Source organism: Aureimonas sp. CAS (assembly GCF_059838215.1).
In genome coordinates, this window is sequence record NZ_CM187563.1 from 1,679,368 (window position 1) to 1,734,441 (window position 55,074).

Annotated in this window: 57 protein-coding genes, 1 tRNA gene and 1 pseudogene (2 of these 59 cut by a window edge); 37 read left to right on the forward strand and 22 right to left on the reverse strand. The window is 68.4% G+C overall.

All coding sequences use genetic code 11. From position 1 onward, the window contains the following. From AC6R2M_RS08155 to AC6R2M_RS08180, 6 genes are all read left to right on the forward strand, one after another. Nucleotides 1-79 carry the end of a vWA domain-containing protein gene (locus AC6R2M_RS08155; RefSeq protein WP_500487245.1) on the forward strand. 1,151 nt of this gene lie to the left of the window's left edge, so 79 of the gene's 1,230 nt are visible here — the last part of the coding sequence; its start codon lies beyond the left edge, outside the window; its stop codon occupies nt 77-79. Further along, nucleotides 76-411, forward strand: coding sequence for an XdhC family protein (locus tag AC6R2M_RS08160; protein WP_500487247.1), 336 nt, complete (start codon nt 76-78; stop codon nt 409-411). The genes AC6R2M_RS08155 and AC6R2M_RS08160 overlap by 4 nt, the downstream gene beginning before the upstream one ends. Then, nucleotides 408-1,106, forward strand: a complete 699-nt coding sequence (locus AC6R2M_RS08165; protein ID WP_500487249.1) for an XdhC family protein — start codon at nt 408-410, stop codon at nt 1,104-1,106. The genes AC6R2M_RS08160 and AC6R2M_RS08165 overlap by 4 nt, the downstream gene beginning before the upstream one ends. Next, nucleotides 1,103-1,729, forward strand: coding sequence for a nucleotidyltransferase family protein (locus AC6R2M_RS08170; protein WP_500487251.1), 627 nt, complete (start codon nt 1,103-1,105; stop codon nt 1,727-1,729). Before AC6R2M_RS08165 ends, AC6R2M_RS08170 begins: the two co-directional genes overlap by 4 nt. A 57-nt stretch (nt 1,730-1,786) precedes the next feature. Further along, a complete protein-coding gene (locus AC6R2M_RS08175; RefSeq protein ID WP_500487253.1) occupies nt 1,787-3,325 on the forward strand; it encodes a cryptochrome/photolyase family protein in 1,539 nt (512 codons plus the stop codon). 119 nt (nt 3,326-3,444) lie between these two features. After that, on the forward strand, nt 3,445-3,726 hold the full coding sequence (locus tag AC6R2M_RS08180) for an usg protein (RefSeq protein ID WP_500487255.1): 282 nt from the start codon (nt 3,445-3,447) through the stop codon (nt 3,724-3,726). Here AC6R2M_RS08180 and radC read toward each other — a convergent pair. The 3 genes from radC to phaC all read right to left on the reverse strand — a co-directional run bounded on the left by radC (nt 3,718) and on the right by phaC (nt 7,204). Further along, nucleotides 3,718-4,431, reverse strand: a complete 714-nt coding sequence (gene radC, locus AC6R2M_RS08185; RefSeq protein WP_500487257.1) for a RadC family protein — start codon at nt 4,429-4,431, stop codon at nt 3,718-3,720. The genes AC6R2M_RS08180 and radC overlap by 9 nt on opposite strands. Beyond that, nucleotides 4,428-5,264, reverse strand: a complete 837-nt coding sequence (gene map / locus AC6R2M_RS08190) for a type I methionyl aminopeptidase (protein WP_500487259.1) — start codon at nt 5,262-5,264, stop codon at nt 4,428-4,430. The genes radC and map overlap by 4 nt, the downstream gene beginning before the upstream one ends. Nucleotides 5,265-5,383: 119 nt before the next feature. Next, nucleotides 5,384-7,204 carry a class I poly(R)-hydroxyalkanoic acid synthase gene (gene phaC, locus AC6R2M_RS08195; RefSeq protein ID WP_500487261.1) on the reverse strand — a complete coding sequence of 607 codons (1,821 nt, stop codon included), beginning with the start codon at nt 7,202-7,204 and terminating at the stop codon, nt 5,384-5,386. A 296-nt stretch (nt 7,205-7,500) separates the two neighbouring features. On the opposite strand from phaC, the gene AC6R2M_RS08200 reads away from it, so the two are divergent. The 5 genes from AC6R2M_RS08200 to recJ all read left to right on the forward strand — a co-directional run bounded on the left by AC6R2M_RS08200 (nt 7,501) and on the right by recJ (nt 13,492). After that, nucleotides 7,501-7,908, forward strand: coding sequence for a hypothetical protein (locus tag AC6R2M_RS08200; protein WP_500487263.1), 408 nt, complete (start codon nt 7,501-7,503; stop codon nt 7,906-7,908). Between the two features lie 140 nt (nt 7,909-8,048). Continuing rightward, nucleotides 8,049-9,260 carry an LL-diaminopimelate aminotransferase gene (locus tag AC6R2M_RS08205; protein WP_500487264.1) on the forward strand — a complete coding sequence of 404 codons (1,212 nt, stop codon included), beginning with the start codon at nt 8,049-8,051 and terminating at the stop codon, nt 9,258-9,260. 60 nt (nt 9,261-9,320) lie between these two features. Continuing rightward, nucleotides 9,321-10,625 carry a homoserine dehydrogenase gene (locus AC6R2M_RS08210; protein ID WP_500487266.1) on the forward strand — a complete coding sequence of 435 codons (1,305 nt, stop codon included), beginning with the start codon at nt 9,321-9,323 and terminating at the stop codon, nt 10,623-10,625. Between the two features lie 72 nt (nt 10,626-10,697). Beyond that, nucleotides 10,698-11,675 (forward strand): class II fructose-bisphosphatase, encoded by a 978-nt coding sequence (glpX, locus tag AC6R2M_RS08215; protein ID WP_500487267.1) that lies wholly within the window; start codon nt 10,698-10,700, stop codon nt 11,673-11,675. Beyond that, a complete protein-coding gene (gene recJ / locus AC6R2M_RS08220) occupies nt 11,657-13,492 on the forward strand; it encodes a single-stranded-DNA-specific exonuclease RecJ (RefSeq protein WP_500487269.1) in 1,836 nt (611 codons plus the stop codon). The genes glpX and recJ overlap by 19 nt, the downstream gene beginning before the upstream one ends. 188 nt (nt 13,493-13,680) lie before the next feature. Here the strand turns inward: recJ and AC6R2M_RS08225 are convergent. The 3 genes from AC6R2M_RS08225 to AC6R2M_RS08235 form a co-directional block, all read right to left on the reverse strand. Then, a tRNA-Glu gene (locus AC6R2M_RS08225) sits at nt 13,681-13,755 on the reverse strand. Between the two features lie 75 nt (nt 13,756-13,830). Beyond that, nucleotides 13,831-14,817, reverse strand: coding sequence for a YcbK family protein (locus AC6R2M_RS08230; protein WP_500487271.1), 987 nt, complete (start codon nt 14,815-14,817; stop codon nt 13,831-13,833). Nucleotides 14,818-14,981: 164 nt separating this feature from the next. Continuing rightward, complete coding sequence (locus AC6R2M_RS08235) at nt 14,982-15,422, reverse strand: VOC family protein (protein WP_500487273.1); 441 nt, start codon at nt 15,420-15,422, stop codon at nt 14,982-14,984. 197 nt (nt 15,423-15,619) lie between these two features. Here AC6R2M_RS08235 and AC6R2M_RS08240 point away from each other — a divergent pair, with 197 nt between their 5' ends. From AC6R2M_RS08240 to nusB, 9 genes are all read left to right on the forward strand, one after another. Then, complete coding sequence (locus AC6R2M_RS08240) at nt 15,620-16,189, forward strand: cold-shock protein (protein ID WP_500487275.1); 570 nt, start codon at nt 15,620-15,622, stop codon at nt 16,187-16,189. Further along, nucleotides 16,189-16,683 carry a DUF192 domain-containing protein gene (locus tag AC6R2M_RS08245; RefSeq protein ID WP_500487277.1) on the forward strand — a complete coding sequence of 165 codons (495 nt, stop codon included), beginning with the start codon at nt 16,189-16,191 and terminating at the stop codon, nt 16,681-16,683. Before AC6R2M_RS08240 ends, AC6R2M_RS08245 begins: the two co-directional genes overlap by 1 nt. A 210-nt stretch (nt 16,684-16,893) precedes the next feature. Next, the gene (locus AC6R2M_RS08250; protein WP_500487279.1) at nt 16,894-18,222 is read left to right on the forward strand and encodes a L,D-transpeptidase family protein; all 1,329 of its coding nucleotides are present in this window, start codon (nt 16,894-16,896) and stop codon (nt 18,220-18,222) included. Between the two features lie 219 nt (nt 18,223-18,441). Further along, a complete protein-coding gene (glyA, locus tag AC6R2M_RS08255; protein ID WP_500487538.1) occupies nt 18,442-19,743 on the forward strand; it encodes a serine hydroxymethyltransferase in 1,302 nt (433 codons plus the stop codon). 7 nt (nt 19,744-19,750) lie between these two features. Next, on the forward strand, nt 19,751-20,233 hold the full coding sequence (gene nrdR, locus AC6R2M_RS08260; RefSeq protein WP_500487282.1) for a transcriptional regulator NrdR: 483 nt from the start codon (nt 19,751-19,753) through the stop codon (nt 20,231-20,233). Next, nucleotides 20,233-21,354, forward strand: coding sequence for a bifunctional diaminohydroxyphosphoribosylaminopyrimidine deaminase/5-amino-6-(5-phosphoribosylamino)uracil reductase RibD (gene ribD, locus AC6R2M_RS08265; RefSeq protein ID WP_500487539.1), 1,122 nt, complete (start codon nt 20,233-20,235; stop codon nt 21,352-21,354). The genes nrdR and ribD overlap by 1 nt, the downstream gene beginning before the upstream one ends. Beyond that, a complete protein-coding gene (locus AC6R2M_RS08270; protein ID WP_500487284.1) occupies nt 21,354-21,962 on the forward strand; it encodes a riboflavin synthase in 609 nt (202 codons plus the stop codon). Before ribD ends, AC6R2M_RS08270 begins: the two co-directional genes overlap by 1 nt. 94 nt (nt 21,963-22,056) lie before the next feature. Further along, the gene (locus AC6R2M_RS08275; RefSeq protein ID WP_500487286.1) at nt 22,057-22,503 is read left to right on the forward strand and encodes a 6,7-dimethyl-8-ribityllumazine synthase; all 447 of its coding nucleotides are present in this window, start codon (nt 22,057-22,059) and stop codon (nt 22,501-22,503) included. 5 nt (nt 22,504-22,508) lie between these two features. Next, entirely contained in the window at nt 22,509-23,009 is a 501-nt protein-coding gene (nusB, locus tag AC6R2M_RS08280) for a transcription antitermination factor NusB (protein WP_500487288.1), read from the forward strand. Between the two features lie 66 nt (nt 23,010-23,075). Here nusB and AC6R2M_RS08285 read toward each other — a convergent pair whose 3' ends face one another. Continuing rightward, nucleotides 23,076-23,579, reverse strand: a complete 504-nt coding sequence (locus AC6R2M_RS08285; protein ID WP_500487290.1) for an outer membrane protein assembly factor BamE — start codon at nt 23,577-23,579, stop codon at nt 23,076-23,078. Nucleotides 23,580-23,772: 193 nt separating this feature from the next. Between AC6R2M_RS08285 and AC6R2M_RS08290 the strand changes: the two genes are divergently transcribed. From AC6R2M_RS08290 to AC6R2M_RS08315, 6 genes are all read left to right on the forward strand, one after another. After that, entirely contained in the window at nt 23,773-24,327 is a 555-nt protein-coding gene (locus tag AC6R2M_RS08290) for a ubiquinol-cytochrome C chaperone family protein (protein ID WP_500487292.1), read from the forward strand. Beyond that, a complete protein-coding gene (locus AC6R2M_RS08295) occupies nt 24,302-24,877 on the forward strand; it encodes a YceD family protein (RefSeq protein WP_500487294.1) in 576 nt (191 codons plus the stop codon). The genes AC6R2M_RS08290 and AC6R2M_RS08295 overlap by 26 nt, the downstream gene beginning before the upstream one ends. 91 nt (nt 24,878-24,968) lie before the next feature. After that, the gene (gene plsX, locus AC6R2M_RS08300; protein ID WP_500487296.1) at nt 24,969-26,042 is read left to right on the forward strand and encodes a phosphate acyltransferase PlsX; all 1,074 of its coding nucleotides are present in this window, start codon (nt 24,969-24,971) and stop codon (nt 26,040-26,042) included. Then, complete coding sequence (locus AC6R2M_RS08305) at nt 26,039-27,013, forward strand: beta-ketoacyl-ACP synthase III (RefSeq protein WP_500487298.1); 975 nt, start codon at nt 26,039-26,041, stop codon at nt 27,011-27,013. Before plsX ends, AC6R2M_RS08305 begins: the two co-directional genes overlap by 4 nt. Nucleotides 27,014-27,161: 148 nt before the next feature. Then, nucleotides 27,162-27,503, forward strand: coding sequence for an integration host factor subunit alpha (locus AC6R2M_RS08310; RefSeq protein WP_500487300.1), 342 nt, complete (start codon nt 27,162-27,164; stop codon nt 27,501-27,503). Nucleotides 27,504-27,516: 13 nt separating this feature from the next. Further along, a complete protein-coding gene (locus tag AC6R2M_RS08315) occupies nt 27,517-28,035 on the forward strand; it encodes a MerR family transcriptional regulator (protein ID WP_500487302.1) in 519 nt (172 codons plus the stop codon). A gap of 177 nt (nt 28,036-28,212) precedes the next feature. On the opposite strand, the gene AC6R2M_RS08320 is transcribed toward AC6R2M_RS08315, so the two are convergent. The 5 genes from AC6R2M_RS08320 to AC6R2M_RS08340 form a co-directional block, all read right to left on the reverse strand. Then, complete coding sequence (locus tag AC6R2M_RS08320) at nt 28,213-29,745, reverse strand: DEAD/DEAH box helicase (RefSeq protein WP_500487304.1); 1,533 nt, start codon at nt 29,743-29,745, stop codon at nt 28,213-28,215. Between the two features lie 275 nt (nt 29,746-30,020). After that, on the reverse strand, nt 30,021-30,578 hold the full coding sequence (locus AC6R2M_RS08325) for a hypothetical protein (protein ID WP_500487306.1): 558 nt from the start codon (nt 30,576-30,578) through the stop codon (nt 30,021-30,023). 41 nt (nt 30,579-30,619) lie between these two features. Then, nucleotides 30,620-32,647, reverse strand: a complete 2,028-nt coding sequence (gene parE / locus AC6R2M_RS08330; RefSeq protein ID WP_500487308.1) for a DNA topoisomerase IV subunit B — start codon at nt 32,645-32,647, stop codon at nt 30,620-30,622. A 260-nt stretch (nt 32,648-32,907) separates the two neighbouring features. Then, the gene (glnA, locus tag AC6R2M_RS08335; RefSeq protein ID WP_500487310.1) at nt 32,908-34,317 is read right to left on the reverse strand and encodes a type I glutamate--ammonia ligase; all 1,410 of its coding nucleotides are present in this window, start codon (nt 34,315-34,317) and stop codon (nt 32,908-32,910) included. A gap of 43 nt (nt 34,318-34,360) precedes the next feature. Next, entirely contained in the window at nt 34,361-34,699 is a 339-nt protein-coding gene (locus AC6R2M_RS08340; protein WP_500487312.1) for a P-II family nitrogen regulator, read from the reverse strand. Between the two features lie 271 nt (nt 34,700-34,970). Between AC6R2M_RS08340 and AC6R2M_RS08345 the strand changes: the two genes are divergently transcribed. Continuing rightward, nucleotides 34,971-36,479 carry an NAD(P)H-hydrate dehydratase gene (locus AC6R2M_RS08345; protein ID WP_500487314.1) on the forward strand — a complete coding sequence of 503 codons (1,509 nt, stop codon included), beginning with the start codon at nt 34,971-34,973 and terminating at the stop codon, nt 36,477-36,479. On the opposite strand, the gene AC6R2M_RS08350 is transcribed toward AC6R2M_RS08345, so the two are convergent. Continuing rightward, a complete protein-coding gene (locus tag AC6R2M_RS08350) occupies nt 36,480-37,286 on the reverse strand; it encodes a DUF72 domain-containing protein (protein WP_500487316.1) in 807 nt (268 codons plus the stop codon). Beyond that, a complete protein-coding gene (gene uvrA, locus AC6R2M_RS08355; RefSeq protein WP_500487318.1) occupies nt 37,283-40,207 on the reverse strand; it encodes an excinuclease ABC subunit UvrA in 2,925 nt (974 codons plus the stop codon). Before uvrA ends, AC6R2M_RS08350 begins: the two co-directional genes overlap by 4 nt. 141 nt (nt 40,208-40,348) lie before the next feature. Here uvrA and AC6R2M_RS08360 point away from each other — a divergent pair, with 141 nt between their 5' ends. Together AC6R2M_RS08360 and ssb are read left to right on the forward strand one after the other, a co-directional pair. Then, nucleotides 40,349-40,774 carry a VOC family protein gene (locus AC6R2M_RS08360; protein WP_500487320.1) on the forward strand — a complete coding sequence of 142 codons (426 nt, stop codon included), beginning with the start codon at nt 40,349-40,351 and terminating at the stop codon, nt 40,772-40,774. A gap of 149 nt (nt 40,775-40,923) precedes the next feature. Beyond that, nucleotides 40,924-41,481, forward strand: coding sequence for a single-stranded DNA-binding protein (gene ssb, locus AC6R2M_RS08365; protein WP_500487322.1), 558 nt, complete (start codon nt 40,924-40,926; stop codon nt 41,479-41,481). Between the two features lie 74 nt (nt 41,482-41,555). On the opposite strand, the gene AC6R2M_RS08370 is transcribed toward ssb, so the two are convergent. Continuing rightward, nucleotides 41,556-42,191, reverse strand: a complete 636-nt coding sequence (locus AC6R2M_RS08370) for a MarC family protein (RefSeq protein WP_500487324.1) — start codon at nt 42,189-42,191, stop codon at nt 41,556-41,558. A 122-nt stretch (nt 42,192-42,313) separates the two neighbouring features. Further along, nucleotides 42,314-42,919 (reverse strand): hypothetical protein, encoded by a 606-nt coding sequence (locus tag AC6R2M_RS08375; RefSeq protein WP_500487326.1) that lies wholly within the window; start codon nt 42,917-42,919, stop codon nt 42,314-42,316. A gap of 256 nt (nt 42,920-43,175) precedes the next feature. Between AC6R2M_RS08375 and gyrA the strand changes: the two genes are divergently transcribed. Then, nucleotides 43,176-45,989, forward strand: coding sequence for a DNA gyrase subunit A (gyrA, locus tag AC6R2M_RS08380; RefSeq protein ID WP_500487540.1), 2,814 nt, complete (start codon nt 43,176-43,178; stop codon nt 45,987-45,989). A gap of 81 nt (nt 45,990-46,070) precedes the next feature. On the opposite strand, the gene AC6R2M_RS08385 is transcribed toward gyrA, so the two are convergent. Beyond that, nucleotides 46,071-46,199, reverse strand: coding sequence for a hypothetical protein (locus AC6R2M_RS08385; protein WP_500487328.1), 129 nt, complete (start codon nt 46,197-46,199; stop codon nt 46,071-46,073). A 201-nt stretch (nt 46,200-46,400) separates the two neighbouring features. Here AC6R2M_RS08385 and coaD point away from each other — a divergent pair, with 201 nt between their 5' ends. The 4 genes and pseudogenes from coaD to queA all read left to right on the forward strand — a co-directional run bounded on the left by coaD (nt 46,401) and on the right by queA (nt 49,133). Next, entirely contained in the window at nt 46,401-46,877 is a 477-nt protein-coding gene (gene coaD, locus AC6R2M_RS08390; RefSeq protein ID WP_500487330.1) for a pantetheine-phosphate adenylyltransferase, read from the forward strand. Between the two features lie 53 nt (nt 46,878-46,930). Beyond that, a pseudogene (locus tag AC6R2M_RS08395) lies at nt 46,931-47,466 on the forward strand (peptidylprolyl isomerase). Nucleotides 47,467-47,579: 113 nt separating this feature from the next. Beyond that, nucleotides 47,580-48,056: a peptidylprolyl isomerase gene (locus AC6R2M_RS08400; RefSeq protein ID WP_500487332.1), complete on the forward strand. Its 477-nt coding sequence runs from the start codon at nt 47,580-47,582 to the stop codon at nt 48,054-48,056. Between the two features lie 3 nt (nt 48,057-48,059). Beyond that, the gene (queA, locus tag AC6R2M_RS08405; RefSeq protein WP_500487334.1) at nt 48,060-49,133 is read left to right on the forward strand and encodes a tRNA preQ1(34) S-adenosylmethionine ribosyltransferase-isomerase QueA; all 1,074 of its coding nucleotides are present in this window, start codon (nt 48,060-48,062) and stop codon (nt 49,131-49,133) included. A gap of 28 nt (nt 49,134-49,161) precedes the next feature. Here queA and AC6R2M_RS08410 read toward each other — a convergent pair whose 3' ends face one another. Continuing rightward, the gene (locus AC6R2M_RS08410) at nt 49,162-49,407 is read right to left on the reverse strand and encodes a hypothetical protein (RefSeq protein ID WP_500487336.1); all 246 of its coding nucleotides are present in this window, start codon (nt 49,405-49,407) and stop codon (nt 49,162-49,164) included. 87 nt (nt 49,408-49,494) lie between these two features. Beyond that, complete coding sequence (locus AC6R2M_RS08415) at nt 49,495-49,938, reverse strand: GNAT family N-acetyltransferase (protein WP_500487338.1); 444 nt, start codon at nt 49,936-49,938, stop codon at nt 49,495-49,497. A 98-nt stretch (nt 49,939-50,036) separates the two neighbouring features. On the opposite strand from AC6R2M_RS08415, the gene tgt reads away from it, so the two are divergent. Continuing rightward, complete coding sequence (tgt, locus tag AC6R2M_RS08420; RefSeq protein ID WP_500487340.1) at nt 50,037-51,176, forward strand: tRNA guanosine(34) transglycosylase Tgt; 1,140 nt, start codon at nt 50,037-50,039, stop codon at nt 51,174-51,176. A 10-nt stretch (nt 51,177-51,186) separates the two neighbouring features. Here the strand turns inward: tgt and AC6R2M_RS08425 are convergent, their stop codons facing one another. Beyond that, complete coding sequence (locus AC6R2M_RS08425) at nt 51,187-52,113, reverse strand: glutaminase (RefSeq protein WP_500487342.1); 927 nt, start codon at nt 52,111-52,113, stop codon at nt 51,187-51,189. Nucleotides 52,114-52,234: 121 nt separating this feature from the next. On the opposite strand from AC6R2M_RS08425, the gene cobF reads away from it, so the two are divergent. Further along, a complete protein-coding gene (gene cobF, locus AC6R2M_RS08430) occupies nt 52,235-52,987 on the forward strand; it encodes a precorrin-6A synthase (deacetylating) (RefSeq protein ID WP_500487344.1) in 753 nt (250 codons plus the stop codon). A gap of 4 nt (nt 52,988-52,991) precedes the next feature. Here the strand turns inward: cobF and cobM are convergent, their stop codons facing one another. After that, complete coding sequence (cobM, locus tag AC6R2M_RS08435) at nt 52,992-53,747, reverse strand: precorrin-4 C(11)-methyltransferase (RefSeq protein WP_500487346.1); 756 nt, start codon at nt 53,745-53,747, stop codon at nt 52,992-52,994. 24 nt (nt 53,748-53,771) lie between these two features. Here cobM and AC6R2M_RS08440 point away from each other — a divergent pair, with 24 nt between their 5' ends. Continuing rightward, nucleotides 53,772-54,521 (forward strand): cobalt-precorrin-6A reductase, encoded by a 750-nt coding sequence (locus AC6R2M_RS08440; RefSeq protein WP_500487347.1) that lies wholly within the window; start codon nt 53,772-53,774, stop codon nt 54,519-54,521. Here the strand turns inward: AC6R2M_RS08440 and cobJ are convergent. Continuing rightward, nucleotides 54,500-55,074: the 3' portion of a precorrin-3B C(17)-methyltransferase gene (cobJ, locus tag AC6R2M_RS08445; protein WP_500487349.1), read on the reverse strand. The gene runs 169 nt beyond the window's last position; the window shows 575 of its 744 coding nt (coding positions 170-744); the start codon falls outside the window, past its right edge; the stop codon is at nt 54,500-54,502. The two genes, AC6R2M_RS08440 and cobJ, sit on opposite strands and share 22 nt — an antisense overlap.

The window sequence follows — 55,074 nt, forward strand, 5'->3', positions numbered from 1 at the left end:
CGCGACGCTCTCCGAGGACCGTCCATCGAGGACGGATCCGCGCCGGTGGCTCGCGCCCCACGAGAAGGAGATCGCATGAACAGCGCGCAAGCGAATGTGAGAGACGTCCTCGACATCGCCGAGGAGTGGGCGCGCGAAGGGCGGCGGCTGGCGCTCGCCACCGTCGTCGAGACCTGGGGCTCGGCGCCGCGACCGGCCGGCAGCCATCTGGTCATCGATTCCGACGGGAACTTCGAAGGATCGGTGTCCGGCGGCTGCGTCGAGGGCGCGGTCGTGGCGGAGGCGGCGGACGTGATCGAGAGCGGCGCCTCGCGCATGCTCGAGTTCGGCGTCGCCGACGAGACCGCATGGCGCGTCGGCCTGTCCTGCGGGGGCCGGATCAAGGTTCTCGTCGACAGGATCGAGCCATGAGGCTGGACCTCGTCGCAGGCCTGAACGAGGAGCGGCGCGCGCGCCGCGCCGCCGTGGTCGAGACCCGCATCGACGGGGCGGGCGGCGAGCCCCGCCTCGTGACGCAGGCCTCGCTCGCCGGCGACCCGCGCCGGCAGCAGATCGAGGCCGCGCTGCTCGCCGGCAAGGCCCGGACGGTGGAGACGGCGGACGGCACCTTCTTCCTGAACGTGCATCTGCCGGCGCCGCGCCTCGTCGTCATCGGCGCCGTCCATGTCAGCCAGGCGCTGGCGCCCATGGCGCAGCTCGCCGGCTACGATGTCGAGATCATCGATCCGCGTACCGCCTTCGCGAGCGCCGATCGTTTCGCCGGCGTCTCCCTGGTGGCCGAATGGCCGGAGCCGGTCCTGCAACGCCGCCCGCTCGATTTCTATTGCGCGCTGGTCGCGGTGACGCACGATCCGAAGATCGACGACGGCCCCATCCAGGCGGCGCTCGATGCGGGCTGCTTCTATGTGGGCGCGCTGGGCAGCCGGAAGACCCACGCCAAGCGCGTCGAACGTCTGCTCGGCGCCGGCGTGGGCCAGGAGGCGCTCGATCGGATCGACGCGCCGATCGGCCTCGACATCGGCGCGGCGACGCCGGCCGAGATCGCCGTCTCGGTGCTCGGCGCCGTGATTTCCGCCTTCCGCAAGCGCGATCTGACCGGCCGGTGAGCGTCCCACGCGTCGCGATCCTCGTTCTGGCCGCCGGGCGTTCGAGCCGCATGGGCGGGCCGAACAAGCTGCTCTCGACCTTCGACGGCGTTCCGCTGATCCGACGCTCGGTCGAGACCGCGCTGGCGAGCCGCGCCGCGCGCGTGCTCGTCGTCCTCGGCCACCAGGGCGAGCGCCTGCGGGACGCGCTCGGGCCGTATGACGCCGAGCTTCTCGACAATTCCGCCTATGCCGAGGGATTGTCGTCCTCGCTGCGGCTCGGTTTCGACGCGGCGGCAGGGTACGGCGACGGCGTGCTCGTCATGCTGGCCGACCAGCCCGCGCTGGAACCGGCTCATCTCGACGTCCTCATCGAAGCGTTCCGGCCGGAGGGCGGCGGCTCGATCGTCGTCGCCACCGGTGAGGGAAAGCGGGGCAATCCGGTCGTCCTCTCGTCCCGCTTCACGGCTCAAGTCTCCGCCATCACCGGCGACAAGGGCGCGCGCGATCTGATCCGGGCCAACGAAGCTTTGGTCCGCGAGGTCGAGATCGGTCCGGCCGCGCTTCTCGACGTCGATACGCCCGACCTTCTGCGCGCGGCGGGCGGCATGATCGCCCCGGATGCGGTGCCGCGACGCAGTTGAAAGGCGGCGTCCCCGCGCCATCCTCGCCGGTCCGATGATCGCCGCGAGACCCTGTGCATGACGACCCTCCGCCTCGTCCTCGGCGACCAGCTGACGCGCGACCTGGCCTCTCTCCGGGACATGGAGGACGGCGACGTCGTGCTGATGGCCGAGCTTCGGGACGAGGCGACCTACGTCAAACACCACAAGCGCAAGATCGCCTTCCTCTTCAGCGCCATGCGGCATTTCGCGGAGGATGTGCGAAGGAGCGGCGCGACGGTCGATTACGTCCGCCTGACGGACGAGGGGAACACGCATTCCTTCGCCGGAGAGGTCGAGCGCGCCGCCAGGACGCACGGTGCCTCACGCATCGTGGTGACGGAGGCCGGCGAGTTCCGCGTTCAGGAGATGCTGGAGGGCTTGGAGAAGCGCACCGGCCTGCCGGTCGAGATCCGCACCGACGACCGCTTCCTCTGCAGCCATGGCGAGTTCGCGGACTATGCCGACGGCACCAAGCAGCTGCGGATGGAGAGCTTCTATCGCCGGATGCGCGACCGGACCGGCTACCTCATGGTGGGCGAGGGCGATCCGGTGGAGGGCCGATGGAACTTCGACCACGAGAACCGCGAGCCCATCCCCAAGCGCGTGGACGTGCCCGAGCGGCCGGACTGGGGCGTGGACGGGATCACGCAGGAGGTTCTCGACCTCGTGGCCAGAGAGTTCGCCGACCATTTCGGAGATCTCGACGGCTTCTCCTATCCGGTCACGCGGCGCCAGGCGCTGCACGCGCTGCGCTGGTTCGTCGAGGAGGCGCTGCCCGGCTTCGGCACCTATCAGGACGCGATGCGGCAGGGCGAGCCTCTGCTCTTCCACTCGCATCTCTCGGCCCTGATGAATTGCGGCCTCTTGACCGCGCGCGAGGTCTGCGACGCGGCGGAGGCGGCCTACAAGGCCGGCGACGTGCCGATCAACGCGGCCGAGGGCTTCATCCGGCAGATCATCGGCTGGCGCGAGTTCGTGCGCGGGGTCTACTGGCGGCAGATGCCGGACTATGGGGAGGCGAACGCCCTGAAGGCGACGCGTCCGCTGCCGGACCTCTTCTGGACCGGCGAGACGAAGATGAACTGCCTCGCCCAGTGCGTCGGCGAGACCAAGGCCTATGCCTACGCCCACCACATCCAGCGGCTGATGGTGCTCGGCAATTTCTGCCTGCTCGGCGGCTTCGACCCCAGAGAGGTGCAGGAGTGGTATCTCGTCGTCTATCACGACGCCTATGAATGGGTGGAGATGCCGAACGTCGTCGGCATGATCCTGTTCGCCGACAAGGGGCTGTTCGCCTCCAAGCCCTATGCCGCGTCCGGCAACTACATCAACAAGATGTCCGACTATTGCGGGCGCTGCCATTACGACGTGAGGAAGCGCGAGGGCGAGGAGGCCTGCCCCTTCAACTACCTCTACTGGGACTTCCTCGACCGGCATCGCGATACGCTCGGGCAGAACCACCGTCTGTCCCGGATCTACGGCAATCTCGACCGGATGGGCGAAACGCGGGCCAGAACCATCCGCGCCGACGCCAGGCGGTTTCTCGACGCTCTGCCGAGTAATGGCGACTACTGAGGCAGCATCACTTTTCGGGCACTTTCCTCGCTCTGGGCAAGCTTCGCTTCATTTTCGAGGCGCAGGCTGCCGGTCGAGGCGATCGCTTGCCGTCGCCGCAGCGACGAGGAGCGACGCCCATGCAGAGCCGCATCGCAGACCCGCAGTTCACCCGGATGATGGCCGGTTACGGCGCCACCAGCGCCGAGGTGCTCTACTGGATGCCGGACCATCCGGCCTTCCTCCAGACCTTCCTGTGGCAGTTCGAGGACATCGCGCCCGACTATCCGCGCCTGAAACGCTTCCTCGACCATTGGGAACGCGAGGTGCAGGCGATCATCCATTCGGTGCGGGTCATGCATCGCGGGCTGATCGCGCCGCAGGAGATCCGCTCCGTCAAGGATTCCGGCTTCCTACAATAGACGCTGGCCCTTGAAGCTCGTGTGGCCCGAGCGCCCGATGATGAGGTGATCGTGGACCACGATGCCGAGCGGCTTGGCCGTCTCGACGATGGTCCGGGTCATGTCGATGTCGGCCCGCGACGGGGTGACGTCGCCCGACGGGTGGTTGTGCACGAGGATGATCGCGGAGGCCGAGAGTTCGAGCGCACGGCGCACCACCTCGCGCGGATAGACCGGCGTGTGATCCACCGTTCCGGTCTGCTGCACCTCGTCGGCGATGAGCGCGTTGCGCTTGTCGAGGAACAGGACGCGGAACTGCTCGCGCGTTTCGTGCGCCATGGCCGCGCGGCAGTAGTCGAGGAGCGCCTGCCAGGAGGAGAGAAGGTCGCGGCCCCGGATCTCCTCCTTCATCACCCGCCGCTGCAGCGTCGTCAGGATGCGGAAGTCGAGCTGGCTGGCGCGGCCGAGCCCCTCGACCTCCGCCAGAAGGTGCGGCGGCGCGTTCAGGACCTGCGAGAGCGAGCCGAACCGGGCGAGAAGCGCCTTCGCCAGCGGCTTCACGTCGCGCCGGGGCACGGAGCGGAAGAGCACGAGCTCCAGAAGCTCGTAGTCGGCCAGGCCGTCGCCGCCGGTCGCCGAGAAGCGCTCGCGCAGCCGCTCGCGATGCCCCTCGTAGTGCTGGGCCTCCGCCATGCCGCCGGGTCTGGAGCCGCCCCGGTCGCTCATGCGGCGGCGGACGCGAATCCCGGCATGTTGAGGCCGCGCAGCGACGCCGTGAAGATCTCGACGCCCGTCTCCGTCACGCCCACCGTGTGCTCGTACTGGGCCGAAAGCGAGCGGTCGCGCGTCACCGCCGTCCAGCCGTCGCCGAGAACCTTCACGTGGGAACGGCCGAGATTGATCATCGGCTCGATGGTGAAGATCATGCCGGGGCGCATCTCGGGGCCTTCGCCCCGCCGCCCGTAGTGCAGGATGTTCGGCGCGTCGTGGAAGAGCTTGCCGACGCCGTGGCCGCAGAAGTCGCGCACGACCGAGCAGCGCTCGCCCTCGGCATACTCCTGGATCGCAGCGCCGATGTCGCCGACATGGCCGCCCGGCCGCACCTGTTCGATGCCGAGCATCAGGCAGCGATAGGTGATCTCGCAAAGCCGCTCGGCGGCGCGCTTGAGCTTGCCGACCGGGTACATGCGCGAGGAATCGCCGTGCCAGCCGTCCACCACCAGCGTCACGTCGATATTGACGATGTCGCCTTCGCGAAGCGGCTTCTCGTTCGGGATGCCGTGGCAGACGACGTGGTTGATCGAGGTGCAGGTGCTTTTGTTGTAGCCCTTGTAGTTCAGCGTCGCGGGCACCGCGCCGTGCTCTTTCGCGAAATCGAAGACGAAGCGGTCGATCGCCTGCGTCGTCACGCCCGGCTTCACCATCTCGGCGAGTTCGTCCAGGCACTGCGCGGTCAGCCGCGCGGCGCGGCGCATGCCCTCGAACCCCTCCGGCCCGTGGAGGCGGATGGATCCGGTGTTGCGGGTCGGATTGTCTTCGGCGACGAGATAATGGGTCATGGACGACTTCGATCGGCCCGCAAGGCGCGTGCGGGCAATGCGCGATGTTCTCTGACCTGGCGATGTCGCATCGATGGGCCCGGCCATCAAGTGCCGGACCTGCCGTTGCGTCTCTTCGGTCAGCTCTTCACGTAGCTTCCGGGCGCCGGCTCGATTTCGGGCAGGGCGTCGCCGCCGGGCTTGCGGGCCGGCACGCGCTCGTTCGACTTCGCTTCGATCCACGCCTGCCAGTGAGGCCACCAGGAGCCCTTGGTCTCCTCCGCCGCCGCGACCCAGTCCTCGAAGCTCGCGCCGCCACCGGGCGTCGCGCCCGTCCAGTACTGGTACTTGTTCTTGTCCGGCGGGTTGACGACCCCGGCGATGTGGCCGGAGCCGGCCATGACGAGATCGACGTCGGAGCCGAAGGCGACGGAGCCTTCGTAGACGCTTTTCGCCGGCGCGATATGGTCCTCGCGCGTGCACAGATTGTAGATCGGGATGTCCACCGTCTTGAGGTCCAGCGTCACGCCGCCGATCTCCATCCTCCCGCGCGAGAGCCGGTTCTCCAGATAGCAGTTGCGCAGGTAGAAGAGGTGGTTGGCCCGCGCCATGCGGGTCGCGTCCGAGTTCCAGTAGAGAAGGTCGAAGGGCAGGGGCTCCTTGCCCTTCAGGTAGTTGTTGATGAAGTAGGGCCAGATCAGGTCTGAGGAGCGCAGGAGGTTGAAGGCCGTCGCCATGTGCGAGCCTTCCAGATAGCCCTTGTCGGACATGGTCCGCTCCAGCATCTGCAGCTGGTTCTCGTCGACGAAGACCTTCAGGTCGCCCGCATGGGCGAAATCCACCTGCGTGGTCAGCAGCGTCGCGGTGCGGATGCGCTCGTCGCCCTTGGCCTTGAGATAGGCGATCGCCGTCGAGAGCAGCGTTCCGCCGACGCAGTAGCCGATCGCGTTGACCTCCGACTCGCCCGTGGCGCGGTGGACGGTGTCGAGACCGAAGACGATCCCGTCCTCGATGTAGTCCTGCCAGTCCATGCCGGCATGGCGTTCGTCCGGGTTCACCCAGGAGACGACGAAGACCGTGTGGCCCTGATCGACCAGCCAGCCGATGAAGCTCTTCTGCTCGTTCAGATCGAGGATGTAGAACTTGTTGATCCAGGGCGGCGAGATGAGGATGGGCCGCCTGAAGACGGTCTCGGTCCGCGGCGCGTACTGGATGATCTGGCAGATGTCGTTCTGCGCGATGACCGAGCCCGGCGTGGTCGCGAGGTTCTTGCCGACCGCGAAACCCTGCGCGTCGGACTGGCGCAGCTTCAGGACGCCCGAGCCCGCCGCCATGTCCTCGGCGAACATCTTCATGCCGCGCACGAGATTGGCGCCGTTCTGCGCCATGGTCTCGCGGTAGAGCTCGGGATTGGTGAGGACGAAGTTCGAGGGCGAGACGGCGTTGGAGAGCTGCTTGACGTAGAAGGCGGCCTTCTGGCGCGTGTGCGGGTCGAGGCCGTCGGCCCGGCGCACGAGGTCGTCGGCCCAGCGCGAGGTCAGGACGTAGACCTGCTTGAGGAAGTCGAAGAAGAGGTTGCGGCTCCACTCCTCGTCCGAGAACCGCTTGTCGCGCGAGGAGGTGGGGTCGGTGACGGGTTCGCCCGCCATCTTGCGGATCGAGCGGCTCCAGATGTCGAGATAGCCGGCGAAGAGGTGCGTCTGGGCTTCCATCGCCCGCGCTGGGTCCGTCAGCCAGTAGCGGCTGACCTGCGAGAGGGTGGAGATCATCTCCTCGTAGGTGCTCGGCCCCTCGTCGCGGATGTCGCCGCGCTCGCGCGGTTCCACCCAGGCGGACGCGGCCTTGCCGAGCTGTTCGAAGACATGCGCCATGTTGCGCGCGAAGGCTTCCGGGTCACGAACGGCGTAGTCCTCGACGCGGGCCGCGCCCGAGGCTTCATGGTCCGAATGCGCCTTGTTCATCGCTGCTCCTCCGTCCGCGTCCTTCCCATAAACCATAGAATGGCCCCCGGGTCCCCGGCTGCTACCGGCGGTGGCGCCGATTTCGTCGCGGCAGCGCAGCACGAGTGTGCCGCCGCGCATTCCCACGGCGCGCGCGGCGCGATGGAGCGCCGTGCGTCCGTTCGGACGCACAAAGGTCGCTCTAACTCTTTCATTCGACGCATCAGGCTTTCCGAAAATCGATTCCGATTTTTCGGGCCGATGCTGTAGACTGCGCCCCGCGACAAGATCGCGACGGCGGGCAGCGAGGATTTTTGATGGCACTGCGGATTCCGACTTGTATCGTTCTGGCCGCAGGTGCGCTGGTTCTCTCCGCCTGCCAGGGCATCCAGCCCTATCTGCCGCGTGACGAGACCCCGGTTCTGCCGCCCGCCTTCGCCGTCGAGGTTCCGCGCGGTCCCTCGGGCCAGCGCGTGGACGCGCGCGGCTTCCCCATGCTCGGCCACATGCCGCGCGCCGCCGCGCCGCAGGCCAGTCAGCAGCTGGTGGAGAACACGCAGGCGCGCTTCGCCAATGTCGAGACGCGCGGCACGGCTCCGACGGCCGCCGGCGTCCGCGATCTTCAGGGGCTCGCGGCCCGCCGCGCGGCCGCAGCGCGTTCCAGCGAGTATCAGCAGACCGTCGAGGAACTGCGCGCCATCGCCGAGCAGCAGCGCGCACGCTGACGATAGACGCCGGGCGGGACGGCCCGGCAACCCTTTAGGATGCGGCCCGGCGATCGGCGAGGCGGCGGCCTCCGACCCGCGATTGCGGGCTCTGCCGCCGCGTCGTAAGAGGCTGCCAGCTGCGCGAAGGACCACTCGCCATGGAAGAGTTCCACAAGGTTCGCCGACTGCCTCCCTACGTCTTCGAGGAGGTGAACAAGAAGAAGGCCGCCGCGCGCGCCCGCTCGGTCGACATCATCGATCTCGGCATGGGCAATCCGGACCTGCCGACGTCGAAATTCGTCGTCGACAAGATGTGCGAGGCGATCCGCGACCCGCGCACGCACCGCTATTCGGCCTCAAAGGGCATTCCGGGGCTTCGGCGCGCCCAGGCGGCGTACTACGCGCGCCGCTTCGGCGTGAAGCTCGACCCGGACACCCAGGTCGTGGCGACGCTCGGCTCCAAGGAAGGCTTCGCCAACATGGCGCAGGCCATCACCGCGCCGGGCGACGTGGTGCTGTGCCCGAACCCGACCTATCCGATCCACGCCTTCGGCTTCCTGATGACGGGCGGCACGATCCGCGCCATTCCCGCCAAGCCGGACGAAGACTTCCTGCGCGCGGTGGACAAGGCCGTTCGGCATTCGATCCCGAAGCCCATCGCGATCATCCTGAACTACCCGTCCAACCCGACGGCCTACGAGGCGAGCCTCGACTTCTACGCCGAGATCGTGAAGTTCGCGAAGGCGAACGACATCATCATCCTCTCCGACCTCGCCTATGCGGAGATCTATTTCGACGGCGTCCCGCCGCCCTCGGTGCTGGAAGTGCCGGGCGCGATGGACGTGACGGTGGAGTTCACCTCCATGTCGAAGACCTTCTCCATGCCCGGCTGGCGCGTCGGCTTCGCGGTCGGCAACGCCCGGCTCGTCGCGGCGCTCACGCGGGTGAAGTCCTATCTCGACTACGGCGCCTTCACGCCGATCCAAGTGGCGGCGACGGCCGCGCTGAACGCGGGCGACGGGCCGGTGGCCGAGGTGCGCGACATCTACCGCCACCGCCGCGACGTCCTGGTCGATTCCTTCGGCCGCGCCGGGTGGAAGGTGCCGCCCCCGTCCTCGACCATGTTCGCCTGGGCGCCCATCCCGGAGCCTTACCGCGAGATGGGCTCGCTCGAATTCTCTAAGCTCCTGATCGAGAAGGCGGACGTGGCGGTCGCGCCCGGCATCGGCTTCGGCGAGCACGGTGACGACTATGTGCGCATCGCGCTGGTCGAGAACGAGCACCGCATCCGGCAGGCGGCGCGCAACATCCGGCGCTTCCTTGCCTCCGGCCAGGAAGACAGGCAGAACGTCGCAGCGCTCGGCGCCTGAGCCGACCGTTCCTTCGGCGGCGTCCGCCGCCGTTCCTTTTGTTCGTTGAAGGGGACCGTCATGGATCGCCCGTTTAGGCTCGGCATCGCCGGGCTCGGAACCGTCGGCGCCTCGGTGGCGCGCCTGCTGGCCACCCGTCAGGAGACCTACGCGGAACGGGCGGGACGCGGGATCGAGATCGTCGCCGTCTCCGCGCGTGACCGGTCGAAGGACCGCGGCGTCGACATCGCCGGCTTCCAGTGGTTCGACGAGCCGGCGAAGCTGGCGTCCGAGGCCGAGATCGACGTCTTCGTCGAGCTGGTCGGCGGCTCCGAAGGCCAGGCGCTCGACGCGGTGAAGGCCGCGCTGAACCGGGGCCTCACCGTCGTGACGGCCAACAAGGCGCTGCTCGCCCATCATGGCGTGTCGCTCGCCAAGCTCGCCCAGAAGAAGGGCGGCGCGATCCTCTTCGAGGCGGCCGTCGCGGGCGGCATCCCGATCATCAAGACGATGCGCGAGGCCCTTCGCGGCAACGAGACGCGGCGCGTCTACGGCATCCTCAACGGCACCTGCAACTACATGCTGACGCGCATGGAGAAGGAGGGCATCGCCTTCGACGCCTGCCTCGCCGACGCGCAGCGCCTCGGCTACGCGGAAGCCGACCCGACCTTCGACATCGGCGGCTTCGACGCCGCCCACAAGCTGGCGATCCTCACCTCGCTCGCCTTCGGTTGCGAGATCGACCTCGAAGCGATCTTCATCGAGGGCATCTCCGAGGTCTCCAACGAGGACATCGTCGCGGCGGCCGAGCTTGGCTTCCGCATCAAGCTCCTCGCGGTCGCCCAGCGCACCGAATCGGGGATCGAGCAGCGGGTCCACCCGGCGATGATCCCCGCGTCCTCGGCGCTGGCGCAGGTCGACGGCGTGACCAACGCGGTCGCGGTCGACACCGACCTTCTCGGCTCGATCCTTCTGGCCGGTCCCGGCGCCGGCGGCGACGCCACCGCCTCGGCCGTGCTGGCGGACGTGATCGACGCGGCGAAGGGCGCGAACGTGCCGGCGCTCGGCGTCGAGGCGAGCCGCCTCGCGCCCTACAGGCGGGCGCGGATGCGCGCGCACGAGGGCGGCTACTACATTCGCCTTTCCGTGCAGGACAAGGTCGGCGCCTTCGCCTCGATCGCGCGGCGCATGGCCGAGAACCAGATCTCGCTGGAATCGATCGTGCAGCGCCGCCGCGATGAATCGCAGGACGATTCGACCCGTCCCGTCGTCCTGATCACGCACGAGACCACGGAAGCGGCGGTGCGCAAGGCGCTCGACGCGGTCTCCAAGGACGGCCATCTGGCCGGCGAGCCGCGCATGATCCGGATCGAAACGCTGGCCTGACCCGGCGTCGGCTTCATTGCGCCGACATCGTTTCTGGCCATAAGACAGCGCCAACGGGAGGCGCGTGAGATCATGCAGGATACCGGATCCCTGGATCGCAGACTGCCGGGCGAGGTCGCCCGCGCGACGGAGGCGGCCGCCATCGCGGCGGCGCAGCTTCGCGGGCGCGGGGACGAGAAGGCCGCCGACCAGGCGGCCGTGGACGCCATGCGCTCCGCGCTCGCCACCATGCCGGTGGACGGCACCATCGTCATCGGCGAGGGCGAGCGTGACGAAGCGCCCATGCTCTTCATCGGCGAGAAGGTGGGGACCGGCGACGGACCGGCCGTGGACATCGCGCTCGACCCGCTCGAGGGCTCGACGGTCTGCGCCAAGAACCTTCCCGATTCGCTGACGGTCGTGGCGCTGGCCCCGGCCGGCAGCCTTCTCAACGCGCCCGACGTCTACATGGAGAAGATCGCGATCGGACCGGGCTACCCGGCCGGCATCGTCAGCCTTCGCCAGAGCGCGGCGGAGAATCTGGAGGCGCTCGCCAAGGCCAAGGGCGTGCCGATCGGAGAGATCACCGCCTGCATTCTCGACCGTCCGCGCCATGCCAAGCTGATCGAGGAGATCCGCGGTTGCGGCGCCGCGATCCGCCTGATCGGCGACGGCGACGTGGCGGGGGTCATCCACGCCAGCGACCCGGGCGGAACGGGAATCGACATCTACATGGGCATCGGCGGCGCGCCGGAAGGGGTGCTCGCGGCCGCCGCCCTCCGCTGCACGGGCGGCCAGATGGAAGGCCGGCTGCAGCTCAACACGAACGAGAAGCGCGCGCGCGCCGAGGCGATGGGCGTCACCGACCCGTACCGCATCTATGCGCTGGACGACATGGTGCGCGGCGACGTGATCTTCGCGGCGACGGGCGTGACCGGCGGCAGCCTTCTCGACGGCGTGCGCTTCCGGCGCGACCGGATCGAGACGCACACGCTCCTCATGAGCTCGACCGCGAAGCTCGTGCGGGAGATCCGCACGCGCCATTACGAGCCGTGGCGGTCCCGGCCCTGACCGGGGCGCCGGCCCGCACGGCGACGCGTCTCGACGAGAAGCGGACCTTCCTCGGCGTCGAGCGTTCCGCGCTCGGCTGCCGCTGGACCCATTCGCTGACCCCGCGCGGCGAGGCGGTGGCGATGCAGATCGCGCAGGTCTACGGCCTTCCCGATCTCGTCGCGCGGCTTCTCGCCGCCCGCGACATTCCGGCGGCGGAGGCGGCGCGCTTCCTCGCGCCGACGATCCGCGACCTCATGCCCGATCCCTCCTCGCTGACGGACATGGACGCGGCCGCCGCGCGCATCGCCGATGCCGTCGAACGCCGCGAGACGGTGGCGGTCTTCGGAGATTACGACGTGGACGGCGCGGCGTCCTCCGCCATGGCCGCGCGCTATCTTCGCGCGCTCGGCCTCGATGTCGCGATCCGCATTCCCGACCGTCTGACGGAAGGCTACGGCCCGAACCCGACCGCCATGCGCGAACTGATCGCGGACGGCGCGAGGCTGATCGTGACCGTGGACTGCGGCACCACCGGAAGCACGGCGCTGGAGGAGGCCGCGCGCCTCGGCGAGGATGTCGTCGTCCTCGACCATCACCAGCCCGGCCCGTCGCTGCCGCCCGCGCGGGCCATCGTGAACCCGAACCGGCAGGACGATCTGTCGGGGCAGGGTCACCTCTGCGCTGCGGGCGTCGTGTTCCTGACGCTCGCGGCCGTCTCGCGCGAGTTGCGGCGGCGCGGACGGACCGGCCTGCCGGACCTCCTCGGCCTCGTCGATCTGGCGGCGCTCGCCACCGTCTGCGACGTCGTTCCGCTGGTCGGCTTCAATCGTGCGCTGGTCGTGCAGGGGCTGAACCTCATCCGCATGCGCCGCAATCCCGGCATCGCGGCTCTCGCGAAGATCGCGAGGCTCTCCGGCCCGGCCGACGCCTACCATCTCGGCTTCGTCGTCGGGCCGCGCATCAATGCGGGCGGGCGGATCGGCGACTCCTCCCTCGGCAGCCGGCTTCTGGCCGGCGACGACGAAGGCGAGGCGGAAGCCATCGCCGCCGAACTGCATCGCCTGAACGAAGAGCGCCAGGCGCTGGAGCGGGCGATGCTCGCCGAGGCCGAAGCGGAGATGCGCCGCGAGATCGGGGAGGGCGAGGGCCCGCCGGTGCTGGTCACCGCGCGCGACGACTGGCACCCCGGCCTGGCGGGCCTCGTCGCCGCGCGGCTGAAGGAGCGCTTCTCGCGGCCCGCCTTCGCGATCGCCTTCGGGACGGACGGACGCGGAAGCGGCTCCGGTCGCTCGGTTCCGGGCTTCGACCTCGGCGCCCTGGTGCGCGGGGCGGTCGAGGACGGCATTCTGGTGAAGGGCGGGGGGCACGCGATGGCCGCCGGCCTGACCATCGAACGGGAGCGGCTCGGCGACTTCCGCGAGCGGACCCAGATGCTGAGCGCGGCCGATCTCGCGGTGCTTCGCCGCCCGAGCGAACGGGCGATCGACGGAGCGTCGAGCGCCGGCGGCCTCACCTGCGATCTCGTCCGCACCATCGAACAGGCCGGACCCTACGGTGCGGGCCATGCCCAGCCCGTCATCGCCCTGCCACGGCACCGCGTCGTCTCGGCCCAGCCGATCGGCGAGGCCGGACATGTGCGCGCGACGTTGAAGTCACCCGACGGCGCCACGCTGTCGGCGATCGCCTTTCGCGCGATGGGAACGCCGCTGGAGCCTCTGTTGCTCGGCGGTTCCGGCGGTCCGGTGCATGTGGCCGGGCATCTGTCGCTCGATCATTTCCGGGGGACCGAAAAGGTCTCGTTCCGCATCTGCGACATGGCGGACGCCTACGACTGAGGCCGGAGCACCGGTCTTCGGTTGCGGCCATGGGGGACCGTGTCGGCCCGAACGCCGCCCGCGATCTGCACGGACCCGGAATGGCCGGAACGACGCGTCGAGACGACGCCGTACCGTCTTCAGCAGACGATCGAGCAATCACCTGCAACGGCCGATAAGCGCAGTCGAATTTCGAAATGTAGGGGAAGTGGTACGCCCACGGGGAATCGAACCCCGCTCTCCACCGTGAAAGGGTGGCGTCCTAACCGATAGACGATGGGCGCAGCGAGGGGACGTGTAGTGTGATTCTCTCGACGGCGCAAGACTTGGAAGGCCGTTTCGAACCCTGAATCGAGCCCTCAGCCGGCCCGTCGGCGGCAGGCCCAGTTCCAGTCGCGCTTGCGCCCGACATCCACATGGATCGCGGCCGTGTGGCAGTAGGTTCCGACGCCGCCCCGGTTCGGCAGCGAGCGCACGAAGGCAGCGACCGTCTGGCCGTCGACGCCCGGGACGTGAAGATCGGCGGCCTTGCAGGCCATGTGCATGGAGGCCTTGGCGCCGTTGACGCGGCGATTGTGGGAGGGGGACCGATAGCCGGAGGTGATGACCACGCGTTCGCCGAAGCGGCGCTCGATCTGGCCGAGAAGCTGTCGCAGACCGCTGTCGAAGCAGCCCGTCTCGATGTCCTCGCGCTGGACGAGGAAGCCGCTCGGCGCCAGACGCGCCATGCCCGACAGAGAGGCGACCTGCGTGTTGCCGATGTCGTCGAGGAAGTCCTCGTCGTCGACCGAGGCGCGCTGGCCGATCTCGAAGATGGAGGAGGGATCGACGCCGGGGAGCGAGGCGTCGCGCTGCGGCTTTCCGACGCCGTCCGTCCGCGTGATCAGGACGCGGCCGCTGCGGCCGCTCTCCGCGTTGCGCACCGGCGTGCGCGCTTCCGATTCGGTGAAGAGGGAGGCGTAGAGCGAGCGTCCGGCCTGCCGGTTGGGCTGGTTCGGTGCCGCGAAGGCGGCCATCGAGAGCGCTCTGGCGTCGTCGCCCGCTTCGGCCTGCGCGGGCTCCTGTGCCTGCGTCTCGGCGATCGCGGCCACTTCCGCGGCCTGCGCTTCGCTCGGCGCCTCGACCGCCGCGACGTTCAGCTCCGGTGCGTTGGCGAGCGTCGCGCTGCCCGGGGCGGGTGCCGCGCGCGTGCCGGCTGCGAGATTTCCGGGGGAGAAGCCGAAGAGCGAGCCGTCGCTCTGCGAGGCGGACATGCAGCCCGAGAGAAGCAGGCCGAAGGAAAGGACGGCGAGCGATGTCCGTCTTGCGCGCCATCGCTCGCGCACACTCGTCGTGTCGGCTTTCAAGTTCCGTCCACCCTCTCAAGGCGGATGCGCCGAGCGCACCACGCCGCATGTTCATCTGTCCCCCGTCAGTCCCCGGACGGTCGCCGAACTCGGCTGCGGGACGATCGACTCATGGTTTCCACGTCAGGCTGGACGACGAATGCGGCGTCCGGATGACGGAAACTTTACCATGTTCCCGTGTTCTGCATAGAGGCCCAGGGCTCCTGCGGCTCCTTCGCCTGTCCGGCCTGCAGAATTTCGATCGAGATCCCGTCCGGGGAGCGCACGAAGGCCATGTGGCCGTCGCGGGGCGGGCGGTTGATCGTCACGCCCGCGTCCATCAACCTCTGGCAGATCGCGTAGATGTCGTCGACCTCGTAGGCGAGATGGCCGAAATTGCGGCCGCCCGTATAGGTCTCGGGGTCCCAGTTGTAGGTCAGCTCCAGGAGCGGTGCCTTGTTCTCGCGCCCGGTCGCCTCGTCGCCGGAGGCGGCGAGAAAGACGAGCGTGAACCGCCCCTTCTCGTTCTCGATGCGCCGCATTTCGACGAGGCCGAACTTGCCGCAGTAGAAATCGAGGGCCCGGTCGAGGTCCTCGACCCGAACCATCGTGTGAAGATATCTCATGCTGCTCGCTCCATCGGCCTCATTGGCGCCGCGCGACGCAAGATAGAAGGCAGAAGGCTGGTGCCAACCCTAAGTGGCGCGGCGTTCGTTTCCGCTTCCGCAAAGCTTCGCGTTCCGGCCATCTTGCTGAAGCCATACCTTGCCCAACATTCATTTAGATGCATGAATCGCAGGCCAAGCGCGACGGGAATTCTTGAATGGTTCGACCGGACTCCGCGGCGCGGGAGGGTGAGGAGCGTGAAGCGGTGTCCGACACGCGGACCGTCTCCGGTCGGATCAAGTGGTTCGACGTCGCGAAAGGGTTCGGCTTCGTCGTGCCCGACGACGAGGGCGAGGACATCCTCCTTCACGTCACCTGCCTCCGGCGCGACGGCTTCGCCAGCGCCATAGAGGGGACGAGGCTCGTCTGCGAGGTGATGCGCGGAGAGCGGGGGCTGCAGGCGTTCCGCGTCCTGTCGATGGACACCTCCACGGCCGTGCATCCCTCCACCCTGCCTCAAGCTCGGACGCATGTGCAGATCACGCCCACCAGCGGTCTGGAGCGCGTCACCGTCAAATGGTTCAACCGGACGAAGGGATACGGTTTCCTCTCGCGCGGAGACGGCACGGAGGATATCTTCATCCACATGGAGACACTCAGACAATTCGGAATGACGGAGCTCCGTCCGGGGCAGGTCGTTCTCGTGCGGTTCGGAACCGGCTCGAAGGGGCTGATGGCGGCCGAGATCCATCCCGAATCGGGACCGTTGCATCCGGTGGCGCACTGATGGCGTCCGTCGCGAACTCGCTGCGGGCGAACTGGCGGGTGGCGGGGCTCGTCCTCGTCCTCGCCGTCGCCTCCTTCTTCGTCTTCACCTCCAACTCGATCGGCTCCACGGCGACCCTTTTCACGCAGAGCGGGATGCACCGCATCTCTGTCGAGATCGCCGACACGGACGAGACCCGCGCGACGGGGCTGATGCACCGCGAGGAGATGGCCGAGGACCAAGGCATGCTCTTCGATTTCGGCGAGACGCGGCCCGTCTCGATGTGGATGAAGAACACGCTGATTCCGCTCGACATGCTGTTCCTGCGCGAGGACGGCACCATCGCGCGGATCGCCCGCAACGCGCGCCCCTTCGACCTGACCCCCATCCCCTCGGGCGAGCCCGTCCGCTACGTGCTGGAGCTGAACGGCGGCGCCGCCGCCCGTCTCGGCGCGGCGGAGGGCGACAGGCTGGAGCATCCGATCATCGGAACCGGTCCCTCCCGCGCCGACTGACGCGCCGACTGAGCCGTTCTCGCAACACCCCGTCCGCCTTCCGGGCGATCGGCCGTCGCTGTCCCGCTTTTGGCCATATTGGAGTGGCGAGACCTGTTCCCGAAGGGGAGCGTTCCGGCCACGCCGGGCGCACCGGTTTCCGTTTGGTTTACCATGGGGCGCTAGGCTCCCGGCCACCATCGGATCGAACAGGATCGAAAAGGGGACTTCATGTCGAACGCCCGGTCTTCGCACGCGCGCTCCATGATCTCGCGTCGCCGCTTCGTGAAGGGCGCGCTGGCCCTTGCGGGCGCCGCGCTTCCCGGCGCGGCCTTCGCGCAGACCGCGCTCGACGGAATCCTGTCGGCGCCCTCGCGCGGCGAATGGAACGACCAGTTCGACACGCGCTCGGCCTCGACCGCCGAAGTCCTGTCGTACCAGCCGATCCTGTCGCAGAACACCGTCGCCGCCATGCAGTCGGCGATCCAGTCCTACAACCAGCTCGTCATGTCCGGCGGCTGGCCGAACGTCCCCGATCAGGCGGGCATGCGGCTCGGCGTCCAGGGTCCGGCCGTCCAGGCGCTGCGCGAGCGGCTGTTCTGGTCGGGAGACCTGCCGCGCTCGGCGGGCGGCGGCCAGGCGTTCGACACCTATGTCGACGCGGCGGTGAAGCGCTTCCAGACCCGGCACGGCCTGCCGGCGGACGGGGACGTCGGCGAGGCCACCTCCAAGGCACTGAACGTTCCGGCCAACATCCGCCTCGGCCAGCTGCAGACCAATCTGTCGCGCATCCAGGCCGAGCTGACGGACGCGCCGCGCCTCGTCATGGTCAACATTCCGGGCGCCTTCGTCGAGGCGGTCGAGAACGGCCGCGTCGTCCAGCGCCACACGGCGGTGGTCGGCAAGGTGGACCGGCAGACGCCGATCCTCCAGTCCGAGATCATCAATCTCAACCTGAACCCGTACTGGCACGCGCCGGCCTCGATCGTCCGCAAGGACATCATCCCGCTGATGCGCAAGGACCCGACCTATCTCCAGCGCAACGAGATCTACATCTACGCGTCCGACGGCTCGGTGATCCCGCCCGAGCGGATCGACTGGAACACGGACGAGGCCGTCCGCTACCTGTTCCGGCAGGAGCCGGGGCCGATGAACGCCATGTCGTCGGTCCGCATCAACTTCCCGAACCCGCATTCGGTCTTCCTGCACGACACGCCGCAGCAGTCGACCTTCTCGCAGCTGCTCCGGTTCGAATCGTCGGGCTGCGTTCGCATCCAGAACGTTCGCGATCTGATCGTCTGGATCGCCCGCGACGAGCCTGGATGGGACCGCGCGCGGATCGAGCAGACCATCGCGGCGCGCTCGCGCGTGGACATCGATCTGACGAACCGGCCGAAGGTGCATCTGTCCTACTTCACCGCCTGGGCGAGCGATCCGACGGCCGTGCAGTTCCGCGACGACATCTACCACCGCGACGGCTCGCAGCAGCTCGCCATGTCCAGCGTCGCGCCCTCGGCCTATCAGCCGGGCGAGCAGGCCTTCGCGGACCTGCCCTTCTAGGTCGGGAACCGCGCCGACACGGCGCTTCGTCGCATTCGTTATGATCGAGGACGGTCGGTGGCTTTGGCTGCCGGCCCGTTCCGCGTTAGCCCTTTGGCTTGGCGGAACCGACCCGGCCATGCTAGATCGCTGCCAACCCGAAGATGCGCTCCCACGCGGCCATGAAGCCGGAGCGGGGCGCCGACCAGCGGAGGTTCCATCATGTCGCAGGCCGTTTCAATGGAAGCGCAGCCGCGCTCGGACCGCTTCTTCTCCGAGGGCATCGCGGCGGGCGATCCGGCGCTCTTCGCCGCCATGCGCGAGGAGCTGGCGCGCCAGAGCCACGAGATCGAGCTGATCGCCTCGGAGAACATCGTCTCGCGGGCGGTGCTGGAGGCGCAGGGTTCGGTCCTGACCAACAAATACGCCGAGGGCTATCCGGGCAAGCGCTACTATGGCGGCTGCCAGCACGTGGACGTCGTCGAGCAGCTCGCGATCGACCGCGCCAAGGAGCTGTTCTCCTGCGGCTTCGCGAACGTGCAGCCGAATTCCGGCAGCCAGGCGAACCAGGCGGTGCTGCTCGCGCTCTCCAAGCCGGGCGACACCATTCTCGGCATGAGCCTCGACGCGGGCGGTCACCTGACCCACGGCGCCAAGCCGAACCTCTCGGGCCGCTGGTTCAACGCCGTCCAGTACGGCCTCGACCTCGACACCGGCCTGATCGACTACGACGCCGTGGAGGCTCTCGCTCACGAGCACCGGCCGGTCATCATCGTCGCGGGCGGCTCGGCCTATTCGCGCCGGATCGACTTCGCCCGCTTCCGCGCGATCGCCGATGCGGTCGGCGCCTATCTCTGGGTGGACATGGCCCATTTCGCGGGTCTCGTCGCCTCGGGTCATCACCCGAGCCCGTTCCCGCACGCCCATGTCGCGACCTCCACGACGCACAAGACGCTGCGCGGCCCGCGCGGCGGCCTCGTCGTCACCAATGACGAGGACATCGCCAAGAAGATCAATTCGGCGATCTTTCCGGGCCTGCAGGGCGGCCCGCTCATGCACGTCATCGCCGGCAAGGCGGTCGCCTTCGGCGAGGCGCTGACGCCGGACTTCAAGTCCTATATCGGCGCGGTGGTGGAGAACGCCCGCGTTCTCGCCGAGACCGTGCGCGAGGGCGGGCTCGACATCGTCTCCGGCGGCACCGACACGCATCTCATGCTGGTCGATCTGCGGCCGAAGATGCTGACGGGCAAGGCGTCGGAGACCGCGCTCGAGCGCGCCGGCATCACCTGCAACAAGAACGGCGTTCCGAACGACCCGCAGAAGCCGACGATCACCTCTGGCATCCGCCTCGGCACCCCGGCGGCGACGACGCGGGGCTTCGGTCCGGCCGAGTTCCGTCAGGTCGGCCAGATGATCGTCGAGGTGCTGGACGGCCTGAAGGCCGCCAACTCCGAGGACGGCAACGAGGCGGTCGAGCGGTCCGTGAAGGAGCGCGTGGTCGAGCTCACGAGCCGCTTCCCGATCTACCCCTCGCTCGGCTGAGCGGTCCTTGCGCTGCCCCTATTGCGGCTCGCAGGACAGCCAGGTCAAGGATAGCCGCCCCGCAGAAGACGGGGCGGCCATTCGCCGCCGCCGCGTCTGCCCGGACTGTTCCGGACGCTTCACCACCTTCGAGCGCGTCCAGCTTCGCGACCTGACGGTCGTCAAGAAGTCCGGCAAGCGCGTTCCCTTCGAACGCGACAAGCTCGCCCGTTCCGTCGAGACGGCGCTGCGCAAGCGCGCGGTGGAGGAGGAGCGCGTCGAGCGCATGCTGTCGGGCATCGTCCGGCGGCTGGAATCGCGCGGCGACGGCGAGGTCTCCACGCAGGAGATCGGCCTTCTCGTCATGGACGCGCTGCGCGGCTTCGACGACGTCGCCTATGTGCGCTTCGCCTCGGTCTATCACGACTTCCGTGAAGCGGGCGATTTCAACGCGATCCTCGACGAACTCGCCGAAGGCGGAAGCGTCGCGGTCCGGGAGGACGACGAGTGATGCATCCGACCGGCCCCGACGAGACCGATCTCCGCTTCATGGCGGCCGCGATCCGGCTGGCCGAACGCCACGTGGGGCTGACGGGCACGAACCCCTCCGTCTCCACGCTGATCGTTCGCCGCGACGGCGGCGTTGCGAGGATCGTCGGCCGCGGCATCACCGCGCTCGGCGGCCGCCCGCATGCCGAGACGGCGGCGCTGGCCGAGGCCGGAGAGGCCGCGCGCGGCGCCACCGCCTATGTGACGCTGGAGCCCTGCGCCCATCACGGGCGAACGCCGCCCTGCGCCGAGGCGCTCGTGGCCGCCGGCGTCGCGCGCGTCGTCTCCGCCTCCGCCGACCCGGACCCGCGCGTCGACGGCAAGGGGCACGCCATCCTTCGCGCGGCGGGCATCGAGGTTGTGCCGGCGGTCATGGCGAAGGAGGCCGCGCGGACGATTTCGGGCTACCTCACGCGTCACCTTCGCCATCGCCCGGAAGTGACGTTGAAGATGGCGCTTTCGGCCGACGGCATGATCGGCCTGAAGGGCAGGGGGCAGGTGGCGATCACCTCCGCCCTCGCCAACGCCCAGACCCATCTGGTGCGGGCACGCTCCGACGCGATCCTCGTCGGTATCGGCACCGCGCTGGAGGACGATCCGGCGCTGACCTGCCGCTTGCCGGGTCTTGCCGAGCGCTCGCCGAGCCGCATCGTCGTCGATTTCCGCCTCGACACGCCCGCGACCTCGCGTCTGGCGACCGAGGCCCGCGAGGTTCCGACCTTCCTCGTCGCCTCCAACGACGCCGATCCGGAGCGCCGCCGCGCGCTGCGGGAGATGGGCGTCGAGATCCTGGCCGCCGAGCCGGACGCCGACGGGCGCGTGGCGCTGCCCGAGCTTCTCGACGATCTCGGCGCGCGGGGAATCTCGACGCTCCTCGTCGAAGGCGGGGCCGCCCTTGCGAAGACCTTCCTGGAGGACGATCTGGTGGATCGGCTGACCCTCGTCGTCGGGCCGGCGACCATCGGCGCGGACGGCGTGCCGGGTCCGATCGGCCTCGACGAGGCGGCGCGACGGTTCGATCCGCTGCGTTCGGCGCACTACGGGCCGGACCGCTGGCACGAGTTCATTCGAAAGGCCGACTGATGTTCACCGGGATCGTCACCGACATCGGGCAGGTTCTGGAAGTCGAGGCGCTGGACGAGGGACGGCGCGTCCGCATCGCGACCGCCTACGATCCCGCGACCATCGACATCGGCGCGTCCATCGCCTGCTCCGGCGTCTGCCTCACGGTCACGGCGCTGCCCGAGCCGGGTTCGAACGCGCGCTGGTTCGACGTGGAGGCCTGGGAGGAGGCGCTCCGGCTGACGACCGCCGCGTCCTGGGCGGAAGGCACCGCTATCAATCTGGAACGGTCGCTGAAGATCGGCGACGAGCTCGGCGGCCACATCGTCTCCGGCCATGTGGACGGCCAGGCCGAGATCATCGCGGTCGAGGACGAGGGCGAGGCGAGGCGGTTCCGACTGCGCGCGCCGCCCGAACTCTCCCGCTACATCGCGCGCAAGGGCTCGGTCGCGCTCGACGGAACCTCGCTGACCGTCAACGCGGTGGAGGGCGACGAATTCGACGTCCTCCTCATCCGTCACTCGATGGAGGTGACGACCTGGGGCGGGCGGAACGCGGGCGAGCGCGTCAACCTTGAGGTGGACACGATAGCGCGCTATGCGGAGCGCCTGTTCGCCGGACGCGATTGACGCCCGGCCGTCCCATATTCCGCGACCGTCCCGCTCGTCTGCCGCAAGGCGCAGAACGCGCTCGGGCGCGTTGCTCGTCACGAGAGAGACCGTCATGGCCGGGCCGCACCTCCTGATCGTCGAAGCCCGCTTCTACGATCACATCGCCGATTTTCTCCTGGAAGGCGCGAAGGCCCGCATCGCGGAAGCCGGCGGGACCTTCGATGTGGTGACCGTGCCGGGCGCGCTGGAGATCCCGGCCGCGATCGGCTTCGCCCTCACCGGCGCCGAGGACGGCGGCACCGAGTATGACGGCTTCGTCGCGCTCGGCTGCGTCATCCGGGGCGAGACCTATCATTTCGACATCGTCGCCAACGAATCCTGCCGCGCGATCATGGACATCTCGATCGCCGAGAACGCCTGCATCGGCAACGGCATCCTGACGGTCGAGAACGAGGACCAGGCGCTGGCGCGCGCCAGGCCGGACCGGCTGAACAAGGGGGGCGGCGCGGCCGAAGCCGCGCTGACGATGATCGCGCTGCGCGATCGGCTGGGAGCCTGACGGCGATGTCGGAGACCCCCGCCAAGACCGTTCGCCCCGCCAATAAGCGCGGCGCCGCGCGCCTCGCCGCCGTCCAGGCGCTCTATCAGATGGATGTCGGCGGCACGGGCCTGATCGAGACCGTCGCCGAGTATGAGAGCCTGCGCCTCGGTCAGGAGCTCGACGGCGACACCTATCGCGACGCGGACGCCGCGTGGTTCCGTGACGTCGTCTCCGGCGTCGTGCGCAGCCAGAAGGTCGTCGATCCGCTGATCCATTCCTCGCTGACGGCCGATTGGCCGCTCTCGCGCCTCGACACGACGCTGCGCGCCATCCTGCGCGCCGGCACCTACGAGCTGACGGCTCGCAAGGACGTGCCGGTCGCCGTGATCGTCGCCGAATATGTCGATGTCGCCAAGGCCTTCTACGCCGAAGACGAGCCCCGGCTCGTCAACGCGGTCCTCGACCGCGTGGCGCGCGCGACGCGCGGCGAGGGGCGGGGCAAGGACGCGCCCGTCCGGGGCTGAAACGGACGGGGACGAATTTCGGGTCGGGCCGCGGAGGAGGCGCGTCGAGCGCCTCCCCCGAACCGGTCAGCGCTCCGGGCCGATGCCCGTGTTGCTGTTGCCGCCGATCATTCCGCCGAGGCCGCCCACGCCCGGTCCCGGAGGACCGTCGGTGGAGAGGAGCGAACCGAGGAAGCTCGCATCGCGCCCGGCGGTCGGCGTCGTGCGCGTGATGAAGTCGAAGAGCACGCCGTCCTGCAGGCCGTAATGGGCGATCTGCCGGACGCGGTTGTCCGGGCCGAAATAGACGGCCAGGACGCGCTGATCGACGAGGCGCGGCTGCATGAAGGCGACGGGGCGCACGCGCTTCTGCGAGATGTAGTAGAAGATCTCGTTGTCGAAGGTCGCGGTGGTGGACGGCGAGCCGAGCGCCAGCAGCACCTGCTCGCGGCTGGAGCCGACGGGAACCAGCGAGAGCGCCTGCTCGTCGATGATGTAGCCCTGATTCAGCACCTCGGCGGTCTGGCACCCGGCGAGCGCCACGGCCGAACCCAACATCGCGGCGCCGGCAAGCAGGCGGACGGCTCTCATCTTCGGGATCACGCGCAAAGGACCTCCTGCCATGTCGCTCTCGACCGATTGATACGTCATCGTCGCGAAATTGCGGCAACGCCGGTCGGTGGGAACGGAGCCGACTTGGTAATCCACGCCGGCCTTTGTTGCAATCGCGGCCCCTTCATGCGAACGCCCGGGAAACGGGAGCTGATCTCACACGAGGAGCGGAATGCTCGAACGCTGGCGCCGCAAGCGCGCGAACCGGGAGGTGGTGGAGCGCGTCTACGACGCGATCGTGGCGCGCGCCCGCAACCCCGCGCTCTATATCGAGGGCGGCCTGCCAGACACGGTGATGGGGCGCTACGAGGCGCTGGGCATCGAGGTTCTGCTCCTGCTCGACCGCTGCCGCGAGGACGCGACGCTCAAGGCGTTCTCGCAGGACATCGTCGATCGCTTCATGCTCGACATGGATCATTCGCTGCGCGAGATCGGCATCGGCTATCAGGGCGTGCCGAGGCGCATGCGCCGGCTCGCCAACCGCTTTTACACGCGCGTGTCCGAATTCGGTCCGGCTCTGGCGGCGCGGGACGGGGACGCGCTGTCCGCCGCCATCGCCAGACGCTCCTTCGCCGACGATCCGGCCCCGGAGGGAGCCCCCGACTTTCTCGCCCGCCACATGATCGCGACGGCCAGGAGCTATTCGGCACTGCCGGCGCAGGCGATCCTGCGCGGCGAACTCGACGTCAAGGAGATGAACGATGGCGCAGACGAAGACGCAGCCTGACGGCGAGCTCTCCCAGGTCCGCCACGACGTGCGCGTCTCGCGGTTGGCGCAGAGCGGCGACGGCATACGGGTCGAGTGGGACGAGGGGCAGAGGAAGGCGGTCGCGGATTTCCTCGCGGTCGTCTCCATCGATCGCTTCGCCGCACAGATCACCGCTTCGCCCTTCGGCCGGGGCGGCGCGGCCTTCCGCGGCACGATCGAGGCCGAGATCGTCCAGGAATCGATCGTGACCCTGGAGCCGGTTCGCCAGATCGTCCGCGAGAGCTTCGCGCGGACCTTCCTGCCGGAAGGGTCCTCTCTCCTGCGCCCGACCATCGACGAGGCCGGCGAGATGGAGCTCGACCCCGAGGGGGAGGATTCGCCGGATCCCTTCACGGGCGACACGGTCGATCTCGGCGCCGTGCTGGTCGAAACGCTGGCGCTCGCCGTCGATCCCTATCCGCGCGGCGGCAGCGAAGCCTTCGAGGACGAGGCGCCGCCGCCCGAGGACGAGAAAGTGTCGCCTTTTGCGGCCCTTGCGGCGCTCAAGACGGACGGATCCTCCCGCTGATCGTCCGTCGCCGGTTGCCCGGCTGCCGCAAATCATTATGTTCGCGCGGCGTCTCGCGGGCGCTCATCCGCGACCGTTCGAGGAGCATTCTTTGACATCGGCCATTACGATCGCGCTCGACGCCATGGGCGGAGACCACGGCCCGGAGGTCGTGCTTCCGGGCGCGGAACTCGCGTTGGAACGGCACCCTGGCCTGCGCTTTGCGATCTTCGGTCAGGAGGAGGCCGTGCGTCCGGTGCTGGAGCGTCTGCCGCGCCTCAAGGCCGCGTCGACCTTCCACCATTCGCCCCTCTCCATCCGCATGGACGAGAAGCCCAGCCAGGCTCTCCGGCAGGGGCGCAACAAGTCGTCCATGTGGCACGCGCTCGAGGCCGTGAAGTCCGGCGAGGCGGACGTCGCGCTGTCGGCGGGCAACACCGGCGCCCTGATGGCGATGGCGAAATTCTGCCTTCGCACCATGCCCAACATCGAGCGCCCGGCCATCGCGGCCGTCTGGCCGACGGTGAAGGGCGAGAGCGTCGTCCTCGACGTGGGTGCCACGATCGGAGCCGACTCCCAGCAGCTCGTCGATTTCTCGATGATGGGCGCCGCCATGGCGCGCGCCCTCTTCGGCATCGAGCGGCCGACCGTCGGCCTCCTCAACATCGGCGTGGAGGAGGTGAAGGGGCAGGACGAAATCCGCGAGGCGGGCCGGCTCCTGCGCGAGACCCGCATCGCGGGGCTGGCCTATCACGGCTTCGTCGAGGGCACGGATCTCGGCAAGGGGACGGTCGACGTCGTGGTCACCGAAGGCTTCACCGGCAACATCGCGCTGAAGACGGCGGAGGGCACGGCGCGCCAGATCGCCTCCTATCTGCGCGCCGCGATGAACCGAACCTGGCTGGCGCGCCTCGGCTATCTCCTGGCGAAGTCCGCCTTCGACCAGCTGCGCGACAAGATGGACCCGCGCAAGGTCAATGGCGGGGTCTTCCTCGGCCTCAACGGCATCGTCATCAAGAGCCATGGCGGCTCCGACGCCGAAGGCACGGCGGCGGCCATCGACGTGGCGCATGCCATGGCGGCCGCCAAACTGCGCGAGAAGATCGAGAAGGATCTTCAGGACTTCTATTCGAGCGTCTCCGAGGTGAGCGTTCCCAAGCCGCTGGCAGAGGAGAGCGCCCCATGAACGGCCTCAGATCGATCGTCACCGGAACCGGCTCCTATCTTCCGGCCCGGCGCATGGCGAACGCCGAGTTCGAGGGCATCGTCGAGACGTCCGACGCCTGGATCGAACAGCGCACCGGCATCCGCAACCGCCACATCGCAGCGAAGGACGAGACCACCGTCTCGATGGCCGAGAGCGCGGCCCGGCGCGCGATCGAGGCGGCCGGGATCGACCCGACCGACATCGACCTCATCGTGCTGGCGACGGCCACGCCCAACAACACGTTTCCCGCCTCGGCCGTGCAGCTGCAGAACCGGCTCGGGATCAGCCACGGCTTCGCCTTCGACCTGCAGGCGGTCTGTTCGGGCTTCGTCTACGCCGTCACCACGGCCGACCTCTATTTGCGCGGCGGCATGGCGCGGCGCGCCCTCGTCGTCGGCTCGGAGACCTTCTCGCGCCTTCTCGACTGGGAGGACCGCACGACCTGCGTCCTCTTCGGCGACGGCGCCGGCGCGGTCGTCCTCGAGGCGCGGCCGGAGGACGAGGCGAACGGGCGCGGCGTTCTCGTCTCCAAGCTCCGCTCGGACGGCGCCCACTGCGAAAAGCTCTATGTCGATGGCGGGCCGTCCACGACGGGGACCGTCGGCAAGCTGCGCATGGAGGGCCGCGAGGTCTTCAAGCATGCCGTCGGCATGATCACCGACGTCATCGAGGATTCGTTCGCCGCGCTGAACATCGGCCCGCAGGACATCGACTGGTTCGTGCCCCATCAGGCCAACCGCCGCATCATCGACGCCTCCGCCAAGAAGCTCGGCATCGCCCCGGAGAAGGTGGTGGCGACGGTCGGAGACCACGGCAACACCTCGGCCGCGTCCATCCCGCTGGCGGTGGATCAGGCGGTACGGGACGGCCGGATCAAGCAGGGCGACCTCGTCCTCCTGGAGGCGATGGGCGGGGGCTTCACCTGGGGCGCCGTCCTCGTGCGCTGGTAGGAAACAGCGTCACCAGCATCACCGATCCGAGCTCGCCGGGCCCGGAGGTGCTTGAAAGCTCATCGCATTTCGCTATTCTGGCGACGTTCGATCGCGAGGCGGCAGGGGGTCGCCGCGTGACGCTCGCACCATTCACGAGGGGTACGGAATGGGAGACAGGACGGTCACGCGCGCCGACCTCGCAGAGGCTGTTTTCCGGAAGATCGGTCTCTCGCGCACCGAATCCGCCTATCTCGTGGAATCGGTCCTCGAAGAGATCTGCTCGACCATCGCCCGAGGCGAAGGCGTGAAGATTTCGTCCTTCGGCTCCTTCCTCGTTCGCGACAAGAACGAGCGGATCGGGCGCAACCCGAAGACGGGCGAGGAAGTGCCGATCTTGCCGCGCAAGGTCGTCGTCTTCAAGCCGTCCAACGTCATGAAGGACCGGATTCTCGCGGCTCATGGCGAGCGCGAGCCGGAGGCCGAGCCGCTTCTGAGAGCGGCCGAGTAGGCCGCAGCCCGTCATGTCGGAAAAAGGCGCCGAGGCGTTCCGCACCATCTCCGAGGTGGCGGAAGAGCTCGATCTTCCCCAGCACGTCCTGCGCTTCTGGGAAACGCGTTTCCCGCAGATCAAGCCGATGAAGCGCGGCGGCGGCCGCCGCTACTACCGGCCGGACGACGTCGATCTCCTGAAGGGGATCCGCTTCCTTCTCTACGTGCGCGGCTTCACGATCCGGGGCGTCCAGCGCGTCCTCAAGGAGAACGGCAACCGCTTCGTGATCACGCTCGGGGCGGGGGACCTGTCGGGTCTCAGCGCCATCCAGGCCCGCAAGTCGGCGCCCGAGGACGTGGCGCAGGAAGAGCCGGTCGCGCACGATGTGGAGGAGCCGACGCCGCCGCGCGCGTTGTCGGGCCTGTCGAATCTGCTGCGGCGCGATCGCGACAGGGCCGGTGGCGGTCTGGCGGCCGGACCGACGGCCGAGCTCAATCGCGTGCTGCTCGAACTTCTGGAATTGAAGCGCATTCTCGATCAGGCGCGCTGAGCGCTTGTCCGGCCGCGTCATCCCGCGCGTCCGAGCATCCGAAAGCCAGACACATTCGATGGCCCGCGTCTCGGAACGCAACGGCCGCCCGCCGGATCGCATATTCGAAACGAAGAAGGCCGCTGGAGCGATCGCCCCAGCGGCCTTCGTGATTCTCGAAACCGCGTCCTGCGGCGCTCAGGCGCCGGTGGCGATCAGCATGAAGGCGGGAACGTCGTCACCGAAGCCGACCGGCATGTTGCGGTCCTCGTTCGACGAACGCCCGCCGTTGCGGGCCGGCTGCGGCGAGCGGACGGGCACCGGCTCGGCCACGGGACGAGGCGCCGCATCGCTGCGACCGCCGCGAGCACGGCGGCGCGGCTGCGCCTCCTGCACGGGCTCCTCGGACGGGGCGACCTCGGGAACGGTCTGCTCGACCGGCTCGACCGCATCAGCCTCGACCGACGCGTCGGCTTCCGCCGCCTTGCGCGAGCGGGCAGGGGCGCGCTTGCGCGCCGGCGCGCCGTCCTTGGCCGCGCCGCGCTTGGGCGAGCGACGGTTGGTGCCGCGATCCTCGTCCTCGTCACTGGCCGCGACGTTCGAGAGGTCGCCGTCCAGCCATTCGATGTCCCGCGCGATCAGCTTCTGGATCGCGTCGAGATATTTGGAATCGGCCTTGGAGACGAGGGTATAGGCCTTGCCCGAACGACCGGCGCGGCCCGTGCGGCCGATCCGGTGGACGTAGTCCTCGGCGTGGATCGGCACGTCGAAATTGAAGACGTGGCTGACCATCGGAATGTCGAGGCCGCGCGCCGCGACGTCGGACGCCACCAGAAGCGTCAGCTTGTTGTCGCGGAACGCCTGCAGCGTCATCGTGCGCGCGCGCTGGTCCATGTCGCCGTGCAGCGCTCCGACCGAGAAGCCGTGCTTCTCGAGCGACCGGAACAGCAGCGAGACGTCGCGCTTGCGGTTGCAGAAGATGATCGCGTTGGTCAGATCGTCGCCCTGCGCGCGGATGATCTTCCGAAGCGTCTCGCGCTTCTCGTAGTCTTCCTTGCGGGTGGCGACGAGCTTCTGCTCCACCGTCTGGGCGGTGGAGGACGCCTTGGCGACCTCGACGCGGACCGGGTTCTGGAGGAACTGCTCGGTCAGGCGCGTGATCTCCGGCGGCATGGTCGCCGAGAAGAACAGCGTCTGGCGCGTGAAGGGCAGGAGCTTGCAGATGCGCTCGATGTCCGGAATGAAGCCCATGTCGAGCATCCGGTCGGCCTCGTCGATGACGAGGGTCTCGACGCCGGTCATCAGCAGGCGTCCGCGCTCGAAATGGTCGAGAAGGCGGCCGGGCGTCGCGATCAGGACGTCGACGCCGCGCTCCAGCTTCTTGTTCTGCTCTTCGAAGGACACGCCGCCGATGAGGAGCGCGACTGAAACCTTCTGCGCCGCGCCGTACTTGACGAAGCTCTCTTCCACCTGCGCGGCGAGCTCGCGCGTCGGCTCCATGATGAGCGTGCGCGGCATGCGCGCACGGGCGCGGCCCTTTTCCAGATGCGTCAGCATCGGGAGAACGAAGGATGCCGTCTTTCCGGTGCCGGTCTGCGCGATGCCCAGAACGTCCCGGCGCTCCAGCGCGTGCGGGATCGCCTGCGCCTGGATCGGGGTGGGCGTGGTGTAGCCGGCGGCTTCCACCGCGGCCAGAACCTTGGCGCTGAGGCCGAGTTCGGAAAAATGCATGAAGGAGTCGGTTCTCTCGATGTCCGGTTAGGGAGGGCAGTGCCGCTGTCACCCGGTATCAGGTGGCGGAATACGAGCATGACTTCGACAAGTCAAGCTTTGCACCAGATATAGGGTTGACAGCGAACGAACTGAACCCCTGCGAATGCGCGTGAATCTTCGATCGTCGCGACGTTTGCCTCGGGCCTGCTTGTTCCTCGCCGCCGACGGGATAGAACTTCCGCCCAAGACGCCCCACTCTCATGCGGAGCGACGGAGGGGAAGCTGCCGGCCTTTCAGTTCGAAGCCGGACCGAAGACGTAGGGCTCGCCGGCGGTGAAGAAGAGCTCGTAGGTTTCCGCGATCTCCCCGTCGAGCGGCACGATTTCCAGAAACAGCGTCAGAAGCTCGGGCTGGCCCTCGCTCGGCGCATCGGCGCGGTAGGAGATCAGGGCGCCGCCGATCTCGCCGACCTCGGTGATTTCGGTCGAGGAGGAGACGGCCGGAGCGCCGTCCACCGCCTCGATCTGCTGGACGAAGAAGCGGTTTCCAGCGCCTTCGCCCTCCGGCTGGAGCGTGATCGTCCGCCAGATGCCGGTGCGCTCCCCGTCCACCCAGGGGCCGACGATCTGAACGTCGGCGACGAGCGGCGACATTTCCCGCAGCATCCGCGCGGCCGCATCGGACGTGTCCGGCTCGGCAAGTGCGGACGCGTCCGCGCCTTCGCTCGCCGGAGCCTCGGCCGCCGCGCCGGCTTCCGACCCGGTCGGCGGAGACGCCGCCGGCTCCTGCGCCAAGGCTGGCGCGACGCTCGTCAGGAGAAGGGCGAGGAGAGCGGTACGGAAAGGAAGCAAGATGGTCGTCCTCGTGATGCCGGGTCCGCGGATGACGCCGATCAGACGTCGAGATCCTCGACGAAGGCCGCGCGCTCCTGAATGAAGCGGAAGCGCGCCTCCGGCTTGTTCCCCATCAGCGCGTCCACCGCGCCGGAGGTTCCGCCCTCGACCGTATCGTCGATCATGACCTTCAGAAGCGTCCGCTTCCTCGGGTCCATGGTCGTTTCCTTCAACTGCGCCGGCAGCATCTCGCCCAGACCCTTGAAGCGCCCGACCTCGATCTTGCCGCGTCCCTTGAACTCGCGCGCGATGATGCGCTCGCGGTCCGCGTCGTCGCGCGCATAGACCGTCTTGCCGCCCTGGCTGAGGCGGTAGAGCGGCGGCACGGCCAGGAACAGATGACCCTCGCGGATGAGCTCCGGCATCTCCTGGTAGAAGAAGGTGATCAGCAGCGAGGCGATATGGGCGCCGTCCACGTCGGCGTCCGTCATGATGATGATGCGCTCGTAGCGAAGGTCCGCCTCGCGGTATTTCGAGCGCGTGCCGCAGCCGAGCGCCTGGATCAGGTCCGAGAGCTGCTGGTTGGCGCCGAGCTTCTCGCGTCCCGCCGAGGCGACGTTCAGAATCTTGCCGCGCAGCGGCAGGATCGCCTGGCGCGCACGGTCGCGTGCCTGCTTGGCCGAGCCGCCCGCCGAATCGCCTTCCACGATGAAGAGCTCGGCGCCCGCGGCGCCCGTCTGCGAGCAGTCCGCCAGCTTGCCGGGCAGGCGCAGCTTGCGCGTCGCGGACTTGCGGCTGACCTCCTTCTCCGCGCGGCGCCGCAGCCGCTCGTCGGCGCGCTCCACCACCCAGTCGATCAGGCGCGCCGCGTCCTGCGGCGAGGAGGCGAGCCAGATGTCGAAGCTGTCGCGGATCGAGGATTCGACGATGCGGTGGGCCTCGGTCGTCGCCAGCCGGTCCTTGGTCTGGCCGACGAACTCGGGCTCGCGAATGAAGACCGAGAGCATGGCGGAGGCCGAGATCATCACGTCCTCGGCCGTGATCGACGCCGCCTTCTTGTTTCCGGAGACTTCGCCGAACGCCTTCAGGCCGCGCAGAAGCACGGCGCGCAGACCCGCCTCGTGGGTGCCGCCCTCCGGCGTCGGGATCGTGTTGCAGTAGGAGCGCACGAAGCCGTCGCCCGCCGTCCAGGCGATCGCCCATTCGACGGCGCCATGGCCGGAGGCCTTTTCCGTGCGGCCCGAGAAGATCTGCGTGGTGACGCGATGCTCGCCCTCGATGGAGGCGGCGAGATAGTCCTTCAGCCCTCCGGGGAAATGGAAGGTCTGGCGCGCGGGCGTCTTGGAATCGGGACCCAGAAGCGAGGGATCGCAGCTCCAGCGGATTTCGACGCCCCCGAAGAGATAGGCCTTCGAGCGCGCCATCTGCAGCACGCGGGCCGGTTCGAAGCGCGCGCCCTGGCCGAAGATCGTCTCGTCGGGCTTGAAGCGCACCCTCGTGCCGCGCCGGTTCTGGACGTCGCCGAGCTCCTCGACCTTCGTCACGGCGTGGCCGCGCTCGTAGACCTGCCGGTAGAGCTTTCGCGACCGCGCGATCTCGACCTCGAGCCGCTCCGACAGCGCGTTCACCACCGAGACGCCGACGCCGTGCAGGCCGCCCGAGGTCTCGTAGACCTTCGAGTCGAACTTTCCGCCCGCGTGCAGCGTGGTCATGATGACCTCGAGCGCGGACTTGTCCTTGTATTTCGGGTGCGGATCGACCGGGATGCCGCGTCCGTTGTCCGAAACGGTCAGGAAGCCGTCGGCGTCGAGCGAGACCTCGATGACGCTCGCATGACCGGCGACCGCCTCGTCCATCGAATTGTCGATCACCTCGGCGAAGAGGTGGTGCAGGGCCTTGTCGTCGGTGCCGCCCACATACATGCCGGGACGGCGGCGGACAGGCTCCAGCCCTTCCAGGACCTCGATGTCGGCCGCCGTATAGTCGGACGGGGGAACGGGCGCGCTCGCGGGCGCGCTGGGCATGGGGGCAGCCGGCGCGGCCCGGGTCTTCCGCGCGGCCGAGCCGGAAAAGAGGTCGTCGCTCATCGCCGCATCCGTCCCGTGTCCGATCGCGTCTCTTCCACGCTCCGCCATTCCATGCCCGAAGGACTAGACTTTCACGAAATGTTCTTCAACCCGCAGGGCGTTCGCGATGAGAGGATAGGCTCGCGAAGTCGAGGTTTTCCACCGCTTCTAAGCCTTTCGGGGACGGCAGGAGAGCCCCGAAGCGAAAAAGGCCGCGCACGGGATGTCCCGCACGCGGCCCGAGTTCCGGCGGCGCGGGGCCGCCGGAGAGGGTCGGTCGATCAGACCGAGTAGTACATGTCGAACTCGACCGGGTGCGGCGTCATCTCGAAGCGCAGGACCTCGGCCATCTTCAGGTCGATGAAGGCGTCGATCTGGTCGTCGTCGAACACCCCGCCGGCCTTCAGGAAGTCGCGGTCGGCATCGAGCGACTCCATCGCCTCGCGGAGCGAACGGCAGACGGTCGGGATTTCCTTCAGCTCCTCGGGCGGCAGGTCGTACAGATCCTTGTCCATGGCCGAGCCCGGATGGATCTTGTTCTTGATGCCGTCGAGGCCGGCCATGAGCATGGCCGAGAAGGCGAGGTAGGGGTTCGCCGTCGGATCCGGAAAGCGGACCTCGACGCGCTTGGACTTCGGCGACTGGCCGAAGGGGATGCGGCAGGAGGCCGAGCGGTTGCGCGCCGAATAGGCGAGCAGCACCGGAGCCTCATAGCCCGGGACGAGACGCTTGAAGGAGTTCGTCGACGGGTTGGTGAAGGCGTTCAGCGCCTTGGCGTGCTTGATGATGCCGCCGATGTAGAACAGCGCGGTCTCGGACAGGCCGGCATATTCGTTGCCCGCGAAGGTCGGCTTGCCGCCCTTCCAGATCGACTGGTGCACGTGCATGCCCGAGCCGTTGTCGCCGAAGATCGGCTTCGGCATGAAGGTCGCCGTCTTGCCGTAGGCGTTCGCGACCTGATGGATCACGTACTTGTAGATCTGCATCTTGTCGGCGTTGCGGACGAGCGTGTCGAACTTGATGCCGAGTTCGTGCTGGGCCGCGGCCACCTCATGGTGATGCTTCTCGACCGAGACGCCCATCTCGGCCATCACGGTCAGCATCTCGGAGCGCATGTCCTGGCAGCTGTCGATCGGCGGAACCGGGAAGTAGCCGCCCTTGACGCGCGGACGGTGGCCGAGATTGCCGGTCTCGTAGTCGGCGTCGTCGTTCGACGGCAGCTCGGTGGAGTCCAGCTTGAAGCCCGTGTTGTACGGGTCGGCCTTGTACTTCACGTCGTCGAAGATGAAGAACTCGGCCTCGGGGCCGAAGAAGGCGGTGTCGCCGACGCCGGACTGCTGCAGATAGGCCTCGGCCTTCTTGGCGGTGCCGCGCGGGTCGCGGTTGTAGCTCTCGCCCGAGACCGGATCGAGGATGTCGCAGTAGATGACCATGGTCGACTGCGCGAAGAACGGGTCCATATGGACCGTCTCCGGGTCGGGCATCAGGGTCATGTCGGACTCGTTGATGGCCTTCCAGCCCGCGATCGACGAGCCGTCGAACATCGAGCCTTCCGAGAACATGTCCTCGTCGACGATCGCGACGTCCATCGTGACGTGCTGCAGCTTGCCCTTCGGGTCGGTGAAGCGCAGGTCGACGAACTTAACGTCGTTGTCCTTGATCTGCTTCAGAATGTCGTTGGCCGAGGTCATGGGGTCCTTCCTGCTGGATTGAATGCGTGTGAGGGCGAGGGGGTCAGATCGCGTCGACGCCGGACTCGCCGGTGCGGATGCGGATGGCCTCCTCGATCGTGGAGACGAAGATCTTGCCGTCGCCGATCCGCCCCGTCTGGGCGGCCTTGCGGATGGCTTCGACCGCCTGCGCGACCGATTCGTCGGCGAGCACGATCTCGATCTTCACCTTGGGGAGGAAGTCGACGACGTACTCGGCGCCGCGATACAGCTCCGTGTGGCCCTTCTGGCGCCCGAAGCCCTTGGCCTCGGTGACCGTGATGCCCTGCAGCCCGACGTCCTGAAGCGCTTCCTTCACTTCGTCGAGCTTGAAGGGCTTGATGATCGCCTCGACCTTTTTCATCGAATTCCTCTCAACGCTGGCCTCCTGGATGAGGACGCCCGGTCGGTCCCGAAGGGTGACGCGCCGGGCGTCGTTCCTCGAACCGGACCGGTGCACGGCGCGGGACTCCGCGCCACCCCGACCATAGGTCAGCGGTCTCCCTTTCGAAACCGCACGACGGCATGAGGCGTTGTCTAGCCGGTCGGGCAGGGGTGCGCCACCATCGCGTTGTGCAATCACGCATCCATTTGCGGAATCCAAGTGCATAAAGAGTGAGCAGAATGAGCGCGAAATGAGCAGTCCTATCTCGAACGCCGGGTCTTGCGCGCTTCTGACGCCGGACGAGATGGCGCATGCCGACCGGTGCGCCATCGAAAGAGGCCAGACGGGTCTCGATCTGATGCGCCGCGCCGCTGCGGCGGTCGCCCGGGCGGCGGCCGGTCTGGCGCCGGAAGGGGCCATCGCCATCCTGGCCGGATCGGGGAACAATGGCGGGGACGCGTTCGCGGCCGCGGCGATCCTGAAGGAGCAAAGGCGGGAGGTGGCGGTCTACGCGCTGTCGCCCCGATCGCATCTGTCCGGCGATGCGCGCGTGATGGCCGAGGAGTGGACGGGACCGGTCGGCTCGCTCGAAGCCTTCGCGCCGGACGGTTTTTCGCTCGTCATCGACGGGCTGTTCGGCGCGGGTCTGTCGCGCGACGTGGAAGGCGCGGCTTCTGCCGCCATCCGGCGTCTGAACGGCGGGGATTGCCGAGTCCTGGCCATCGACCTTCCCAGCGGCGTCTCCGGCGACGACGGACAGGTGAAGGGCGCCGCCGTGAAGGCCGACCGGACCGTCACCTTCTTCCGCCGAAAGCCCGGCCATCTCCTCCAGCCCGGCCGCGGGCTCTGCGGCGAGATCGAGGTCGCGGACATCGGCATCGACGCTTCGGTCCTGGACGAGATCGCGCCCCGTGCCTTCGCGAACGAGCCTGCGCTGTTCATGGCCTCGTTTCCGAAGCCCGAGGACACGCACCACAAATACGATCGGGGGCACGTCGTCGTCTTTTCGGGCGGCGCGACGCAGACGGGGGCCGCACGGCTGTCCGCCATGGCGGCGCTGCGCGGCGGCGCCGGGCTCGTGACCCTCCTCTCGCCGCCGTCCGCGCTTCTCGTGAACGCCTCGCACCTGACCGCGATCATGCTGCGCCGCTGCGAAGGCGCGGACGACCTTGCGACCCATCTGGAGGACGAGCGCCTCTCGACCTTCGTGCTCGGACCCGGCTTCGGCGATCTGCCAGCCGCGCGCGCCTACGCCGAGGCGATCCTGCGGGCCGGTCGCTCGCTCGTTCTCGACGCGGACGCCATCACGGCCTTCGCGGACGATCCGGACGCGCTCTTCGCCCTCATTCGAGACGCGACGGAGGCTCGGGTCGCGCTGACCCCGCATGAGGGCGAGTTCGCGCGCCTGTTTCCCGACCTTGCGAAAGGCCCGTCCAAGCTCGACCGCGCGAGACGAGCGGCGAGCCGCGCGGGCGCCGTCGTGGTCCTGAAAGGTTCCGACACCGTGATCGCGGCGCCCGATGGGAGTGCGGCGATCAACGGCAACGGCCCGGCCGGTCTGGCGACCGCCGGCAGCGGCGACGTGCTTTCCGGCCTCGTCGCCGCGCAGTTCGCCAATGGCGTGCCCGCCTTCGAAGCCGCCTGTGCCGCCGTCTGGCTGCATGCGGAGGCCGCGGCGAGCTTCGGGCCCGGCCTCATCGCCGAGGATCTGCCGGCGCTCGTGCCGCGCGCGCTGGCGCGGCTCGACGCCGCCCGCTGATCAGTCCTTCAGACGCTCCGCCAGCGCCATGGCCGCATGCGGCGCGCGCACTTTTCCCTCGTGGATGAAATAGGTGAAGACGTCCCGCGACGCCTTCGGGGCCGGCGAATCCTTCGCCGCCAGCGGCAGGTCGCCCGGCATCTCGCCCGCGGCCAGCCCCTTCAGCCTGTCGGCCCAGAGGTCGAGCTGCTCCGCCGGATAGGCGGTCGGGATGTCGTCGCGCCCCTTCTGCAGGCGCAGATAGACGAAGTCCGCCGTCAGATCCGCCATCTCGGGATAGGTCTCATGCTCGGCATAGACGATGGCCGCGCCGTGCTTGCGGCAGAGCGCGACGAAGTCGGGCACAACGAAGCTCGGATGCCGGACCTCGACCGCATGGCGGAGCGCAACGCCTGCAAAATCCTTCGGCAGCATCGCCAGGAACGCGCCGAAATCCTCCGGGTCGAAGGCCTTCGTCGGCGCGAACTGCCACACGATCGGCCCGAGCTTGTCGCCGAGCTCGGCGATGCCCGATCCGACGAAGCGCTCGATCGATTCGCCGGCCTCGGCCAGCACCTTCCGGTTGGTGGAATAGCGCGAGGCCTTCAGCGCGAACACGAAGCCGTCCGGCACCTCCGCCGCCCATTTGGCGAAGGTCTCCGGCGACTGCGTGCGGTAATAGGTGCCGTTCACCTCGATGGTGGAGAGCTGGCGCGAGGCGTATTCGAGCTGCCGCTTCTTCGGCAGCTTCTCGGGGTAGAAGCTTTCGTCCCACGGCTCGAAGGTCCAGCCGCCGATGCCGGTCCGGATCACGCCGCGGCCGCTCATTCCGCCGCCTCCGCCTTGATCGAGGGCTGAGGCCGCCGGCTCAGAAGCTCCTTCAGGAAGCGGCCCGTGTGCGAGCGCGCGACCTTCGCGACGGCCTCGGGCGTTCCCACCGCGACGATCTCGCCACCGCCGTCGCCACCCTCCGGCCCGATATCGATCACGTGGTCGGCCGTCTTGATGACCTCCAGATTGTGCTCGATGATGACGACCGTATTGCCCTGATCGACCAGCGACTGCAGCACCTCCAGAAGCTTGGCGACGTCGTGGAAGTGCAGGCCCGTCGTCGGCTCGTCGAGGATGTAGAGCGTGCGGCCGGTCGCGCGGCGCGACAGCTCCTTGGCGAGCTTCACGCGCTGCGCCTCGCCGCCCGACAGCGTGGTGGCCTGCTGCCCGACCTTCACATAGCCGAGCCCCACTTCCTTCAGGGTCGCCAGCTTGTCGCGGATGGCCGGCACGGCCGCGAAGAAGTCGACACCTTCCTCCACCGTCATGTCGAGCACGTCGGCGATCGACTTCTCCTTGAAGGTCACCTCCAGCGTCTCGCGATTGTAGCGTTTGCCGTGGCACACGTCGCAGGTGACGTAGACGTCGGGCAGGAAGTGCATCTCGATCTTGATGACGCCGTCGCCCTGGCAGGCCTCGCAGCGCCCGCCCTTCACGTTGAAGGAGAAGCGGCCCGGCTGGTAGCCCCGCGCCTTGGCCTCGGGAAGCCCGGCGAACCAGTCGCGGATCGGGGTGAAGGCGCCGGTATAGGTCGCCGGGTTGGAGCGCGGCGTGCGTCCGATCGGCGACTGGTCGATGTCGATCACCTTGTCGAGCAGCTCGAGCCCCTCGACACGGTCGTGCTCGGCCGGAACCTCGCGCGCATTGTTGATGCGCCGGGCCGCCGCCTTGAACAGCGTCTCGATCAGGAAGGTGGACTTGCCGCCGCCCGAGACGCCCGTGACGCACGTCATCAGCCCCATGGGGATTTCGGCCGAGACGTTCTTCAGATTGTTGCCGCGCGCGCCGACGACCTTGATCGCCTTGCCCTTCTGCGCCTTGCGCCGCTCGGCCGGAACCGGCACGCCCATCTCGCCGGAGAGATACTTGCCCGTCAGCGAATCCGGGTGGGCCATGATCTCGGCGGGCGTGCCCGAGGCGATCACCCGGCCGCCATGGATGCCGGCGGCGGGGCCGATATCCACCACGTGGTCGGCGGCGAGGATCGCGTCCTCGTCGTGCTCGACAACGATCACCGTGTTGCCGATGTCGCGAAGGTGCTTGAGCGTCACCAGAAGCCGCTCGTTGTCGCGCTGGTGCAGGCCGATCGAGGGTTCGTCCAGCACGTAGAGGACGCCGGTCAGGCCCGAGCCGATCTGCGAGGCGAGGCGGATGCGCTGGGATTCGCCGCCCGACAGCGTTCCCGAGGAGCGCGACAGGGTCAGATAGTCGAGCCCGACGTCGTTCAGGAAGCGCAGCCGCTCGCGGATCTCCTTGAGGATCCGCACGGCGATGTCGTTCTGCTTCTGGCTCAGATGCTCGGGCAGTTCCTCGAACCAGACGAGCGCGTTTCGGATCGACAGGTCCGTGACCTCGCCGATGTGGCGCTTGTCGATCTTCACCGCCAGCGCCTCGGGCTTGAGACGATAGCCGGCGCAGGCCGGGCAGGGCGTCGCCGACATGTAGCGCTCGATGTCCTCGCGCGACCACGCCGAATCCGTCTCGCGGTAGCGACGCTCCAGATTGGTCACGATGCCCTCGAAGGGCTTCGTCGCCTTGTAGGAGCGCAGTCCGTCATTGTAGCGGAATTCGAGCTTGGTCTTGCCCGTGCCGTAGAGGATGGCCGTGCGCGCGGCTTCGGGCAGCGCCGACCATTTGTCGGTCTGCTTGAAGTCGTACTCGCGGCCGAGCGCTTCCAGCGTCTGCGCGTAATAGGGTGAGGTGGACTTCGCCCAGGGCGCGATGGCCCCGCCCTTCAACGTGCGGTTCTCGTCCGGGACGATCAGCTTCGGGTCCACGGACTGCTGCGAGCCGAGGCCGTCGCAGGTCGGGCAGGCGCCGAAGGGGTTGTTGAAGGAGAAGAGCCGGGGCTCGATCTCGGGGATCGTGAAGCCGGAGACCGGGCAGGCGAACTTCTCGGAGAAGAGCAGCCGCTCATGGGTGTCGTTGGCCGATTTGTTGGCGCCGCCGCCGCCCGCGACCGCCGAGGCGGGCAGGGGCTTGTCCACGAATTCGGCGACCGCCAGCCCTTCGGCGAGGCGCAGCGCCGTCTCGATCGAATCGGCCAGGCGCGTGCCGATGTCGGCGCGCACCACGACGCGGTCCACGACCACGTCGATGTCGTGCTTGTACTTCTTGTCCAGCGTGGGCGCGTCGGCGATCTCGTAGAGCTCGCCGTCGATCTTGACGCGCTGGAAGCCCTTCTTCTGGAACTCCGCGAGCTCCTTGCGGTACTCGCCCTTCCGGCCGCGCACGACCGGCGCGAGGATCATCAGGCGCGTGCCTTCCTCCAGCGCCAGCACCCGGTCCACCATCTGCGAGACCGTCTGCGACTCGATCGGCAGACCGGTGGCGGGCGAATAGGGCACGCCGACGCGCGCAAAGAGCAGGCGCAGATAGTCGTAGATCTCGGTGACGGTGCCCACCGTCGAGCGCGGATTCTTCGAGGTCGTCTTCTGCTCGATGGAGATCGCCGGCGAGAGCCCGTCGATCTGATCGACGTCCGGCTTCTGCGTCATCTCCAGGAACTGGCGCGCATAGGCCGAAAGGCTCTCGACGTAGCGCCGCTGCCCTTCCGCATAGATCGTGTCGAAGGCGAGCGAGGATTTGCCCGAGCCCGACAGGCCCGTCATCACGATCAGCGAATCGCGCGGCAGGTCGAGGTCGACGTTCTTCAGATTGTGCTCGCGCGCGCCGCGAACGGAGATCGTGTTCTTCATGGAGCCTGCCAGACCAAACCTGTCCCGCGACCGGACTTCGAGATGGCCGGCACGCCGATCCCGAACGAACCTTGACGGAAAGCGTTCGATGTTCTCTCTATGTTCTAGGTGGACGAAGGCCGCACCGCAAGGGAGTTCAAGATGGCGTTCGAACAGCGGATGACGATGCTTACGCTCGGTGTGGCGGATTTGGGAAGGGCGAGGGCCTTTTACGAGTCGCTCGGCTGGCGCGCGTCGAGCGCGTCGCAGGGCGACGTCGTGTTCTTCCAGATGGGCGGCTCGGCGCTGGCGCTCTACCGTCAGGAGGCGCTGTCGCGCGATCTGCAGGGCGAGGATGCACCCCGGCCCGGCGGCGTGACTCTCGCCTACAACACGCGCTCGCGCGACGAGGTCGAGCTCCGGCTGCGCGAGGCGGAAGCGGCCGGAGCGACGGTGCTGCGGGCGCCGCACGAGACCTCGTGGGGCGGCACGGTCGCCTATTTCGCCGACCCGGACGGCCATCCCTGGGAGATCACATTCGTGGAGAGCTTCATCCCGGCGCCGGACGGAAGCATCGAACTGCCATAGCGAGGAGGCGGGGAGGCGGAGAAGGCGGCGGGCCTGCGCGGGAGACCGGCGAGAAGGAAGAGGGGATAAAGCCCGGCAACGGCTTCCCCTTCGAGGGCGCGACCCATAGGTTCCGCCGCGAATGTTCAACGGGCGCAGGAGACAGCACCATGGCAGGCAGCGTCAACAAGGTCATCCTCGTCGGCAATCTCGGGGCCGATCCCGAAGTGCGCCGGCTGAACTCGGGGGACGCGGTCGTCAATCTGCGCATCGCGACGTCGGAGAGCTGGCGGGACCGCAATTCGGGCGAGCGCAAGGAGCGCACCGAGTGGCATAACGTCGTGATCTTCAACGAGAACCTCGTGAAGGTCGCCGAGCAGTATCTGAAGAAGGGTCAGACGGTCTACATCGAGGGCCAGCTCCAGACCCGGTCCTGGGAGGACCAGTCCGGCCAGAAGCGCTACACGACCGAGGTGGTGCTGCAGCGCTTCCGCGGCGAACTGCAGATGCTCGGCGGTCGCGGTGAGGGCGGCGGCGGAAGCTACGAGGGCGGCGGGGGTGGCGGCGGCTACGAACGCGGCGGTGGCGGCGGCGGTCGCTCCGGCGGCGGCGGTTATGGCGGCGGCGACCGTTCCGGCGGCGGAGATCGCGGCGGCTATGGCGGCGGCGGCGGTGCTGGGGGCGGCGGCGGTCGCGGCGGCGACCTCGACGACGAAATCCCGTTCTGATCGCCGCGAGAGACCGGCTTTTTTGAACTGAAGAAGAGCGCCGCGTGTCCGAGGGGATGCGCGGCGTTCGTCGTTCAGGCCATGGCGTCTCTCACCAGCTCCGCGACCCCGTCGGCGACGAACTGGACGGCGAGCGCGGCGAGGATGACGCCGAGAAGCCGCGTGACGACGACGCGCCCCGTCGGCCCCATGGCGCGGTCGAGCCGGTCGGCCACGAGCAGCATCAGGAGCGTCACCACCATCACCGCGACGAGGACGCCGACCATCGCGCCCTGGCCCGCGACGCCGGGCAGGGAGCCGGAGAGGAGGATGACGGCGGCGATCGCGCCCGGCCCCGCCATCAGCGGAATGGCCAGCGGAAAGGCCGCGACGTTCACCGCGTCCGCGGGGCCGTGGTCGGGCGCGTGCGCGCTCTTCTCCTTGCGCTGCTGGCGGCGGTCGAACACCAGCTCGAAGGCGATGGTGAAGAGGAACAGGCCGCCGGCCACGCGGAAGGCGCCGAGGGAGATGCCGAGCGCGTCGAGGATGGCGAGGCCCGCCAGCGCGAAGAGCAGAAGGATGCCCGAGGCGATCAGCGTCGCCTGGATGGCGATGACGCGCCGCTCGGCCGCGCTCGCCCCGGGGGTGAGCGCCAGGAAGAGCGGCACCAGCCCCAGCGGGTCGATGATGACGAAGAGGGTCACGAAGCCGTTGAGCAGCAGTTCGGTCATTTCGGCCTCGTCTCTTCCAGTTCCGCCGGCGATCCGCGTTCCCGAGCGGTCCGCACGAGCGTCTCGCCCGTTCGGATCGGACGGGCGGCGAGGTATCGAATGGAAGCGCCGGGCCGTTCAGGTCAATAGCGCCAGCGCAGTCCGACAACGTTGGCGTTCTTCGCCCCGCGCATGTTCCCCAGCGTGCGGTTGGCGCCCGAACGGTGATGCAGCCGCCAGAAGGCTTCCACATCCGGCCGGTCCGCCCGCGAGACGCCGATCTCGGGTCCGAGATAGAAGAGAAGATGGGCGTTGCCGTCGGAGCGCTCCTCGAGGTCGCGCTCGCGTCCCGGATGGGCGTTCGAGACGGCGCTGAGCGCGGCCGTGAAGGAGGGCGAGATGCGCACGGTGTCGAAGAGCGTCAGTCCGTCATGCCGGATCACCGGGCCGCCCCACAGCTCCCCCGTCACGCCGGCGATGGCCCGGACCGACGCGCCCACCTCCATCCCGAACTGAAGCCCGCGCGGGCTTTCGTGGAAGAACTGCTGATAGCCGCCGCCGAGGACGATCCGCCGCTCGTAGTCGACCGTGAAGGGGTTGGCGCTGCGCCCCATGTCCTCGGCGGTGATGACGCCGCCGAATCCGAACACGGCTTCCGGCGCCTGGGGCGGGCGGGGTTCGAATGCGAGGGCCGGGGTCTGCAGAGCGGCGCAGCCGCCAAGGACGATCGCGGCGACGGCATAGTTCACGGTGCTTCTCGTTCCTCGTCCGGTCGTCCTTCGCCGGCAAAATGATGCAGGGACCAGTGGTTGTGAAGACCGTTCACGCCTCTCTGATCGAGCCCCATGCCGGTCCGCGTCGAAGCGGGTGCGCCGCGCCGGGCCGGCACCCGCCAGTCGGCCGGGCGGAGGCCGTTCGGCGGCGTTGTTGCGCCTTCGAGCGCGAAAACGCTATATTCCGGCTCGTTCGGATGAGATTCTAGGAACCCCCTTGGCAGACGACACCATGCCCACGCCGCCGGAGCGCCCGCGCGGCGTCGAATCGGTTTCCATCATCGAGGAAATGCAGCGCTCCTATCTCGATTACGCCATGAGCGTGATCGTGAGTCGCGCGCTGCCGGACGTGCGCGACGGTCTGAAGCCGGTCCACCGGCGTGTTCTCTACGCCATGAGCGAGATGGGCCTCGCCTGGAACCGCTCCTACCGCAAGTCCGCCGGCGTCGTCGGCGAGGTGATGGGCAAGTACCACCCGCACGGCGACTCTTCGATCTACGACGCGCTGGTCCGCATGGCGCAGGACTGGTCGATGCGCGCGCCGCTGGTGGACGGGCAGGGCAATTTCGGCTCCATCGACGGCGATCCCCCGGCGGCCATGCGCTACACCGAGTGCCGGCTGGAGAAGGTCTCCGAGGCGCTTCTGGAGGACATCGACAAGGAGACGGTGAACTTCCAGGAGAATTACGACGGGCGCGAGATGGAGCCGACCGTGCTTCCCGCACGCGTGCCGAATCTCCTCGTCAACGGCTCGGGCGGCATCGCCGTCGGCATGGCGACGAACATTCCGCCGCACAATCTCGGCGAGGTCGTCGACGGCTGCATCGCCATGATCGACAATCCGGAGATCACGCTCTCCGAGATCATGGAGATCATTCCGGGGCCGGACTTCCCGACCGGCGCGCTGGTTCTGGGCCGGGCCGGCATCCAGTCGGCCTACACGACCGGCCGCGGCTCGATCCTGATGCGCGGCAAGGTGCATATCGAGCCGATGCGCGGCGACCGCGAGGCCATCGTCGTCACCGAGGTTCCCTATCAGGTGAACAAGGCCTCGATGATCGAGAAGATGGCCGATCTGGTGCGCGAGAAGCGCATCGAGGGCATCTCCGACATCCGCGACGAGAGCGACCGCGAGGGCTATCGCGTCGTCATCGAGCTGAAGCGCGACGCCTCGTCCGACGTCGTCCTGAACCAGCTCTACCGCTTCACGCCGCTCCAGACCTCCTTCGGCGCCAACATGGTGGCCCTGAACGGCGGCAAGCCGGAGCAGATGGGGCTGATCGACATCATGTCGGCCTTCATCGCCTTCCGCGAGGAGGTGGTGAACCGGCGCACCAAGTTCCTGCTGCGCAAGGCGCGGGAGCGCGCCCATGTCCTGGTCGGCCTCGCCATCGCCGTCGCCAATATCGACGAGATCATCAACCTGATCCGCCGTGCGCCCGATCCGGCGACGGCCCGCGAACAGCTGATGGAGCGCGAGTGGGAGGCCAAGGACGTGGCCCCGCTGATCCGCCTCATCGACGATCCGCGCCACCGCATTTCCGAGGCCGGCACCTACCGCCTGTCGGAGGCGCAGGCGCGCGCCATCCTCGACCTGCGCCTCCAGCGCCTCACCGCGCTCGGCCGCGACGAGATCGGCGACGAGCTCAACGCCATCGGCATCGAGATCAAGGACTATCTGGAGATCCTGTCCTCGCGGACCCGGGTCCGCGACATCATCAAGGACGAGCTTCGCGCCGCGCGCGACGAGTTCGCCACGCCCCGCCGGACCGAGCTGTCCGAAGGCGCGGCGGACATGGACGACGAGGACCTGATCCCGCGCGAGGACATGGTCGTCACCGTCTCGGCGGGTGGCTACATCAAGCGCGTGCCGCTCGGCACCTACCGGGCGCAGCGTCGCGGCGGCAAGGGCCGCTCCGGCATGGCGCTGAAGGGCGAGGAGGATTCGGTCACGCGGCTGTTCGTGGCGAACACGCATACGCCGGTCCTGTTCTTCTCCTCGCGCGGCATCGTCTACAAGGAGAAGGTCTGGCGCCTGCCGCTGGCCAATCCGCAGTCGCGCGGCAAGGCGCTCGTCAACATGCTGCCGCTGGAGAAGGGGGAGCGCATCACCTCCATCCTGCCGCTGCCCAACGACGAGGAGCAGGCCGCCGACCTCAACGTGATGTTCGCGACGACCCGGGGCACGGTCCGCCGCAACCGGCTGGCGGACTTCATCCAGGTCAACCGCAACGGCAAGATCGCCATGAAGCTGGAGGAGGCCGAGGACGAGATCCTCGCCGTCGCCACCTGCTCGGAGGACGACGACGTCCTGCTGGTCGCCTCTTCGGGCCTCGCCATCCGCTTCCCCACGACGGACGTGCGCGTCTTCGCGGGCCGCAACTCGATCGGCGTGCGGGGCATGTCGCTCGGCGAGGGCGACCGTCTGATCTCGATGGCGATCCTTCGCCATGTCGATGCGACCCCGGCCGAGCGCGCGTCCTACCTGAAGATGCGCCGCGCCGTGGAAGGCGAGGGCGCCTCCGAGACGCCCGCCGACGAGGAGGGCGTGGAGGACGTCGCGCTCAGCCAGGAGCGCTACGGTTTCCTGTCGGCGGCGGAGGAGTTCGTCCTCACCGTCTCCGAATACGGTTACGGCAAGCGGTCGTCCTCCTACGACTTCCGCACCTCCGGGCGCGGCGGCAAGGGCATCCGGGCGACCGATCTTTCCAAGCTCGACGACATCGGGCGGCTCGTCGCCGGCTTCCCGGTCGAGGCGGAGGATCAGATCCTCCTCATCTCCGATCGCGGCCAGATGATTCGCGTTCCCGTCGACGGCATCCGCATGGCGAGCCGCGCGACGAAGGGCGTCACGATCTTCTCCACGGCCGCCGGCGAGAAGGTCGTCTCGGTCGAGCGCATCCCCGATCAGGGCAGCGGCGAAGGCGAGATCGCCGAGGGTCCGGTCGGCGAGGAGCCCGTGGACCTCGGCCCGGTCGACGATGCCGGGACGTCCGAGGGCGATGGCGCGCCGGACGGCGACGACACGCCGGACGAGGGCAAGTAGAAACGAGAAAGGCCGCTCCCCGGCGAAGGGAGCGGCCTTTTTCTATTCGCCGTGAGGAAGCGCTCGCGCTTCCTGTCCGGCTCAACGCATGATGTTGCGGCTCTGCGCGCGCGCCTTGATCCGCGCACCCTCGGCCTCGTTGTGGATCGCCACGGCGGTCGCGGTGATGAGAGTCGCGACCATGGCGAGGGAGAGTGCGAAGATCAGCATCTTGTGTCTCCTGTTCGATGCCCTAACGAGCCCGATCCGTCTTTGTTCCAGTTGCGCTTTTCGCGCCGCCGAGGGACGAAGCTACGGATCGCCCGTTCGTTCGGATGGTATGGCGGGCATCCTTTCCAGATGTGTGATCGAGCGCGCCGGAATGGAAGATCGCGCGGCATTTCGATGAACTGCGTTAGCGGGAGGTGAACCATGCGCAGGGCGCTCTACTCCGGCTCGTTCGACCCGATGACGAACGGCCATCTCGACATCCTCCTGCAGGCCCTGCCGCTGTTCGACGAGCTCGTCGTCGCCATCGGCGTCCATCCGGGCAAGTCGGGGCTTTTCACCTTCGAGGAGCGGGTCTCGCTGATCGAGGCGAGCCTGCCGGTGGGTGCGCGGGTCCACGTCGTCTCCTTCGACGGTCTGGTGGTGGAGGCGGCGAAGGCCGAGCGCGCGATCGCGCTCGTCCGCGGGCTTCGCGACGGGACCGACCTCGACTACGAGATGCAGATGGCGGGGATGAACGGCGCGATGGCGCCGGGCGTCGCCACCGTCTTCCTGCCCGCCCGCCCGGCGTCGAGGCCCATAACGGCCACATTGGTTCGTCAGATCGCCAAGATGGGGGGTGATGTCTCGGCGTTCGTTCCCGAGCCCGTGGCCCGCGCCCTGAAACAGAAATTCGCCTGACCGGCGCGAGGACGCCGGCCGCTGGAGACGCTCCCTTGACCTTCCTTGCCCGTATCGGCTTCGCCATCTCGCTCATCACCTCCGCCTTCGCCCTTCCGGCGACGGCCCAGAGGCGGACCCCGAGAACACGCTCGTCATCACCACCGACAAGGGCGAGATCACCATCGGCCTGCGGCCCGACCTCGCGCCGAACCATGTCGAGCAGATCAAGGCGCTCGCCGCCGAGGGCTTCTACGACGGCGTCGTCTTCCACCGCGTCATCGAGGGCTTCATGGCCCAGACGGGCGACCCGACGGGCACCGGGATGGGCGGTTCGGACCGTCCGGACCTCGCGGCCGAGTTCTCCAACGAGACCTTCGATCGCGGCACGGTCGGCATGGCGCGCTCGCAGAACCCGAACTCGGCCAACTCGCAGTTCTTCATCATGCTCGCGGACGGCGACTTCCTCGACGGCCAGTACACGATCGTCGGCGACGTGATCTCGGGCATGGAAGTGGTCGACCAGATCAAGCGCGGCGATCCGGCGGCCAACGGCGAAGTCTCCGATCCGGACGCGATGCTGTCGGTCCGCGTCGGCTCGGCCTCCTGAGCCCCGCGACCTTGTAAGCGCCCCGCCGATACGGCAGAACGGCGCGACGAACACCAACCGGCCGGCGGCGGGCGCACAGCCTTCCGCCGGCGCAGCATTTGAAGGGAGAAGGCATGGCCTTCGCAAAGCCTGACGACACGCTCGTCATCGAGACCACCAAGGGCCGCGTCGTCATCGAGATGCGCCCGGACCTGGCGCCCGGCCACGTCGAGCACATCAAGAAGCTCGCGCGCGAGGGCTTCTACGACGGCATCGTCTTCCACCGCGTCATCGAGGGCTTCATGGCCCAGACCGGCTGCCCGAAGGGCACCGGCACCGGCGGTTCGCAGTACCCGAACCTCAAGGCCGAGTTCAATTCCGAGCCGCATGTGCGCGGCACCGCCTCCATGGCCCGCGCGCAGAACCCCGATTCGGCGAACTCGCAGTTCTTCATCTGCTTCGAGGACGCGCCCTTCCTGAACCGTCAGTACACGGTCTGGGGCAAGGTCATCGAGGGCATGGAGAACGTCGACCAGATCAAGCGCGGCGAGCCCGTGCGCGAGCCCGACAAGATGATCTCCGTCAAGGTCGCCTCGGACATCGCCGAGTAGATCTTGCGGGTCGATCTCTTCGACTTCGACCTTCCGGAAACGCGGATCGCCCTGCGACCCGCGTTTCCGCGCGAATCGGCGAAGCTTCTGCACGTTCCCGCCTCGGGCGACTTCGCGGACCGCACCGTCGGCGACCTGCCGGCGCTCCTGCGCGACGGTGACCTCCTCGTCTTCAACGACACGCGCGTCATCCCCGCGCAGCTCGAAGGCCGGCGCATCGGGCGCGGCACGACCGAGCCGGCCGTCGGCGTCACGCTCCACCAGCGCATGGACGGCTCCAGCTGGAAGGCCTTCGTGCGCGGCGCGCGCAAGCTGGATGTCGGCGATGTCGTGCGCTTCGGCGCGGAAGGCCGCGTCTGCCTCTCCGGGGAACTGGACGCCGAAGTCGCCGAGCGTGGGGAGGGCGGCGAGACCACCTTCCGCTTCGCCTTTTCGGGCCCCGTTCTCGACGAGGCCATCGCCGCTGTCGGCACCGTTCCGCTGCCGCCCTACATCGCCTCCAAGCGCGACATCGACGACCAGGACCGCGCCGACTACCAGACGGTCTATGCCCGCGAGGAGGGCGCCGTCGCCGCGCCCACCGCCGGCCTCCACTTCACGCCCGAGCTGATGGCCGCGCTCGACGCGCGCGGCATCGAACGCGCCTTCGTCACGTTGCATGTCGGGGCGGGCACCTTCCTGCCGGTGAAGGCGGACGACACGGCCGAGCACCGGATGCATTCGGAAATCGGCGTCGTCACGCAGGACGTGGCGGACCGGCTGAACGCGGCGAAGGCCTCGGGCCGGCGCATCGTCTCGGTCGGCACCACCTCGCTGCGGCTTCTGGAAAGCGCGGCGGACGAGGTCGGAACGATCCGTCCCTTCGCGGCGCCGACCGACATCTTCATCACGCCGGGCTACCGCTTTCGCGCGGTGGACGCGCTGATGACGAACTTCCATCTGCCGCGCTCGACGCTCTTCATGCTCGTCTCCGCCTTCTGCGGCCTGGAGCGCATGCGCTCGGCCTACGAGCACGCCATCGCGAACGAATACCGCTTCTACTCCTACGGCGACGCGTGTCTGTTGGAGCGGGGGTGAGGGGATCGAGAAGGGGGAACTGCCGCCGTCAGGCTCGGCGGAGTTCGTCGCCCTTCTCCGGCGGCACGTCGGGAACGCGGTCGAGGACATCGATCGCATTTCTGATATCCGCCCGAGCGGCGCGCCCGCGCAGAACGGCGAGTTCCTTGCGGTGATCGAGCCCTTCGCTCACGAGGGAAGCGATCATCTGGCCCAGCGACAGGCCATCTTCGCGCGCGGCTGCACGCGCCTCAGAGAGGATGTTCTCCGGAAGTTCGACGGCTTGATCGCTCATGTTCCGCGCGCAGGTTCGAATGGTTCGCTCGATTGTCCATCAGGTCATGCTGCGGTTCAATTCGGAACGCCTGACGAGCTGGGCTGCTCAATCGGAACCGCGCCGCTTCTCGAAGCGAACATCGCCGTTGTCGAACGTCTCGGTCGCCTCCCAGCCGTGCCTGCGATAGAATCCGGCAGCGCGGCTCGCCCCATCCGTCTCCAGCCAGATCCGGTCGAAGCGTTCGAACAGGAAGCCTTCGGCGAGCTTCATCAGCCGTCGTCCGAGACCTCGGCCCTCATGCTCCGGCCGGACGAAAAGCGCGAACACGCAGCCATCCTCCACGCCCGCCATGGAGAAGCCGACGATCTCGCCGTCGTCCTCCGCGACCCAGAGGCAGGGATCGGCCAGAAGCGCGTCGCGGACCAGTTCGGTGGTGATCCCACGTGCGTCCAGTTGCTCGGCGGAGAGATGGTTCTCCCGAACGCTCGTGCGCACGTCACGGATCGCGGCGAGATCGTCCACGTTCGCGTCTCGAATGATGTATGCCATAGCCAAGTTTCCAGAGAGACGGTCGGGCCTTGATCGCCACGGCCATCACATGCCTGACGAATATGCCCAACACGGGTAGCGACCCAAGCCGGACCGACATGACCGACCACTTCTCCTTCAAGCTCCTCGCGACCGACGGCAAGGCCCGTCGCGGCGAGGTGTCCATGCCGCGCGGCACGATCCGCACGCCCGCCTTCATGCCGGTCGGCACCGCCGGCACGGTCAAGGCGATGTACATGGATCAGGTCCGCGACCTCGGCTCCGACGTGATCCTCGGCAATGTCTACCATCTGATGCTGCGGCCCGGCGCGGAGCGCGTGGTACGGCTCGGCGGGCTGCACGAATTCGCGCGCTGGCCCGGCCCGATCCTCACCGATTCCGGCGGCTTCCAGGTCATGTCGCTGTCGAGCCTGCGCAAGCTCGACGAGGACGGCGTCACCTTCCGTTCGCATATCGACGGCTCCTCGCACCGGCTGACGCCCGAGCGATCGATCGAGATTCAGGGCCTGCTCGATTCGGACATCCAGATGCAGTTCGACGAATGCATCCGCCTGCCGGCGTCGCGCCCTGAGATCGAGCGCGCGATGGAGCTTTCGCTGCGCTGGGCGGAGCGCTCGGCGAAAGCCTTCGGCGACCAGCCCGGCAAGGCGATGTTCGGCATCGTGCAGGGCGGCGACCAGCCGGACCTGCGCATCCGCTCCGCCGAGCGTCTCGCCGCGATGGACCTCAAGGGCTACGCGGTCGGCGGTCTGGCCGTCGGCGAGCCGCAGGAGGTCATGCTGGAGACGCTGGCCGAGACGCTGCCCTCGCTTCCAACGAACAAGCCGCGCTATCTGATGGGCGTCGGCACGCCGGACGACATCGTGGAATCGGTCGCGCGCGGCATCGACATGTTCGACTGCGTGATGCCGACGCGGGCGGGGCGCCACGGCATGGCCTTCACGCGCCATGGACGCGTCAACCTTCGCAACGCCCGGCACGCCGAGGACACATCGCCGCTCGACGAAACGAGCGACTGCCCGGCGACGCGCGACTATTCGCGCGCCTATCTTCACCATCTGGTGCGCGCGGACGAATCGCTCGGCGGCATGCTGCTCACCTGGAACAATCTCGCCTACTACCAGTCGCTGATGGCCGGCATCCGTGCCGCCATCGAAGCCGGGCGCTATGCCGACTTCGTCGCCGAGACCAAGGCCGGCTGGGCGAGGGGCGAGGCGGAGCGCAAGGCGACGAAGTAGGCCGGTCGCCTCAGTCGAAGACCGACCAGCGCATCCGCTCGGACAGAAGCTCCAGCGCCTTCACCCCGCGGAACGAATTTCCGGCCGGGTCGAGGCCGGGAGACCAGACCGCGATCGAGGCGACGTCCGGAACGATGGCGAGGATGCCGCCCGCGATCCCGCTCTTGGCGGGCAGGCCGACGCGATAGGCGAAGTCGCCGGCCCCGTCGTACTGGCCGCAGGTCAACATCAGGGACAGGACCCGGCGGGCATGCGCCTTGGTTTCGAAGCGGTGGCCGGAGACCGGGTCCTGGCCGCCGTGCATCAGGATGCGGCCGGACTGGGCGAGTTGGCGGCAGCAGAGCGCGACGGCGCATTGCTTGGTGTAGTGCTCGATGACCGCGTCCACCTCGTGATGGAGGTTCCCGGACGCCTTGGCGAAGTTGGCGAGCGCCTGATTGCGATAGGCCGAGCCGGCCTCCGAATTGTAGACCGCCTCGTCGATACCGATGTTCTCTTCGCCGATCATGCGCACGAGAAGGTCGCGCACATTGTCGTCCACGCCCTCGCGCAGCCCGCCGCCGAGAAGCATGTCCACGATGACGAGCGCGCCCGCGTTGATGAAGGGGTTGCGCGGGATGCCGTTCTGCCGTTCCAGATCGATGATCGAGTTGAACGGATCGCCGGAGGGCTCGCGCCCGACGCGCTCGAAGATCGTCTCGCCGTGATGTTCGAGCGCGAGGATCAGCGCGAAGACCTTCGAGATCGACTGGATGGAGAAGGGCGTCTCCGAATCGCCGCCGACGATCGTCTCGCCGTCCGCCGTCGCGATGGCGATCCCGAAGGCGTCACGGTCGGCCTCGCCGAGCTTTTCGATCGTCGTCGAGACTTCGCCGTGCTCCTTCAGGGCTCGGATGTCCTCGACGATCTCGTCGACGACGGTCTGCAGATCGGCCACGCGCGGAACTCCTGGGAAAGCATGTCGGGTGAGGCGAGATAGGGCGGACGGCGGCGGCGTCTTGTCTCGGGCGCTCCCGGCTGGTTCATGGGCGTTCCTCGACCGCGAGCGGGAGCCATTCATGAAGACGATCCTCGTCGTGGGCATCGGGCCGGGCGATCCCGACCAGATCACCGTCCAGGCGGTCAGGGCGATCGAGAGCGCCGACGTCTTCTTCCTGTTCGACAAGGGGGAGGAGAAGAGCGATCTGGCGGCGCTTCGGACGCTCCTGATCCAGCGATACGCCCGCCAAGGCGCGCACCGGATCGTGGAGGCCGAAAGTCCGCGCTGGTCGGCCGCGGGGCCGGACTATCTCGGCCTCGTGGACGACCTCAACGCCCGCAAGATCGCGCTGACGAAGCGTCTGATCGAGGAGGCGATGGGGGACGGCGAACGGGCCGCGATCCTCGTCTGGGGCGACCCCGCGCTCTACGATTCGACGCTGCGCATCCTGGCGGAGATCAACCGGACGCTCCCCTTCGAGACGGAGGTCGTGCCCGGCATATCGAGCCTGCAGGCGCTGGCGGCGCGGCACAGGGCGCACTGGAACGAGATCGGCGGCCATGTCGAGATCACCACGGGGCGGCGTCTGGCGCAGGCGCTGCCGGACGCCGAGACCTCGCTCGTCATGCTCGATTCGCGCAACGCCTTCCTGGCGCATCGCGGCGAGGGACTGACCATCCGCTACGGCGCCTATGTCGGGATGGCGGACGAAATCCTGATCGAGGGCCCGCTGGACGAGGTCGCGGACGAGATCGTCGCGCGCCGCGCGCAGGCCCGTGCGCGAAAGGGCTGGATCATGGACAGCTACATGCTGTCGCGCCCGAAGGGGTGAATCGTCAAAGCTCGCGCATCCAGCGCACATGGTGCTTGGAGTAAAGCGCGCTGCGGTCGAAATCCGTCGCCCCGAGCGCGGGGCCGACGAAGATGATCGCGCCGCGGACGATTCCCTCCGCCTCCACGAGATCGCCCAGCGTCGCGAGCGTTCCGCTGAGGATGCGTTCGTCCGGCCAGGAGGCGCGCAGGACGACGACCGCCGGGCAGTCCGCGCCGTAGAAGGGCGTCAGCTCCTCCGCCACGCGGCGCGCGACGTGGACGGAGAGGTGGAGCGCCAGCGTCGTGCCGGTCGCCGCGAAGGCGGCCAGCGTCTCGCGCTCGGGCATGGCCGAGGCGCGGCCGGAGGTTCGTGTCAGGACGAGCGATTGCGCGACGCCCGGCAGCGTCAGCTCGCGGCCGAGGCTGGCCGCCGCCGCTGCGAAGGCGGGCACGCCGGGCGTCACCGTGTAGGGAATGCTGAGCGCGTCGAGCCTGCGGATCTGCTCGCCCATCGCGCTCCAGACCGACAGGTCGCCGGAGTGCAGCCGCGCGACGTCCTCGCCGGCCTCATCAGCCCGCGCGAATTCGGCGACGATCTCGTCCAGATGCATCGAGGCGGTGTCGACGAGGCGCGCGCCCGGCGGGCAATGGTCGAGGATCGCCTTCGGCACGAGCGACCCGGCATAGAGGCAGACGGGCGAGGCGGCGATGAGGTCGCGACCGCGCAGGGTCAGTAGGTCTGGTGCCCCCGGACCCGCGCCGATAAAGTGAACGGCCATTCTCGTCCTCGTTCCGGAGCCCGCTTGCGCATCCTTCTATTGGGCGGAACGGGAGAGGCAAGGCGTCTCGCGGCCCGGCTCGCGCTCCGCGCCGATCTCTCGACCGTCCTCTCCTTCGCCGGGCGCACAGACATTCCCGCCGAACAGCCGGTTCCCGTCCGGATCGGCGGCTTCGGCGGCGTCGAGGGCTTGCGCGCCTACCTTTCCCACGAGCGGATCGATGCGGTGGTGGACGCGACGCACCCCTTCGCCGCCCGAATGTCGGCCAACGCCTTCGCCGCCTGCCGCGCCGCGCGCGTGCCGCTCGCGCGGCTCGTCCGCCCTGCCTGGACGCCGGAGCCGGGCGACAATTGGCTGCGCGTCGGCGGCTTTGCCGAGGCGGTTGAGGCGCTCGGACCTTCGCCCCGCCGCGTGTTCCTGACGATCGGCCTCGGCGGGCTCGACGCCTTCGCGCGCGCGCCGCAGCATGCCTATCTCGTCCGCTCGATCAGCGAGCCGGGTGGAGCCCTGCCACCCGACGCGACCATTCTGCGCGACCGCCCGCCCTACGATGTCGGCGCCGAAACGGAGCTGATGCGCGAGGCCCGCATCGACATTCTCGTCACCAAGAATTCCGGCGGCACTGCCACGGCGGCCAAGCTGACGGCCGCGAGACATCTCGGCCTCCCGGTCGTCATGATCGAGCGCCCCGTGCTTCCGCCCGTGCCGGAACGCGCGACGGACGCGTCGATGATTGACTGGATCGACGCCCGTCAGGCCGAGCGGGGCGTGTAGAGGCGGCGCCCGCCATCCATCTCGAGGAACCGGCTGGTGGAGGAGCCGACGATGACGCAGGTCGCCATGTCCACGAGCCCCGGATCGGCCTCGCCGAGCGTCGTCAGCACCATCCGCTCGTCCGGCCGTCCGACGGCGCGGGCGAAGGCGACCGGCGTCGCCCCGGCGAGGCGCGAGCGCAGAAGCTCGAAGGCCTCGAAGATGCGGGTCGGCCGCGCCCTGGACGCCGGATTGTAGATCGCGATGGCGAAGTCGCCGTCCGCCGCCGCCTTCAGCCGGCGCTCGACGAGCGGCCAGGGCTTCAGATTGTCGGACAGCGAGATGACGCAGAAATCGTGGCCGAGCGGGGCGCCGAGCCGAGCCGCCGCCGCCTGCATGGCCGAGACGCCGGGCATCACCTCGATCTCGACCGAACGGTAGGCCTCGTCGGCTTCCACCGCCTCGAAGATCGCCGAGGCCATGGCGAAGATGCCGGGATCTCCGCCGGACACGACGGTGACCCTCCGACCGGCGAGCGCGAGGTCGAGCGCGTGGCGCGCCCGGTCGATCTCGA

Bases quoted from the DNA above. Each gene is read 5' to 3' on its own strand.
- AC6R2M_RS08410 (WP_500487336.1), bottom strand. From the start codon at position 49,407: ATGAGCGATCAAGCCGTCGAACTTCCGGAGAACATCCTCTCTGAGGCG.
- ribD (WP_500487539.1), top strand. From the start codon at position 20,233: ATGCATCCGACCGGCCCCGACGAGACCGATCTCCGCTTCATGGCGGCC.
- AC6R2M_RS08415 (WP_500487338.1), bottom strand. From the start codon at position 49,938: ATGGCATACATCATTCGAGACGCGAACGTGGACGATCTCGCCGCGATC.
- AC6R2M_RS08270 (WP_500487284.1), top strand. From the start codon at position 21,354: ATGTTCACCGGGATCGTCACCGACATCGGGCAGGTTCTGGAAGTCGAG.
- AC6R2M_RS08305 (WP_500487298.1), top strand. From the start codon at position 26,039: ATGAACGGCCTCAGATCGATCGTCACCGGAACCGGCTCCTATCTTCCG.
- AC6R2M_RS08200 (WP_500487263.1), top strand. From the start codon at position 7,501: ATGGCACTGCGGATTCCGACTTGTATCGTTCTGGCCGCAGGTGCGCTG.
- glyA (WP_500487538.1), top strand. From the start codon at position 18,442: ATGGAAGCGCAGCCGCGCTCGGACCGCTTCTTCTCCGAGGGCATCGCG.
- AC6R2M_RS08175 (WP_500487253.1), top strand. From the start codon at position 1,787: ATGACGACCCTCCGCCTCGTCCTCGGCGACCAGCTGACGCGCGACCTG.
- AC6R2M_RS08205 (WP_500487264.1), top strand. From the start codon at position 8,049: ATGGAAGAGTTCCACAAGGTTCGCCGACTGCCTCCCTACGTCTTCGAG.
- AC6R2M_RS08250 (WP_500487279.1), top strand. From the start codon at position 16,894: ATGTCGAACGCCCGGTCTTCGCACGCGCGCTCCATGATCTCGCGTCGC.
- radC (WP_500487257.1), bottom strand. From the start codon at position 4,431: ATGAGCGACCGGGGCGGCTCCAGACCCGGCGGCATGGCGGAGGCCCAG.
- AC6R2M_RS08400 (WP_500487332.1), top strand. From the start codon at position 47,580: ATGGCCTTCGCAAAGCCTGACGACACGCTCGTCATCGAGACCACCAAG.
- parE (WP_500487308.1), bottom strand. From the start codon at position 32,647: ATGAGCGACGACCTCTTTTCCGGCTCGGCCGCGCGGAAGACCCGGGCC.
- coaD (WP_500487330.1), top strand. From the start codon at position 46,401: ATGCGCAGGGCGCTCTACTCCGGCTCGTTCGACCCGATGACGAACGGC.
- AC6R2M_RS08165 (WP_500487249.1), top strand. From the start codon at position 408: ATGAGGCTGGACCTCGTCGCAGGCCTGAACGAGGAGCGGCGCGCGCGC.
- AC6R2M_RS08385 (WP_500487328.1), bottom strand. From the start codon at position 46,199: ATGCTGATCTTCGCACTCTCCCTCGCCATGGTCGCGACTCTCATCACC.
- AC6R2M_RS08360 (WP_500487320.1), top strand. From the start codon at position 40,349: ATGGCGTTCGAACAGCGGATGACGATGCTTACGCTCGGTGTGGCGGAT.
- AC6R2M_RS08290 (WP_500487292.1), top strand. From the start codon at position 23,773: ATGCTCGAACGCTGGCGCCGCAAGCGCGCGAACCGGGAGGTGGTGGAG.
- nusB (WP_500487288.1), top strand. From the start codon at position 22,509: ATGTCGGAGACCCCCGCCAAGACCGTTCGCCCCGCCAATAAGCGCGGC.
- AC6R2M_RS08320 (WP_500487304.1), bottom strand. From the start codon at position 29,745: ATGCATTTTTCCGAACTCGGCCTCAGCGCCAAGGTTCTGGCCGCGGTG.
- phaC (WP_500487261.1), bottom strand. From the start codon at position 7,204: ATGAACAAGGCGCATTCGGACCATGAAGCCTCGGGCGCGGCCCGCGTC.
- AC6R2M_RS08310 (WP_500487300.1), top strand. From the start codon at position 27,162: ATGGGAGACAGGACGGTCACGCGCGCCGACCTCGCAGAGGCTGTTTTC.
- cobM (WP_500487346.1), bottom strand. From the start codon at position 53,747: ATGGCCGTTCACTTTATCGGCGCGGGTCCGGGGGCACCAGACCTACTG.
- AC6R2M_RS08240 (WP_500487275.1), top strand. From the start codon at position 15,620: ATGGTTCGACCGGACTCCGCGGCGCGGGAGGGTGAGGAGCGTGAAGCG.
- ssb (WP_500487322.1), top strand. From the start codon at position 40,924: ATGGCAGGCAGCGTCAACAAGGTCATCCTCGTCGGCAATCTCGGGGCC.
- AC6R2M_RS08370 (WP_500487324.1), bottom strand. From the start codon at position 42,191: ATGACCGAACTGCTGCTCAACGGCTTCGTGACCCTCTTCGTCATCATC.
- AC6R2M_RS08285 (WP_500487290.1), bottom strand. From the start codon at position 23,579: ATGAGAGCCGTCCGCCTGCTTGCCGGCGCCGCGATGTTGGGTTCGGCC.
- AC6R2M_RS08275 (WP_500487286.1), top strand. From the start codon at position 22,057: ATGGCCGGGCCGCACCTCCTGATCGTCGAAGCCCGCTTCTACGATCAC.
- AC6R2M_RS08210 (WP_500487266.1), top strand. From the start codon at position 9,321: ATGGATCGCCCGTTTAGGCTCGGCATCGCCGGGCTCGGAACCGTCGGC.
- uvrA (WP_500487318.1), bottom strand. From the start codon at position 40,207: ATGAAGAACACGATCTCCGTTCGCGGCGCGCGCGAGCACAATCTGAAG.
- AC6R2M_RS08180 (WP_500487255.1), top strand. From the start codon at position 3,445: ATGCAGAGCCGCATCGCAGACCCGCAGTTCACCCGGATGATGGCCGGT.
- glpX (WP_500487267.1), top strand. From the start codon at position 10,698: ATGCAGGATACCGGATCCCTGGATCGCAGACTGCCGGGCGAGGTCGCC.
- map (WP_500487259.1), bottom strand. From the start codon at position 5,264: ATGACCCATTATCTCGTCGCCGAAGACAATCCGACCCGCAACACCGGA.
- glnA (WP_500487310.1), bottom strand. From the start codon at position 34,317: ATGACCTCGGCCAACGACATTCTGAAGCAGATCAAGGACAACGACGTT.
- AC6R2M_RS08315 (WP_500487302.1), top strand. From the start codon at position 27,517: ATGTCGGAAAAAGGCGCCGAGGCGTTCCGCACCATCTCCGAGGTGGCG.
- AC6R2M_RS08245 (WP_500487277.1), top strand. From the start codon at position 16,189: ATGGCGTCCGTCGCGAACTCGCTGCGGGCGAACTGGCGGGTGGCGGGG.
- tgt (WP_500487340.1), top strand. From the start codon at position 50,037: ATGACCGACCACTTCTCCTTCAAGCTCCTCGCGACCGACGGCAAGGCC.
- AC6R2M_RS08345 (WP_500487314.1), top strand. From the start codon at position 34,971: ATGAGCAGTCCTATCTCGAACGCCGGGTCTTGCGCGCTTCTGACGCCG.
- cobF (WP_500487344.1), top strand. From the start codon at position 52,235: ATGAAGACGATCCTCGTCGTGGGCATCGGGCCGGGCGATCCCGACCAG.
- gyrA (WP_500487540.1), top strand. From the start codon at position 43,176: ATGCCCACGCCGCCGGAGCGCCCGCGCGGCGTCGAATCGGTTTCCATC.
- AC6R2M_RS08340 (WP_500487312.1), bottom strand. From the start codon at position 34,699: ATGAAAAAGGTCGAGGCGATCATCAAGCCCTTCAAGCTCGACGAAGTG.
- AC6R2M_RS08295 (WP_500487294.1), top strand. From the start codon at position 24,302: ATGGCGCAGACGAAGACGCAGCCTGACGGCGAGCTCTCCCAGGTCCGC.
- AC6R2M_RS08160 (WP_500487247.1), top strand. From the start codon at position 76: ATGAACAGCGCGCAAGCGAATGTGAGAGACGTCCTCGACATCGCCGAG.
- AC6R2M_RS08235 (WP_500487273.1), bottom strand. From the start codon at position 15,422: ATGAGATATCTTCACACGATGGTTCGGGTCGAGGACCTCGACCGGGCC.
- AC6R2M_RS08350 (WP_500487316.1), bottom strand. From the start codon at position 37,286: ATGAGCGGCCGCGGCGTGATCCGGACCGGCATCGGCGGCTGGACCTTC.